The 57,671-nt window shown below is 60.2% G+C and carries 46 protein-coding genes (2 of these 46 only partly in view); 21 read left to right on the top strand and 25 right to left on the bottom strand.

The features are described from left to right. The 3 genes in view from tssM to V7756_RS08705 are tightly spaced (at most 17 nt apart) and all read left to right on the top strand, a layout consistent with a single transcriptional unit that may run on beyond the window. Window positions 1-1,452, top strand: partial view of a type VI secretion system membrane subunit TssM gene (gene tssM / locus V7756_RS08715; RefSeq protein ID WP_335609764.1) — the final stretch only. 2,094 nt of this gene lie to the left of the window's left edge; 1,452 of the gene's 3,546 nt are visible here — the last part of the coding sequence; its start codon lies off the left edge, out of view; the stop codon is at window positions 1,450-1,452. Then, window positions 1,452-2,183 (top strand): PP2C family protein-serine/threonine phosphatase, encoded by a 732-nt coding sequence (locus V7756_RS08710; protein ID WP_335609763.1) that lies wholly within the window; start codon window positions 1,452-1,454, stop codon window positions 2,181-2,183. Before tssM ends, V7756_RS08710 begins: the two co-directional genes overlap by 1 nt. Window positions 2,184-2,200: 17 nt before the next feature. Continuing rightward, window positions 2,201-3,175, top strand: a complete 975-nt coding sequence (locus tag V7756_RS08705; protein ID WP_335609762.1) for a serine/threonine-protein kinase — start codon at window positions 2,201-2,203, stop codon at window positions 3,173-3,175. Between the two features lie 82 nt (window positions 3,176-3,257). On the opposite strand, the gene thrH is transcribed toward V7756_RS08705, so the two are convergent. Then, window positions 3,258-3,875 (bottom strand): bifunctional phosphoserine phosphatase/homoserine phosphotransferase ThrH, encoded by a 618-nt coding sequence (gene thrH, locus V7756_RS08700; protein ID WP_335609761.1) that lies wholly within the window; start codon window positions 3,873-3,875, stop codon window positions 3,258-3,260. 216 nt (window positions 3,876-4,091) lie between these two features. On the opposite strand from thrH, the gene V7756_RS08695 reads away from it, so the two are divergent. Continuing rightward, window positions 4,092-4,817, top strand: coding sequence for a phosphoadenylyl-sulfate reductase (locus tag V7756_RS08695; RefSeq protein ID WP_335609812.1), 726 nt, complete (start codon window positions 4,092-4,094; stop codon window positions 4,815-4,817). 88 nt (window positions 4,818-4,905) lie between these two features. Here V7756_RS08695 and cysB read toward each other — a convergent pair whose 3' ends face one another. From cysB to V7756_RS08680, 3 genes are all read right to left on the bottom strand, one after another. Beyond that, complete coding sequence (cysB, locus tag V7756_RS08690; RefSeq protein WP_335609760.1) at window positions 4,906-5,880, bottom strand: HTH-type transcriptional regulator CysB; 975 nt, start codon at window positions 5,878-5,880, stop codon at window positions 4,906-4,908. A 308-nt stretch (window positions 5,881-6,188) separates the two neighbouring features. Continuing rightward, on the bottom strand, window positions 6,189-7,106 hold the full coding sequence (locus tag V7756_RS08685) for a 5'-nucleotidase (protein WP_335609759.1): 918 nt from the start codon (window positions 7,104-7,106) through the stop codon (window positions 6,189-6,191). Window positions 7,107-7,156: 50 nt separating this feature from the next. Continuing rightward, window positions 7,157-8,122 carry a putative 2-dehydropantoate 2-reductase gene (locus tag V7756_RS08680; protein ID WP_335609758.1) on the bottom strand — a complete coding sequence of 322 codons (966 nt, stop codon included), beginning with the start codon at window positions 8,120-8,122 and terminating at the stop codon, window positions 7,157-7,159. 252 nt (window positions 8,123-8,374) lie between these two features. Between V7756_RS08680 and V7756_RS08675 the strand changes: the two genes are divergently transcribed. Beyond that, the gene (locus tag V7756_RS08675) at window positions 8,375-9,457 is read left to right on the top strand and encodes a 3-deoxy-7-phosphoheptulonate synthase (RefSeq protein WP_335609757.1); all 1,083 of its coding nucleotides are present in this window, start codon (window positions 8,375-8,377) and stop codon (window positions 9,455-9,457) included. 75 nt (window positions 9,458-9,532) lie between these two features. Here the strand turns inward: V7756_RS08675 and V7756_RS08670 are convergent, their stop codons facing one another. Together V7756_RS08670 and V7756_RS08665 are read right to left on the bottom strand one after the other, a co-directional pair. Continuing rightward, the gene (locus V7756_RS08670; RefSeq protein WP_335609756.1) at window positions 9,533-9,808 is read right to left on the bottom strand and encodes a GNAT family N-acetyltransferase; all 276 of its coding nucleotides are present in this window, start codon (window positions 9,806-9,808) and stop codon (window positions 9,533-9,535) included. Between the two features lie 91 nt (window positions 9,809-9,899). Beyond that, window positions 9,900-11,300: a GntP family permease gene (locus V7756_RS08665; protein WP_335609755.1), complete on the bottom strand. Its 1,401-nt coding sequence runs from the start codon at window positions 11,298-11,300 to the stop codon at window positions 9,900-9,902. A gap of 266 nt (window positions 11,301-11,566) precedes the next feature. Between V7756_RS08665 and V7756_RS08660 the strand changes: the two genes are divergently transcribed. Then, window positions 11,567-11,821 carry an Lpp/OprI family alanine-zipper lipoprotein gene (locus V7756_RS08660; RefSeq protein WP_335609754.1) on the top strand — a complete coding sequence of 85 codons (255 nt, stop codon included), beginning with the start codon at window positions 11,567-11,569 and terminating at the stop codon, window positions 11,819-11,821. Window positions 11,822-11,846: 25 nt separating this feature from the next. Here V7756_RS08660 and V7756_RS08655 read toward each other — a convergent pair whose 3' ends face one another. Genes V7756_RS08655 through V7756_RS08645 form a run of 3 tightly spaced genes read right to left on the bottom strand, consistent with a single transcriptional unit; the run spans window position 11,847 to window position 13,784 of the window. Next, the gene (locus V7756_RS08655) at window positions 11,847-12,782 is read right to left on the bottom strand and encodes a L,D-transpeptidase family protein (RefSeq protein WP_335609753.1); all 936 of its coding nucleotides are present in this window, start codon (window positions 12,780-12,782) and stop codon (window positions 11,847-11,849) included. 3 nt (window positions 12,783-12,785) lie between these two features. Further along, window positions 12,786-13,124 (bottom strand): hypothetical protein, encoded by a 339-nt coding sequence (locus V7756_RS08650; RefSeq protein WP_335609752.1) that lies wholly within the window; start codon window positions 13,122-13,124, stop codon window positions 12,786-12,788. Between the two features lie 27 nt (window positions 13,125-13,151). Next, a complete protein-coding gene (locus V7756_RS08645) occupies window positions 13,152-13,784 on the bottom strand; it encodes an arylesterase (protein ID WP_335609751.1) in 633 nt (210 codons plus the stop codon). Window positions 13,785-13,796: 12 nt separating this feature from the next. Between V7756_RS08645 and V7756_RS08640 the strand changes: the two genes are divergently transcribed. The 3 genes from V7756_RS08640 to greB are packed head-to-tail and all read left to right on the top strand — an operon-like array spanning window position 13,797 to window position 17,471. Then, entirely contained in the window at window positions 13,797-14,477 is a 681-nt protein-coding gene (locus V7756_RS08640; RefSeq protein ID WP_335609750.1) for an ABC transporter ATP-binding protein, read from the top strand. Next, the gene (locus V7756_RS08635; RefSeq protein ID WP_335609749.1) at window positions 14,474-16,975 is read left to right on the top strand and encodes an ABC transporter permease; all 2,502 of its coding nucleotides are present in this window, start codon (window positions 14,474-14,476) and stop codon (window positions 16,973-16,975) included. Before V7756_RS08640 ends, V7756_RS08635 begins: the two co-directional genes overlap by 4 nt. Window position 16,976: 1 nt before the next feature. Beyond that, entirely contained in the window at window positions 16,977-17,471 is a 495-nt protein-coding gene (gene greB, locus V7756_RS08630) for a transcription elongation factor GreB (protein ID WP_335609748.1), read from the top strand. A 22-nt stretch (window positions 17,472-17,493) separates the two neighbouring features. Here the strand turns inward: greB and V7756_RS08625 are convergent, their stop codons facing one another. Beyond that, window positions 17,494-19,398, bottom strand: a complete 1,905-nt coding sequence (locus V7756_RS08625; protein ID WP_335609811.1) for a cation:proton antiporter — start codon at window positions 19,396-19,398, stop codon at window positions 17,494-17,496. A gap of 153 nt (window positions 19,399-19,551) precedes the next feature. Beyond that, window positions 19,552-20,502 (bottom strand): glutathione S-transferase family protein, encoded by a 951-nt coding sequence (locus tag V7756_RS08620; protein ID WP_335609747.1) that lies wholly within the window; start codon window positions 20,500-20,502, stop codon window positions 19,552-19,554. Window positions 20,503-20,645: 143 nt separating this feature from the next. Here V7756_RS08620 and V7756_RS08615 point away from each other — a divergent pair, with 143 nt between their 5' ends. The 4 genes from V7756_RS08615 (at window position 20,646) to dacB (ending at window position 25,932) form a co-directional block, all read left to right on the top strand. Further along, window positions 20,646-22,346, top strand: coding sequence for a DEAD/DEAH box helicase (locus V7756_RS08615; protein WP_335609746.1), 1,701 nt, complete (start codon window positions 20,646-20,648; stop codon window positions 22,344-22,346). A gap of 11 nt (window positions 22,347-22,357) precedes the next feature. Then, on the top strand, window positions 22,358-23,155 hold the full coding sequence (locus V7756_RS08610) for a TatD family hydrolase (protein ID WP_335609745.1): 798 nt from the start codon (window positions 22,358-22,360) through the stop codon (window positions 23,153-23,155). 91 nt (window positions 23,156-23,246) lie between these two features. After that, window positions 23,247-24,326 (top strand): PDC sensor domain-containing protein, encoded by a 1,080-nt coding sequence (locus V7756_RS08605; protein WP_335609744.1) that lies wholly within the window; start codon window positions 23,247-23,249, stop codon window positions 24,324-24,326. Between the two features lie 133 nt (window positions 24,327-24,459). Further along, complete coding sequence (gene dacB / locus V7756_RS08600; protein ID WP_335609743.1) at window positions 24,460-25,932, top strand: D-alanyl-D-alanine carboxypeptidase/D-alanyl-D-alanine endopeptidase; 1,473 nt, start codon at window positions 24,460-24,462, stop codon at window positions 25,930-25,932. A gap of 205 nt (window positions 25,933-26,137) precedes the next feature. Here the strand turns inward: dacB and rlmKL are convergent, their stop codons facing one another. Further along, window positions 26,138-28,327 (bottom strand): bifunctional 23S rRNA (guanine(2069)-N(7))-methyltransferase RlmK/23S rRNA (guanine(2445)-N(2))-methyltransferase RlmL, encoded by a 2,190-nt coding sequence (gene rlmKL, locus V7756_RS08595; protein WP_335609742.1) that lies wholly within the window; start codon window positions 28,325-28,327, stop codon window positions 26,138-26,140. Window positions 28,328-28,590: 263 nt separating this feature from the next. On the opposite strand from rlmKL, the gene rmf reads away from it, so the two are divergent. Beyond that, window positions 28,591-28,806 carry a ribosome modulation factor gene (rmf, locus tag V7756_RS08590; RefSeq protein WP_092284106.1) on the top strand — a complete coding sequence of 72 codons (216 nt, stop codon included), beginning with the start codon at window positions 28,591-28,593 and terminating at the stop codon, window positions 28,804-28,806. 112 nt (window positions 28,807-28,918) lie between these two features. Here the strand turns inward: rmf and V7756_RS08585 are convergent, their stop codons facing one another. The 3 genes from V7756_RS08585 to V7756_RS08575 all read right to left on the bottom strand — a co-directional run bounded on the left by V7756_RS08585 (window position 28,919) and on the right by V7756_RS08575 (window position 35,119). Beyond that, entirely contained in the window at window positions 28,919-29,947 is a 1,029-nt protein-coding gene (locus tag V7756_RS08585; protein WP_335609741.1) for a quinone-dependent dihydroorotate dehydrogenase, read from the bottom strand. A gap of 88 nt (window positions 29,948-30,035) precedes the next feature. Continuing rightward, window positions 30,036-30,260 carry a DUF2835 domain-containing protein gene (locus tag V7756_RS08580; RefSeq protein ID WP_335609740.1) on the bottom strand — a complete coding sequence of 75 codons (225 nt, stop codon included), beginning with the start codon at window positions 30,258-30,260 and terminating at the stop codon, window positions 30,036-30,038. After that, on the bottom strand, window positions 30,248-35,119 hold the full coding sequence (locus V7756_RS08575; protein ID WP_335609739.1) for an NAD-glutamate dehydrogenase: 4,872 nt from the start codon (window positions 35,117-35,119) through the stop codon (window positions 30,248-30,250). Before V7756_RS08575 ends, V7756_RS08580 begins: the two co-directional genes overlap by 13 nt. A gap of 238 nt (window positions 35,120-35,357) precedes the next feature. Between V7756_RS08575 and V7756_RS08570 the strand changes: the two genes are divergently transcribed. The 6 genes from V7756_RS08570 to V7756_RS08545 are packed head-to-tail and all read left to right on the top strand — an operon-like array spanning window position 35,358 to window position 42,224. Further along, the gene (locus V7756_RS08570; protein ID WP_335609738.1) at window positions 35,358-36,317 is read left to right on the top strand and encodes an AAA family ATPase; all 960 of its coding nucleotides are present in this window, start codon (window positions 35,358-35,360) and stop codon (window positions 36,315-36,317) included. 3 nt (window positions 36,318-36,320) lie between these two features. Continuing rightward, window positions 36,321-37,271 (top strand): DUF58 domain-containing protein, encoded by a 951-nt coding sequence (locus V7756_RS08565; RefSeq protein WP_335609737.1) that lies wholly within the window; start codon window positions 36,321-36,323, stop codon window positions 37,269-37,271. Next, window positions 37,268-37,729: a DUF4381 family protein gene (locus V7756_RS08560; RefSeq protein ID WP_335609736.1), complete on the top strand. Its 462-nt coding sequence runs from the start codon at window positions 37,268-37,270 to the stop codon at window positions 37,727-37,729. Before V7756_RS08565 ends, V7756_RS08560 begins: the two co-directional genes overlap by 4 nt. After that, entirely contained in the window at window positions 37,722-38,717 is a 996-nt protein-coding gene (locus V7756_RS08555) for a vWA domain-containing protein (protein WP_335609735.1), read from the top strand. Before V7756_RS08560 ends, V7756_RS08555 begins: the two co-directional genes overlap by 8 nt. Continuing rightward, the gene (locus tag V7756_RS08550; protein WP_335609734.1) at window positions 38,707-40,560 is read left to right on the top strand and encodes a VWA domain-containing protein; all 1,854 of its coding nucleotides are present in this window, start codon (window positions 38,707-38,709) and stop codon (window positions 40,558-40,560) included. The genes V7756_RS08555 and V7756_RS08550 overlap by 11 nt, the downstream gene beginning before the upstream one ends. Further along, the gene (locus V7756_RS08545; protein WP_335609733.1) at window positions 40,557-42,224 is read left to right on the top strand and encodes a BatD family protein; all 1,668 of its coding nucleotides are present in this window, start codon (window positions 40,557-40,559) and stop codon (window positions 42,222-42,224) included. Before V7756_RS08550 ends, V7756_RS08545 begins: the two co-directional genes overlap by 4 nt. Window positions 42,225-42,534: 310 nt before the next feature. On the opposite strand, the gene V7756_RS08540 is transcribed toward V7756_RS08545, so the two are convergent. The 10 genes from V7756_RS08540 to V7756_RS08495 form a co-directional block, all read right to left on the bottom strand. Continuing rightward, the gene (locus V7756_RS08540) at window positions 42,535-44,886 is read right to left on the bottom strand and encodes an efflux RND transporter permease subunit (protein ID WP_335609732.1); all 2,352 of its coding nucleotides are present in this window, start codon (window positions 44,884-44,886) and stop codon (window positions 42,535-42,537) included. A gap of 21 nt (window positions 44,887-44,907) precedes the next feature. After that, window positions 44,908-45,939 carry a WD40/YVTN/BNR-like repeat-containing protein gene (locus tag V7756_RS08535; RefSeq protein WP_335609731.1) on the bottom strand — a complete coding sequence of 344 codons (1,032 nt, stop codon included), beginning with the start codon at window positions 45,937-45,939 and terminating at the stop codon, window positions 44,908-44,910. A 329-nt stretch (window positions 45,940-46,268) separates the two neighbouring features. Then, window positions 46,269-48,644 (bottom strand): efflux RND transporter permease subunit, encoded by a 2,376-nt coding sequence (locus tag V7756_RS08530; protein WP_335609730.1) that lies wholly within the window; start codon window positions 48,642-48,644, stop codon window positions 46,269-46,271. 27 nt (window positions 48,645-48,671) lie between these two features. Further along, window positions 48,672-49,775: a YCF48-related protein gene (locus V7756_RS08525; RefSeq protein ID WP_442908980.1), complete on the bottom strand. Its 1,104-nt coding sequence runs from the start codon at window positions 49,773-49,775 to the stop codon at window positions 48,672-48,674. Window positions 49,776-50,046: 271 nt separating this feature from the next. Then, window positions 50,047-52,704 carry an aminopeptidase N gene (gene pepN, locus V7756_RS08520; protein WP_335609728.1) on the bottom strand — a complete coding sequence of 886 codons (2,658 nt, stop codon included), beginning with the start codon at window positions 52,702-52,704 and terminating at the stop codon, window positions 50,047-50,049. Window positions 52,705-52,783: 79 nt separating this feature from the next. Further along, window positions 52,784-53,641 (bottom strand): DUF2797 domain-containing protein, encoded by an 858-nt coding sequence (locus V7756_RS08515; RefSeq protein WP_335609727.1) that lies wholly within the window; start codon window positions 53,639-53,641, stop codon window positions 52,784-52,786. Continuing rightward, window positions 53,641-53,907: a YeaC family protein gene (locus tag V7756_RS08510; protein ID WP_335609726.1), complete on the bottom strand. Its 267-nt coding sequence runs from the start codon at window positions 53,905-53,907 to the stop codon at window positions 53,641-53,643. The genes V7756_RS08515 and V7756_RS08510 overlap by 1 nt, the downstream gene beginning before the upstream one ends. Before the next feature lie 43 nt (window positions 53,908-53,950). Further along, window positions 53,951-54,790 carry a rhomboid family intramembrane serine protease gene (locus tag V7756_RS08505; protein WP_335609725.1) on the bottom strand — a complete coding sequence of 280 codons (840 nt, stop codon included), beginning with the start codon at window positions 54,788-54,790 and terminating at the stop codon, window positions 53,951-53,953. A gap of 7 nt (window positions 54,791-54,797) precedes the next feature. Beyond that, window positions 54,798-55,760 (bottom strand): metallophosphoesterase, encoded by a 963-nt coding sequence (locus V7756_RS08500; protein ID WP_335609810.1) that lies wholly within the window; start codon window positions 55,758-55,760, stop codon window positions 54,798-54,800. Between the two features lie 6 nt (window positions 55,761-55,766). Continuing rightward, complete coding sequence (locus tag V7756_RS08495) at window positions 55,767-56,651, bottom strand: NAD(+) kinase (protein WP_335609724.1); 885 nt, start codon at window positions 56,649-56,651, stop codon at window positions 55,767-55,769. 125 nt (window positions 56,652-56,776) lie between these two features. Here V7756_RS08495 and V7756_RS08490 point away from each other — a divergent pair, with 125 nt between their 5' ends. Further along, on the top strand, window positions 56,777-57,671 hold the 5' portion of the coding sequence (locus V7756_RS08490; protein ID WP_335609723.1) for a DUF1853 family protein. The gene runs 47 nt beyond the window's last position; the window shows 895 of its 942 coding nt (coding positions 1-895); its start codon is at window positions 56,777-56,779; its stop codon lies off the right edge, out of view.

Below are 57,671 nucleotides of genomic sequence, written 5' to 3'. Positions count from 1 at the left end.
TTTTATACCAAGAGCGGCTACGAGCAGATGTTCCTGGGCCAGGGCGCAGACGTAGTCAGCAGTATGCTCAAGGACAACTGGGTGCTGGGCAACAGCGACGACCTGAGCCCCCGCGACCTGCTCCGCCTGAAAGGTGAAATGGAAGCGCTCTACTTCCAGGACTATGCCGATCAGTGGATCAACGCCATTGCCCGGTTGCAGCTCGAGCCGCTTGGTGCGCCGGGAGCCGGCGCTGAGAAAATCTCTGGCCTGGCAGCCGCCAACTCGCCAATCACCCGGCTGCTGCAGGAGGTGCGTGAGAACACTCTGTTCCTGCCACCCGAGATCCCCGAGATTCCGGACGAGGTAGGCAACCTGGGCAATACACGGCGTGCACGACAAGCGCAGAAACTGGCCGAACTGGGCGCGGATGTTGCCGCCGACCAGCTCACCCAGACGGCGGGCCAGGCGGCGCTGCAGCAGCGTTTCAGCAGCCTGCACCAGTTACTTGATGCCGAGGGCAATCCCAACGCGCAACTGGCAAGCGCACTGCAGGCGATGGGCGCGTTGCAGATACAGCTGGCGCAGTTGGCCAACTCCAGCACGCCGCAACAGGACGCCTTCGATATGGCCAAGGCGCGCATGCAAGGCCAGCGCGACGCCATCAATCAGGTACGCAGCAGTGCCGGCAATCTGCCTGCCCCGGTCAGCAACTGGATATCACTGCTGGCTGAAGACGGCTGGATGCTGGTGCTCTCCGATGCGCATCAGTATCTCAATCAGCGTTATCGCAGCGAGTTGTACAGTGCTTACCGCACCTCTCTGCGCCAGCGTTACCCCTTCGCCCTGGACACCGACAGCGACGTGGATCTGGCCGATTTCCGCGCCTTCTTCAAGGAACAGGGCATCGCCGATGCCTTCTTTGAGCGCTATCTGTCGCCCTTCGTCAGCGGCTCCTCCGGGCAGTATCAATTGCGCCGGGTGGACGGTCGTGCCCTGCCCATCTCCCGCGAGTTTCTGGGTCAGATGTCACGCGTGCAGACCATCCGTCGCAGCTTCTTTGCCGAGGACCCCAACGAGCCAAGCATTCTGTTCAAGCTTGAGCCCTACTCCCTGGACTCCAGCCTGGGTCGGGCCAGCTTCCGCTACGGTAGCCAACAAATGGAGTACCGGCACGGGCCCATAGTGCAAAGCGCTTTCCGCTGGCCATCGCGCGGCGAAGAAGAACGCATCAGCCTGGTGGTCGAGGACCTGGGCGGGCGACGCATGGGCATGGAGCAACGCTCAGGCGCCTGGTCGTTGTTCCGACTGCTCGATCAGATGGAGGTCGATTATCACACCGACCGTGACGTACTGCTGCTCAAGGCAAGTCTGGGCGGTCTGCGCGCCAACTACCTGCTGCACAGTCAGCGCGCGCCCAATCCTTTCGATGTCTCGGTCCTGCGGGGCTTCGAATTGCCGGCGCGCCTGTGATGGAAGCGTTGCAAAGTTGCTGGGACAGTGCCGCACGCACCGACCGTGGCAAGGTGCGTGAGCGCAATGAAGACTCGGTTCTGGATTTACCCGGTCGCGGCATATGGCTGGTGGCCGACGGCATGGGTGGGCACCAGAACGGTGCCCTGGCCAGCCGCCTGATAGTCGAGGAAATTGCCGAGTTGAGTCTTGCAGGCAATCTCGACCAGCAGGTGCGGCGGGTGCGCCAGGCTCTGCATGTGGTCAATCGCAGGCTTGGGCACGAAGTCACAGTCACCGCCGACCAGCCTGACGCCGTGATGGGTAGCACTGTGGTTGCACTGCTCGCGGATGAGCAGCGCGCCGTTTGCCTGTGGGCTGGCGACAGCCGCTGCTACCTGTGGCGCAATCAGCGACTGTATCAGCTCTCGCGGGATCACTCGCTGATGCAGCAGCTGATTCACGAGGAGCACATGGAGCCGCTGACCGCAGCCAAGCATCCGGCGGCCAATGCCTTGACCCGCGCAATTGGCGCGCACGAACGACTGGTGCTCGACATCATCGAGTTCAGCATACAGCCCGGCGATACCCTCCTGCTGTGCAGTGACGGTCTGTACCAGGCTGTCTCGAGCGGCATTCTCAGTCACGCGCTGGGCCTGCTCTCGCCAGCGGCGGCGATTGAATACCTTTTTACTCACGCCCTTTCCGGCCCCGCGCGCGACAACATCAGCGCTGTGGTCATGCGCCGATAATGCACAAGGAGCAGTCAATGGATTCTGCACTGGATACCCCCCCTAGCCCGGACGGCACCCAAGTGGCCGGCAAAGCGCCAAAGCCAGCCAATCCCGTCACCGTTCGACAGAGCGGAGACCTGCCACCGGTCCTGAGCAATCGCTACCGTATCGAGCGTCTGCTCGGTGTTGGCGGTATGGGCGCGGTTTACCGCGCGCGTGACCTGTTGCGCGAGCAGTACGGCGACCCCGACCCCTATGTAGCACTGAAAACCCTGAACGAAGAGTTTGCCCAGTACCCCGACGCCAATGCATTGCTCTACAGTGAGTTCGCGCTGACCAGCCGATTGCGCCACAGCAACGTGATTCGCTTTTACGCCTTCAATGTCGACCGCACCAGCCAGCGCGCCTTCATGACCATGGAAATGCTCAAAGGCCCAACGCTGGATCAGCTGATCAGCGAACGCCGCGACGGACTGGACTGGCCCGAGTTGCAGCAGATTGCCGTGCCCCTGCTCGAAGCGCTGCATGCCTCGCACAGCATTGGCGTACTGCATGGCGACATCAAGCCCAGCAACGTGATACTCACTGATGATGGCCTGCGTCTGTTCGACTACGGCCTGGGCCAGCCGGTACAGGGTCTACTGCCGGGCTTGCCACGGCTGAGCCGCAAGCGGATTGCCGCCTGGACACCCCGTTACGCGGCGCTGGAACTGCTCGAAGGCGGACAGCTGAGTGAAGCGGCAGACCTCTATGCGGTCGCGGTCATTCTGTACGAGTTGTGCAGTGGTCATCACCCCTACAGCCGGCTTACCGCCAAGCAGGCCAAATGCATGGAGCAACGCGCCACCCTGAGCAAACCGGACAATCTGCCGCCGCACTGCTGGCCCGCACTGAAGAATGCCCTGGCCTTCGACGAACAGGAGCGCACCACCAGCGTCGCAGAGCTACTGGCCTGCTTCAGTCTGCGCCAGAGTAGCCTGCTGCAGCGCCTTTTCGGACGTGCCGGGTAATTTACCAGGTGCCCAACCGCCCGCCGACTACCGGCAAAAAAATACCCCGCAGATTGCGGGTTTTTTTTTCTCAGCGTGTCAATCAGAGACTCAGCGGCCGATTCGAGGCCTTGATGAACTCCTGCTTCAGATCTTCGTACGTATGTACCGCCGGGAACTGCGGGAATTCCTGAATGACGTTATCCGGAGCGTGGAACAGGATGCCCGCATGGGCTTCCGACAGCATGGTGGTGTCATTGTAGGAATCACCAGCGGCGATAATGCGGTAATAGAGACTCTTCAGAGCGATGACCGACTGCCGCTTGGGGTCCTTCTGGCGCAACTGGTAATCCGCCACGCGATCGTTCTCATCGGTAATCAAACGATGACAGAGCAGCGTCGGAAAGCCCAACTGGCGCATCAGCGGCTGCGAGAACTCGTAGAAGGTGTCAGACAGGATGACAACCTGAAAGCGCTCACGCAGCCAGTCGACAAACTCCACCGCGCCATCGAGCGGCTTGAGGGTAGCGATCACTTCCTGAATGTCGGAGAGTTTCAGGCCGTGCTGATCGAGAATTGACAGGCGCTGCTTCATCAACACGTCGTAATCAGGGATATCCCGGGTGGTCGCCTTGAGTTCTTCGATGCCGGTTTTTTCGGCGAAAGCAATCCAGATTTCGGGAACCAATACGCCCTCAAGGTCAAGGCAGGCAATTTCCACGTAACTCTCCTGATCAGGGTAATTTGAATGCCGCACAATCTACCGGCAAGCGCCCCGTGGCGCAACGAGAAAGCCGCCAAAGCCAACGCATCACAGAACATAAGTGCATAAAAATATAACCAAATAAAAGAGGATGGACTAAAGCCCCTTTGTTAGACTTTCCGCCCACAGAACGGTGAACAATACAGACACCGCGGGATAGAGAGCCTGATGCCCATGCAATCACTTGATACTGCGCAACTTGCGGTCGACTACGCCAAAGAGTCACCGCAAAAGATTCTAGAACTGGCCTTTCAACACTTCGACAATCTCTGGTTGTCGTTCAGTGGCGCTGACGACATCGTCGTGCTCGACATGGCCTGGAAGATCAACCCCAACATCAAGGTATTTACCCTGGATACCGGTCGTCTGCACCCGGAGACCTATCGTTTTCTGGAGCAGGTACGCAAGCACTACGGCATCCAGATCGAGGCGCTGTCGCCCGATTATCAGCAACTGGAAAGTTACGTACGTGAGAAGGGCTTGTTCGATTTTTATGAAAGCGGGCACGGCGAGTGCTGTGGCATTCGCAAGATTGCTCCGCTGCGGCGCAAACTCGCCACGGTAGACGCCTGGATCACTGGTCAGCGCAAGGACCAGAGCCCGACCCGCGCCGATGTGCCGGTAATTGAGCTGGATGCGGCCTTCTCCACCCCGGAACATCAGCTCATCAAGTTCAATCCTCTGGCCAACTACAGCAGCGAGGACGTATGGAACTACATCCGCATGCTGGAAATTCCCTACAACCCGCTGCACGAACGTGGATTTGTCAGTATCGGTTGTGAGCCCTGCACCCGTCCGGTGCTGCCCAACCAGCACGAGCGCGAGGGACGCTGGTGGTGGGAAGAAGCCACCCAGAAAGAATGCGGCCTGCATGCGGGCAACTTGATCGCCAAGTCCTGAACGCAGGCGGCGCTGCGCCGCCTGCTGTTCCAGCCGTCGCGGGTGCCCGCCAACAGCGGGCATGGCGTCGGCCAGTCAGGCCGACACCTCAGAGTACCGGCAGCTCGACCTCGGCAAACAGCTCGTCGAGCTCCACACGGTTGCTGCACTGCAGCGCACGATCTATTACCTCACGGTCAAGATGTGGCGCGAAGGCTTCGATGAAGTCGTACATGTAACCACGCAGGAAAGTGCCGCGGCGAAAGCCGATCTTGGTGACGCTGGCCTCAAACAGCTTGCTGGCGTCTATCACCACCAGATCAGGGTCGGCGACCGGATCCACAGCCATGTGCGCCACTATCCCAACGCCCAGTCCGAGCCGCACATAGGTCTTGATCACGTCGGCATCGGCAGCAGTAAACACCACCTTGGGCGAAAGACCGCGATTGCTGAAGGCTTCATCCAGCTTGGAGCGGCCAGTGAAACCGAACACATAAGTCACCAGTGGGTGCGTGGCCAGCTCCTCCAGCGTGAGTTCGCCAATATGGGTCAGTGGGTGCCCCTTGGGCACGATCACGCAGCGATTCCACTTGTAGCAGGGCATCATCACCAGATCGGAGAACAGTTCCAGTGCCTCGGTGGCGATGACAAAGTCGGCCGTGCCGTCCACTGTCATTTCGCAAATCTGCATGGGCGTGCCCTGGTGCATATGCAGGGAAACATCCGGGTAAGCGCTGATGAATTTCTTGATGATCGGCGGCAGTGCGTAGCGCGCCTGAGTGTGCGTGGTAGAGAGGGTCAGGGTGCCCTTGCGCTCATTGCTGAACTCCTGGGCAATCTGCTTGATGCTGTCGACCTTGCGCAAAATCTCGCCGGCTGTGGCAATGATGCGCTCGCCGGCCGGGGTGATACGGGTAAGGTGTTTGCCGCTGCGGGAAAATACCTCGACCCCCAGCTCATCCTCCAGCAAACGAATCTGCTTGCTGATACCCGGCTGCGAGGTATACAGGCTCTGCGCGGTGGCGGAAACGTTGAGATCGTGATGAGCCACTTCCCAGATATAGCGCAGTTGCTGCAGCTTCATTGGTCTTCCTCTTTGGATTCGACGGCTCAAGGCCGAACAAGGACCAGGCGCGAGCGTGGCACCTCTATGCGGTCTGGCGGTGCAGCACAGCATAGACCGCTTATAACCAGATTAGTTGTTATTCGCCTTAGGTTAGACCATAAAATCTAGCGGATACAGCAAAGTTTCAAAATGCTGACAGAGTGCAGGCACAGCGTGCAAACAGAATACAAACCTATTTGCATATCAACCGCTTAGTAGCGGCAGATGTACTTCGCAAGGGATGCTCAAGGCGGCCTGTGCTGGATCCCAGCACTGCCCGGACAGACTCAATCGGGCTCGGGCAATTTGAGATTGCTGATGCCGTGCGGCACATGGCCGGTGGGCACCACGCCGACTGCACGTTGGCAATGGCCCTCCTGATCATCAAAGAACAGATCCGCGCCAAAGGCCTGCAGAAAATCGGATTTGTCCAGGCCACCAAGAAACAGTGACTCGTCCAGACGGATATTCCATTCGCGCAGGGTGCGGATAACCCGTTCATGGGCCGGAGCGCTGCGCGCGGTAAACAACGCAGTGCGGATGGGACAGGGCTCGTCGGCAAACTCGGTCTGAATCCGGTTGAGCGCTGCCAGAAAGGCCTTGAACGGGCCGCCGCCCAAAGGTTGCCTGGCCGCGGCCTGCTCGCTGGCCTGAAAGGCGGCCAGACCATCGCGCTGAAACACCTGCTCCGACTCATCTGAGAACAATACGGCATCACCGTCGAAGGCAATACGCAGCTCATCGCGGGTTTCCCGACGCAGACGTGAAGGCAGGATGGTGGCAGCGGCAAATCCCGCCTCCAGCGTGGCGCGCACATCTTCGGCGTGGGTTGAGAGAAACAGGTGACAGCCGAACGCCGGGATATAGGTAAAAGGGCTGCGCCCGCCGGCAAAGGCCGCGCGGGTGATGCCCAACTGATAATGCTGGATGGAGTTGAATACCCGCAGACCGGTATCGGCGCTGTTACGCGACAGCAGTACCACCTCTACCCTGCTATCGCCCTCGAGCAGACTATTGATACGCAGCAGCTTTTGCACCAGGCCGAACGCCTCGCCGCGCTCCAGCGGCGAGTCCTCGCGCGCTATCTGGTATTGCCGATAGGCTTCGAGCCCTTCCTGCTCGTAAACCTGATGGCTCTCGTCCAGGTCAAACAAGGCCCGCGATGAAATGGCAATAACCAGTTTGTCACCAAGCAGCGCGGGCATGTCGTTCCTTTTCTTGTGCCATTGGCCTTGCGCCGGCACGGGAGCCGAGCTCAGGCCTGATCGGCGTTGAGGTAACCGTTCTGGATGAAGGTCAGTTGATCCAACAATGCCTCGGTTTTGGGCATGCTGCAACCCGCCGCAGCCGCCTGGCGCAGCATTTCGCCATACAGGCTGTCCAGCTCCATTGGCCGTTTGTGCAACCAGTCGTGATACATGCTGGGGTGGTAATCGGGCATCATTGCCGTGCCTGCCAACAGCTTCTGACCCAGGCCATCGGGCATCTCCACTGCGCAGGCTTTCGCCGCGCTGACCACCTCTTCCATCATGTCGCCAATCAGCTTGCGGCTGGCCTCGCTGGCCAACAGCGCCTTGGTGCCGGCATTGAGCACCACGGATGTGCCGTTGAAGGGTGCATTCCACACCAGCTTCTGCCAGCGCGCAGCGTCCACACCTGGCAGAATGCGAGTAGGAATATTGCCGGACTTGAACAGCGCGGCGCCCTCTTCCAGCAAGGCCTTCTGCGCATCGGCGTCGCTCTGCGCCGGGCCTGAGTGATAACCCAGATCCACCATGCCATTGAACTGATGCTTGATCAGACCAGGACCTTCGCGGAACAGGCAGACGTAACACAGGCCACCAATCAGATGAACACTGTCTGGCAGGAAAGGCCGCAGCTTGTCTTCGTTATTCAGGCCGTTCTGCAGCAGTACCACCTTGGCGTCCGGTTTGGCGGCCTGGGCAATCAGCTCTCCCAAGTCGTCGCTGGTGGCCTTGGCGCCGACCAGAATCCAGTCACATGGCGGCATGTCCGCTGCGTTCTGATAGGCCTGCACCGGCTGCAGGTGAAGCTGCTCGTTAACCAGGCTGTTGACGGTGATGCCATTTGCCACCACGGCGTCGTATTCGCTGCGCAGCAGGAAGTGCACATCGTTGCCGCCCTTCGCCAACATGGCGCCATAAAAACCACCGATAGCGCCGGTGCCGATAATGCCGATGCGCAGATTGTTATTGTTCATACCAGCCTCATGTAAAGGATGCGTTGTAGATGTGTCCGAATGGTAATGCGTCAGCGCCGGGTGAGACAGTCAACAACGCGACAAAGCGTTGCGTGAATCGATTCATATTCACCCGCTCCGGCGATTAATTTTGTTTTTCAAGGTAATAGAGGGCTGCGGGGTAGCCTAAGCGGGCAAGCTTGATTAAGCTGTGAAACCCTTTTTGAAACGGTCGCGCCGATTTGCGGCCGGCACGACTTCCCAGGATGAATGATGGCCGATTTACCAATTGATGATTTAAACGTCACCTCCAACGAGATTCTGATCAGCCCGCAGCAGCTGAAAGCCAAGATTCCGCTGAGCGAGGCGGCGCAGCGTACCGTCGTCGAAAGTCGCCAGGTGATTCGCGACATTCTTGATGGCAAGGACCACCGACTGTTTATCGTCATTGGCCCCTGTTCCATCCATGATATCGATGCAGCCAAGGACTACGCCGCCCGCCTCAAGGTGCTCGCCGACGAGGTAAAAGACACCATCTATCTGGTCATGCGCGTTTATTTTGAAAAGCCGCGCACCACCGTTGGCTGGAAAGGCCTGATCAACGATCCCTACCTGGATGATTCGTTCAAGATTGAAGACGGCCTGCATATCGGTCGCCAGTTGCTGCGCGATCTGGCTGAAATGGGTTTGCCCACCGCTACCGAAGCACTGGATCCGATCTCGCCGCAATACCTGCAGGACCTGATTTCCTGGTCCGCCATTGGCGCGCGTACCACTGAATCACAGACGCACCGCGAGATGTCCTCCGGCCTGTCCTCGGCCGTCGGTTTCAAGAACGGCACAGACGGCAGCCTCTCGGTCGCCATCAACGCGCTGCAGTCGGTTTCCAGCCCGCATCGCTTCCTGGGTATCAACCAGCAAGGTCAGGTGTCCATTGTCACTACCAAGGGCAATCCCTATGGTCACGTGGTGCTGCGCGGCGGCAACGGCAAGCCCAACTACGATTCGGTCAGCGTCGCGCTGTGCGAGAAGGAGCTGGAGAAAGCCTCTATCGCTCCCAACATCATGGTCGACTGCAGCCACGCCAATTCCAACAAGGACCCTGGCCTGCAACCGCTGGTGATGGACAACGTCGCCAACCAGATTCTCGAGGGCAACAACTCGATTGTCGGGCTGATGGTCGAGAGTCATATTGGCTGGGGCAGTCAGTCGATCCCCAAGGACCTGTCACAACTGCAATACGGCGTCTCGGTGACTGACGCCTGCATAGATTGGGACACTACCGTCAGCAGCGTACGCAGCATGCACGAGAAGTTGCGGGACGTACTGCCCAAGCGCAGTCGCTCTATTGCCTGACCGCACGCCGAGTATAAAAAAACCGCCCTACGGCGGTTTTTTTATATCCAGGTTTTGTTATATCCAGGCTATAGCTTATTCGGAATTGGCCGACTGACGATCCATGTACCACTCAACGTAAGAGCACGAAGGGATGACGGTATACCCCTTCTCCTCGGCAAAACGTAGCGCATGCTCGGTCAGTTGCGCCGCCAGTCCCTTGCCACGCAGAGCATCCGGCACAAAGGTACGGTAGATATCGAGCGTCTGCTTGCCTAGATCCATATAGGCCAAATAAGCTCGCGAGCCCTCCACAACAACATAGAACTGCTTGCCTTCCGGATCATGCTGGACGGTTGCATTCATGTTCATTGTCGGCCTCCCAGGCGGCGGTTTAACTTGCGAATTATTCCACTATAGACCCCGTTCGGGCGGAATGTTTCCCGCCCGAACAAAAAATCTGTCAGGCCGGCGGGTTAACGCCGATGCCCATGGCCATCAGAACGGCAATGGACAACAGACAGGCAATGACCGGTATTACCACCGTCACCACAAACAGATTCTTGTACGCTTCCTTGTGCGTCAGGCCCATGATCATCAGCGTCGCTATCACGGCGCCGCAATGCGGCAACGAGTCCAGGCCGCCGGCGGCAATCGCCGCGATACGGTGCAGAATCTCCGGTTCAATCCCCATCTCCAGGTACTTGGGCGCCAGCGTCTGCATGAATATCTGCAGGCCGCCGGAAGATGAGCCGACAATCGCCGAGACCACACTGACCGAGGCGAAAACCGACAGCAGCGGTGGCATGTCGACGTTGAGAATCCACTGGGCAAAGTGGCCAAAACCGGCGGTCTGCGTCACCACACCACCAAAACCGATGACCGCAGCAGTGTTGAGCAGCGGCATGATGGAATCATCTGCCCCCTGGCCAAACACCTGCGCCGCATTGCGCCGCAGCCGCGGAAACAGCAGCACACACGTGAGCGAGCCCAGGATTAGCGCCATGCTCGGCCAGATGATCGGTTGCGCCGCGCTGAACAGCAGCACGCGACCTAGCAGGCTGTCGCCGGCAGCCCAGTCGGCCATACCCAGCAGCAAACGGGGCAACATGATCACGCCCAGCACCACCACCATAGGCACCATCGCCATCATCCACGGCGGCGCCTGGGTCGAGTTGTCGGCCAGTTGTTCCATACGCAGATCCTGGGCGTTCTCAACGAAGCCTTCGCCGCTCAGTCGCGCTTTCTTCCATTCCCACTCGACATACCACATACCCAGACCGGCCATGACCAGCGCGGCAAAGATGCCGATCCAGCCGCCAGCGAACAGATCAGTGCCCAGTGAACTGGCAGCGATCACGTTGTGGATGGAAGGCGTGCCAGGCAAGGCCGTCATGGTGAAAGTGCCGGCACCCACGGAGGTTGCCGCAACCCACAGGCGCTTGGGCAGGTTGGCTTCACGCATCAGCGTGATACCCAGCGGGTACATGGTGAACACCACGACAAAGACCACCACGCCGCCGTAGGTCAGCAGCGCACAAACCACCATACCCACCAGCAGCGTATGCTTAACGCCCAGGCTGCGCGTAATCGCCAGGGCAATACTTTTAGCAGCCTGGCTGGTGGCCATGACCTTGCCAAAGATAGCGCCACAGAGAAACAGCAGGAAAAACTTGCCGGCGAAAGTGAAGGCCCCAAGCGCGCCGAAAGGATAAAACTCCAACAGCGTCTGCGATACCAGCAGGCCGTTGGTCAACGCCACCACCAGCGCGCAGATCAAGGACGCAATGAAGATGTTAACGCCGCGCAACGCCATGTAAATCAACAGCGCAAGGCCGGCAAGCAAGCCGAGATTTCCTAGCATGATCAATCCTTATAGTTATTTGCCTGCGACACATTACCTCAGCCGCCGCTCAAAACAAGTCATAAGCGGGCGGATTACACAGGTTGATTGTGATGCATAAGGAGAGATTTTATTTGCGCCTCACTTTCATCCAGCAAGGCAACTGCTACTATTAAGAGCGCTAGCACAGAACGCACTGCAAGAGATCCGATGGAACTCCGTCAGGGGATCAGGGGTCTTTTGCAGTGCGTTCTTATAGCAAGGACTTTTACACAAGGGGAAAGTATATGAAAACTGCAATGAAAGTATCTGCCGTCGCCTTTGCCACGCTGCTGGCTGCAGGTTGCAGCAACAGCATGGAAAAGGAAATGAGCGCACGTGTAGCCGCTAACGAAAACGCGACTGCCAGTGCTCAGGCTCGTGCCGACGAAGCCTATCGCAAGGCCGAGGAAGCACTCTCTGCAGCCCAGCGCGCACAGCAAACGGCTGACGAAGCAAACGAGCGCGCCATGCGCATGCTCGACAAGGCCAGCCAGAAGTAAACGGCCGGCTTGCTGCCTGTTCGGCTCAGATGGGCCGAACAGGTTGTCCTATCACCCCGGGGATGCCGCTCTCCGCGTACACCAGATCACGAATCGCCTTCCAGTCCAGCTTGAATCCGCTGACCTTGTCACTCTGCTCTGCCAGCAACTGCTGAATGGCACCCTGTTTATCCAGGGTGGACGGCATGCCGTGCTCATCCAGCGGCGTATGTACCTCCAGATACAGCAAACCGTCCATCACTCCGAGCTTGTACGGCTGATTGACTATGGTCACGGTCGTCCCTACGGGTACCTGGGGGAAGAGTTCGGTTATGTCTTCGTTGCGCATGCGAAAGCAGCCATGGCTGACCCGGGTGCCTATGCCGAACTTCTTGTTGGTGCCGTGAATAACGTAGCCGCTCATGGCCAGGTTCATCTTGAACGGGCCCATGGGGTTGTCCGGTCCCGGCGGCACTACAGCGGGAAGCGGATCACCATTGGCCGCGTGCTCTTCAAGGATTGATTTGGGCGGATACCAGGAGGGCTTTTCCTGTTTGCGCAGAATACGCGTCTGCCCCAAAGGTGAAGACCAGCCCTCGCGACCTATGCCCACCGGGTAGCTGGAAACCAGCTCACCACCCTTGTGGAAATAATACATGCGAAACTCCGGGAGGTTGATCACTACTCCTTCACGCTCGGCAACCGGCAATACATGCTGGCCCGGCAGCGTTATTTCGGTGCCCTCTCCCGGAAGCCAGGGATCGATGGCAGGATTGGCGGCCACCATCTCCAGATAGCCGTAACCCAGCGAGCTGCCCAGATCAGCAAAGGTATCCTCATAGCGCGCGGCGCGTACCTGCACCTCGCCAATGACATCCTGATCGGCGCTGTGCAGCACGTAATCATTGGCTTGCACCACAGCGGGTGAAACAAGACTCGCGACCATAGCCAGGCCGGCCAGGGTGGGACGAAATACGCTCATGCATCAACTCCTGATAGACAACATATTCATGACCACCTGCCGACATTCATCCGGCGGCTGCGCACGCCGTGGTTTGGGCGCACGTTGCTGTTCCTGCCGCAACTGGCCGGTCAGTTCCAGACAAGCCGGACACACCGCCGCCATGGTTTGCCGGGTAACCTCCCGGTAGACCGGCCGGGACGGCAACAGGTCACCGCACAGGGTGCGCTCGCGCGGCACATCCAGGCGCAGATTGATATCGACCAGATGCAGATGCCAGGGATCCTGCACGAAAAGGTCCTGCTGCTCGTCTTGCTCAACAACACACCAGCGCCTGGCAATCCAGGACACACTTGCAGCCACAACGTTCTCCCGCCAAATATGAACAGCTCAGCGCTGCTTAACAAGCCAGTCGCTGATTGGCGGCCAGGCATTTTCCAGAATGCCCGGCTGACCTGCGGCGTTGGGATGAATACCGTCAGCTTGCATCAGCTCGGGCACACCCGCCACTCCTTCAAGCACAAAGGGCACCAGAGTCACCTGCTGCTGCTCGGCCAGGTCACGATAAACCTGCTCGAAGGCTTTGGTATAACGCACGCCATAATTGGGTGGTATGCGCATACCCAGCAGCACAACCTCGGCGCCAGCAGCGTGCGCTGCGTCTATCATCGCCGAAAGATTCTGTTGCATTTTATCTGGAGCCAGCCCGCGCAAGCCATCATTACCGCCCAGTTCGATGACAACCAGATCCGGCTCGTGCGCCTGCAGCAGGCGCGGCAAGCGGGCCAGCCCTCCGGCGGTAGTATCACCACTGACCGAAGCATTCACCACCGGCAACTCTACCGATTGTTCGCGCAGGCGTGCCTGCAACTGACTCACCCAGCCGCGTTCGAGTTCCAGACCGAAAGCCGCACTGATACTATCCCCCACTATCAGAATGCCCTGTGCAGACACAGGCGCAGCGGCGGATAGGGTCAGCAGCGACAACAGCGTTGCCGCCAGGCAGTTTCTCCAGGGTTTCATCAGGCAGGTACCATGTCAGACAAAGTGATAATCGCTCGCCACCTTAGCAAAGTCGTGACCAGCTCGGAAGCCGAGCTGACCATTCTGGATAACGTCAGTCTGAGTATCGAGCGCGGCAGCAGTGTCGCCATTCTCGGCGCCTCCGGCTCCGGCAAGTCTACGCTGCTGAGCCTGTTGGCGGGGCTGGATTTACCCACCAGCGGCGACGTCGAACTCGCGGGCAAGGCACTCAATCAGCTTGATGAGGACCAGCGCGCAGCTCTGCGGGGTGACAAGGTCGGCTTTGTGTTTCAGTCTTTCCAACTGCTCGACAGCCTGACCGCACTGGAAAACGTCATGCTGCCACTGGAGTTGGCCGGACGAAAAGACGCCCGTACGCGCGCCGCCGAACTGCTGGAGCGCGTCGGCCTGGCCGCCCGCACCAGTCATTACCCGCAGCAGCTCTCCGGGGGTGAGCAGCAGCGAGTAGCCGTGGCCAGGGCCTTTGCCAGCGAGCCGGCCATTCTCTTTGCCGATGAGCCCACCGGCAATCTGGATGCAGCTACCGGCGAGCGTATTACCGACCTCTTGTTCGAACTCAACCGCGAGCAACAGACCACTCTGGTACTGGTTACCCACGATGCACGCCTGGCCGAGCGCTGCAGCAATACGCTGCATATGCAAGCCGGCAGTTTGCTGGAGCCGGTAGCGTGAGCAGTTTCAACACGCCGGCGCTGGCACTGCGACTACTGGGCCGGGAGTGGCGCTCGGGCGAGTTGCGGGTACTGGTGCTGGCACTGCTGATTGCCGTGACCATCAGCACCGCCATCAGCTTCTTTACCAATCGCATCGAGCGCAGCATGACCAGCCGTGCGGCGGAGTTTCTGGGCGCCGACATGCTTGTCTCATCCCGTAGCCCGCTGCCCGAGCTCTACGCCGAGCAAGCCAGCCAGCGCGGATTGCAAACCAGCGCCCAAGTCGGCTTTTCCAGTGTCATGGCCACCGACGCGCAGATGCAGTTGAGCAGCGTCAAGGCTGTGAGTGCGGGCTACCCGCAGCGCGGCGAGTTACGCATTACCGATCAGCCCTTCGGGACCGAACGCAGCACGCAAGACATTCCTGCACCAGGTGAGGTGTGGATCGAACCCCGCCTGCTGAGTCAGCTGCAGCTGCAAGTGGGCGACAGCGTTGACGTCGGCTATGCCAGCCTGCGTATCAGCGCCCTGCTGACCCACGAGCCGGATCGCGCTGGGGACTTCTACAGCCTGTCCCCCAGTGTATTGATGAACCTGACCGATCTGCCCGCCACCCGCATAGTGCAACCGGGTAGCCGGGTCAGTTTTCGTCTGCTGGTCAGCGGGGACGAGCAAAGCCTGCAGGACTATCGCGATTGGCTTGAACCACGCCTTGAGGTCAACCAGCGCGTACGCTCGGTAGCGGACGACAATCGCCAGGTGGGTAACGCCCTGGGGCGCGCCAACCAGTTTCTTGGCCTTTCCAGCATCGCTGCTGTGGTTCTGGCCGGGGTCGCGGTGGCGCTTTCGGCCGGTCGCTTTGCCGTGCGACATTTCGATGCCAGTGCCTTGTTGCGCTGCATGGGGCTATCGCGCCGGCAGGTGCTGCGGCTGTTTCTCTGCCAACTGTTGTTGCTGGGAGCGCTCGCTACACTGGCGGGTTTGCTGCTTGGCTGGCTGGTGCAATGGGGACTGGTAGCACTGCTGCACGATCTTCTGCCTCCCGACCTGCCCGCACCGAATCTGACCCCTCTGTGGATAGGCGCGGCGACTGGGTTTACCGCGCTGATTGGCTTCGCCCTGCCGCCGCTGCTGCGGCTTGGGCGGGTCGCACCACTGCGGGTACTGCGCAGGGATCTTGCCCCCATGCCCAGCAGCAGCTGGCTGATCTACGGGCTGGCGCTGTGCGCGCTGTGCCTGCTGATGTGGCAGTTCACCGGTGATCTGAAACTGACTCTGTCCATGGTGTTTGGCGGCGCAGTAGCCGCGCTGGCACTGGGCTCGCTGGCCTGGCTGCTGCTTCGCGCCTTTGCCGGGCCCCTTGGCCGTGCTGGCCTGGCCTGGCGCCTGGGCAGCGGTGAGCTGCTGAAACAACCGGTCGCGGCGGCCACCCAGATACTGGCCTTCGGTTTGATCTTCATGAGCATGCTGGTGGTGATCATTCTGCGCACCGAATTGCTGACCACCTGGCAGAATCAGCTGCCGCCCGACTCGCCCAACCATTTCGCGCTCAATATATTGCCCGAGCAAGCCGACGCCTTTGCCGACCAGCTGGCTGAAATCGGTGCCCGCAGCGCGCCGCTCTACCCGGTCACTCCCGGCCGCCTGGTCAGCATCAACAGCCAGCCGGTGCGCGAACAGGTGACCAAGGACAGCCAGGGCGAGCGCGCCATCAACCGCGATCTGAGCCTTACCTGGTCAGCCGAGCTGGCCGCCGACAACCAGTTGCGCGAAGGTCAGTGGTGGTTGTCCGAGGCCACTAACGACCCTCAGGTATCGATTGAAGCCGAGCTGGCCGACAGCCTGGGTATCAAACTGGGCGACCAGTTGGATTTCGTGATCGCCGGGCAGACACTGCAGGGTCAGGTGAGCAGCATTCGCGAAGTTGCGTGGGATAACTTTACGCCCAACTTCTACATGATATTTTCGCCCGGCAGCCTCGATGGCCTACCCGCCACAATCCTCACCAGCTTTTATCTGCCCAGCAGTGAGCGAGACGCCCTGCGCCGGCTCAACCGCGCCTTTCCAGCCATGACATTGCTGGAGGTAGAGCCGGTGCTCGAGCAGATTCGCAGCATCCTGGCGCAGGTCACCCTGGCGGTCGAGTACGTCCTGGTGTTTGTGCTGCTGGCCGGACTCACAGTGCTCTTCGCCGCCCTGCAGGCGACGCTGGACCAGCGCCTGTATCAAGGGGCCCTGCTGCGCACCCTGGGCGCTCGCAAAGTGCTGCTGCGTCGCGCCAACTATCTGGAGTTCTGTCTGCTTGGTGCGCTGGCCGGGTTGATGGCGGTGGCGGCCAGCGAGCTGGCGACCTGGGCGCTGTATCGCTTCGCTCTTGATCTTGTCTGGCAGCCGCATTTCTGGCTCTGGCTCGCGGCGCCACTGGGTGCAGCTGTGCTGATTGGCGTGGCCGGTGCCCTGGGCACCCGCGCAGTGGTTCACCAGAGCCCCATGCGCCTGATCAACCGGAGTCATTGAGGTGAGTCGCTATCGACCACCGCGCAGCGCCGGCACTGCGCTGATTACTGCCGAAGGAGCACAGCGGCTACGCGATGAGCTGGACCAGCTGTGGCGGGTAAAACGCCCGGCGGTCACCCAGGCCGTGAGTGAGGCAGCCGCGCTGGGCGACCGTTCGGAGAATGCCGAGTATATCTACGGCAAGAAGATGCTGCGCGAAATCGATAGCCGGGTGCGCTTTCTACGCAAACGACTGGAAGCCCTCAAGGTGGTCGACCAACCGCCAAGCGACCTCGCCAAGATCTATTTCAGCGCGCGCGTGCAGCTGGAGGACGAAGACGGCGAAACCCTGCAAGTGCGCATCGTCGGGCCGGATGAGATAGACCCCAAGCGGCAGCACATCAGTATCGACAGCCCCATGGCACGAGCGCTGCTGGGCAAGAGCCTGGACGATGAAGTTTGCGTCCAGGCGCCCGGCGGCGAGCGCCTGTACTGGGTCACATCCATCGACTACTAGCTGGCGAGCAGGTCACTGACGCTCACGGCGCCGGCGGCGTAGTGCCGGCATCTGGCAGCTCGGGCGCTTTCTTCTGCTCGCTCTGCTCTTGCTCCTGCTCGCGCTTGACCACTTCCGCAGCCTGTCCGGCCTTGTCATCCTGCCCGGTCGCCAGATAGATCAGAGTCCAGCCGGCGATAGGTTCCACCGACTGGCCCGGGCTGAGCATGCGCAGCCTGCGCTCTGGGGTCAACGCCAGCACAGGAATACGCGTCTTGCCTGCATCCACCTGCCACTGCTCGTAGCTGAAGCCTTCGCTCAAGGTGGTCGCCTTGAAGCGCGCGCCCTGGCTGATCAGACTCGACAGCTTTCGGTAGGTAAAACCTTCCGGCCCGAAGGGCAGCCCCTCGTGATGAGAGGAAATCTGCAGGCGCTCGTTGGCGCCAGCACGCTCATTGCGCACGGTAAAAATGCGGTGCGCGGGGAAATCGCGGCGAAAATGCTGGTTCAACAGTGCATTCCATTCCCTTTCCGGCGTCAGCGTCAGCAAGGTACCCAGCCCGGCCAGGTCCAGTTGACTGTCGACGGTGGCCGACAGTGGATTGCCGCGCAGCGTGCGCAGCCCTTTCATGCGCGCCTGACGGATCGAATCCCAATGCGTATCCACCAGCAGCAGCGGCACTTCAAGCCGTTGCAACACCTCGCCCAGCGCGCGCGAAACCTGATTGGCACCAATGATCAGGATGCCGCGGCGCTCCGGCTCGGTCACTTTCAGCAAGCCGGCGACGGTGCGCGCCGTGGCGCTTTGAAACACCACAGTGCCGATGATCACGGCAAAGGTCAGGGCGCTGATCAGCGCTGCATCTTCATAACCCGCCTGCTCCAGACGCAGGGCAAAAAAGGCAGACACCGCTGCGGCCACAATACCGCGAGGCCCGACCCAGGCCACCATGGCGCGCTCCTGCCAGGTCAGCTCGCTGCCAATACTGCTGATCCAGACAGCCAGGGGCCGAGCAACGAACTGGATCACCAGTAACAGCGCCACCGCCGGCAATCCCAATGCCAGGAGCGCGTCCAGATCCAGCCGCGCTGCCAGCAGGATGAACAGACCGGAGATCAGCAGCACCGACAGGTGCTCCTTGAACACCAGAATCTCCTCGATATCGATGCCCTTGGCATTAGCCAGCCAGATACCCATGATGGTCACAGTCAACAAGCCTGACTCGTGCACCAGGTGATTCGACAGCGAGAACATCACCAGTACCAGCGCCAGCGAGGCCAGCACTTCAAGGTATTCAGGGATCCAGTGCCGCCGCATGGCGGTAGCCATCAAATGGCCCCCGGCGATGCCCGCCAAAGTGCCAATGCCGATGACCTGAACGAAAATGGCCAGACTGGCCAGGAAGGCGTTGTGGCCGGCCGCCTGCGACATGATCCAGCCGTAGACCAACAGCGCCAGCAAGGCGCCGATCGGGTCGATCAGAATGCCCTCCCAGCGCAGCACCTTGGAAATACGGGGGGTCGCGCGCAGGGTACGCAGCATAGGCACCACCACCGTCGGTCCGGTAACCACCACCAGTGCACCAAACAGAGCAGACAACGCCACATCCAGACCTATCAGCCAATAACAGGCAACGCTGATCACCCCCCAGGTCACCAAAGCGCCTACGGTGACCAGGTGACGGACCATGGTGCCGGTTTCTTTCAACTGGTCGAACTTGAGGGTCAGGCTGCCTTCGAACAGGATCAACGCCACGCAGAGCGAAACCACCGGGAACAGCAGATCGCCGAGAAACTCGTCTGGCGAGATCAGTCCCAGCACCGGGCCGAACATGATGCCGCTGAGCAGCAGAAACAGAATGGCCGGCAAGCGCAGGCGCCAGGCCATCAACTGGCAGACCAGGCTGACCAGCGCTATACCCGCCAATGTAAGCGCTGGTGGAATCATGTTGTCCGGGTTGATCAAGCTACCTCCATGTCACAGTCAGACGGAAAAATAAGCTGGCAACGCGCACCGCATTGTCACGCGCCCAGTCAAAGCGGCCGAAGCAGCAAGCACTGCGGCGCGTCATGTTAGCAGCCCGGCGCACCGAGCACAGCGCTAGTTTTGTCCCGACAGCGGCTCGCGACCATGCGGCAGATTCAGGTCCGGGCCGCGCCCGAGGGGAACAATGCGGGTCGGATTGATGGTGTCGTGACTGTAGTAGTAGTGCTGCATGATGTGCTCAAAGTTCACCGTATCGGCCACCCCCGGCCACTGGTACAGCTCACGCAGGTAACCGGACAGGTTGGGGTAATCCTGGACGCGCCGAATATTGCACTTGAAGTGACCGTGGTACACCGGATCAAAACGTACCAGGGTCGTAAACAGGCGCCAGTCCGCCTCGGTCAGTTGACTGCCGGCCAGATACCGACGCGTACTCAGTAGCTCTTCGACCCAATCCAGCGCAGAAAACAACGCCTTGCACGCATCCTCGTAAGCTTGCTGGGTGGTGGCAAAGCCCGCCTTGTATACGCCGTTGTTGATATCCGCGTAGATCCGCTTGTTGATCTGATCGATCTCCGCGCGCAGCGCCTCGGGGTAATAGTCGTCGGTATTGCCGGTGAGCTGATTGAAAGCGGAGTTGAACAGCCGCAGAATTTCGGCCGACTCGTTGTTGACGATGCTCTCGCGGTGCTTGTCCCAGAGCACCGGCACGGTAACCCGGCCGCTATAATCCGGCACGGCATGGGTGTACAGCTGGTGATGATACTGATGGCCGTACAACGGCTCAGCGGGGTCATAGCGCCAGCCCTGCTCCAGCATGTGCGGATGCGTGACCGTAACACCGATGTGATCTTCCAGCTGTTTCAGCTTGCGCATGATCAGTGTGCGATGCGCCCAGGGGCAGGCAAGAGAAACGTAAAGATGATAGCGGCCCGATTCAGGCGGGTGCGCAGAGCCCTGTGCCACCGGTTCGCGAAAACCGGCATCCTCGCGCTTGAAAGCGCCGCCGTTAGACTTGGTGTCATACCATTCGTCGTGCCATTGACCTTCTACCAAACGTCCCATACGCCCGTCCTCTCTCAAGTCTTTGCCTATTAGCCTGCCACTTGATCGGCAGCATGAACAGCGCCCTGAAAAAGCCTGCGGCAATTTCCTCATAAATCGCGTACAATACTCGATCTACATATCCCCCAAGGTTTACTTCCCGTATGTCCGATACCGCTCCGGCGGCCAAGCAGTTTGCCGATCTTGGCTTACCTGCTCCGCTTCTCGAGGCCCTAAACAGCCTCGGATATGAAACACCCTCCCCCATTCAGGCCGAGGCCATCCCTACCCTGCTTGGCGGTGAAGACCTGCTCGGTCTGGCGCAGACCGGCACAGGCAAGACTGCAGCCTTTGCGCTGCCCGTACTCGCAGGCATCGACGTCAGCCTGCGCGCCACTCAGGCGCTGATTCTCACACCCACGCGCGAGTTGGCTCTGCAGGTTGCCGAAGCCTTCCAGCGTTACGCGCAGAATATGCGCGGCTTTTCCGTGCTGGCGCTCTATGGCGGCTCCCCCTTTGCACCGCAGTTCAAGGCACTGGAGCGCGGCGCTCACGTGGTAGTGGCCACCCCTGGCCGTCTTACCGACCATCTGCGTCGCCGCAGCCTGAAACTGCAGGATCTGCGTTTCCTGGTGCTCGATGAAGCCGACGAGATGCTGAAAATGGGCTTTGCCGACGACCTGGAAGCCGTATTCCAGGAAGTCCCCGAGCAGACGCAGAAAGCGCTGTTCTCGGCCACCATGCCGCCTGCGGTGCGCACAGTCGCGCGCAAGCACATGAAAGAGCCCAAGGAAATCCGCCTGCACAGCGGTTCCAGCAGCAGCCTGGATACCATCACCCAGAAGGTATGGGAAGTATCCAACCACCACAAACTGGATGCCATGACCCGTCTGCTCGAAGTCGAGCCGGTGGAAGCCATGATCGTCTTTGTGCGCACCAAGACCGCCAGCCTCGAATTGGCCGAACGCCTCGAAGCACGCGGTTTTGCTGCCGCAGCGCTGAACGGCGACCTTAGCCAGCAGCTGCGTGAGCAGGTGGTAGACCGCATCAAGCGCGGCCTGATCGATATCATCGTCGCAACCGACGTTGCTGCCCGCGGTCTGGACGTGGAACGCATCACCCACGTACTCAACTACGACCTGCCGCACGACAGCGAAAGTTACGTGCACCGTATCGGTCGTACCGGTCGTGCCGGCCGCCAGGGCACTGCGATCCTGTTCGCTACACCGCGTGAGCGCCGTCTGCTGCATGTGCTCGAGAAGGCCACTGGGCAGAAGATCGAGCCGCAGGCTCTGCCCTCTGCCGACGCCGTGCGCAGCGGTCGCCTGAGCAAGCTGGCCACACGCCTGAATGCCGCGCGCGAGAATTCCACCTTGCTGCATCAGCAACTGGTCACCGACCTGCAGGAACTCACCAGCCTTGACGCGACCGAACTGGCCGCTGCACTGCTGGCCATTCTGCCAAGCGCCAAGACCCTGCTGGAGCCGGTTTCCGAGCTGCCCAGCGCACCTGCCCGCCAGGAAAACCAGTTCGACCGCGACAGTGGCCTTACCCGCTACAAGGTCCAGGGCGGCCGCAAGAGCGGGCTGATGCCCAAGCCGCTGGTGGATGTACTGGTCAAGGTTGGCAAGCTGCAGCGCCAGCAGATTGGTCACATCAAGATGTTCCCCGAGCATACCGGGGTCTATCTGCCGCAAATGGATCAGGACGTACTCAATCGTCTGGCCAGCGCCGAAGTCAACGGTGTGCCGCTGCAAATTCGCGCCTGGCCGCTGCCGCCCGGTGAGACCGAAGACCGCCCGGCGCGCAAGCCAAAACGTGACTTTGCCGGCAAGCCTCGCGCAGCCAAACCGCGCAAGGACTGAAGCACCGCGCCATGCAATGGGTCGATATTGGCGTCAACCTGACTGACAGGGCGTTTGCCAAGGATCGCTCCGAGGTACTGGAGCGAGCCTGGCAGGCCGATATCAGTCAGATGCTGCTGACAACCACCTCACTCGAGCACGCACACCAGGTGCTTGAGTGTTGTGCCGAATACCCCCAACGTCTGTTTGCAACGGCCGGGGTGCATCCGCACGAAGCCCGCCACTGGACCGCCGACAGCCGCAAACAGCTGCACCAGCTGTGTAATGAGCCAGCAGTAAAAGCCGTTGGCGAATGCGGTCTTGATTTCAACCGTGACTTCTCTCCCCGCCCGGCACAACTCAAAGCCCTGGAAGCTCAGCTCGCCGTCGCCGTGGAAACCGGCCTGCCGGTGTTCCTGCACGAACGTGAAGCCAGCGATACCCTTCTGCCTCTGTTGCGCGACTACCGCGATCAACTCAGTGGCGCAGTAGTGCATTGCTTCACCGCCGACCAGAAAGCCCTCTATGCCTATCTGGACCTGGATCTGCACATCGGTATCACCGGCTGGATCTGCGATGAACGCCGCGGCAGCCACCTACACCCACTGATGCGCGACATTCCCGCCGGTCGGCTGATGCTGGAAACCGACGCCCCCTGGCTGCTGCCGCGCAGCATGACCAGCAAACCCAAAAGCCGCCGGAACGAGCCCGCCTTCCTGATAGAAGTGGCCCACTGCGTTGCTCAATGCCGAGGAGAATCTCTGGCGCAGCTGGCTGCGCATACCTGCGCCACTGCCAGAGCCCTGTTCAATCTGCCAAACCCGGCGTAATAGGCTATATTGGCCTCATCCCGACAGGCAGCAATACAGGAACACCATGCCGGACCATCCAGGACGGAAGCCTGCCGACAAGTCACATCGCTTGTCCGCCCTCATTACCCTTGCCACCTTGCTTCTCACCGCGATCGCGCTGACGCTGTTTCAGTATCAGCAAATTTCACGCGTCATGCTGACTACCGGCGACGAGCTTTTTGAGCGCTTGAGCCTGCAGGTGGAAACCCAGTTGGAGAACATCTATCAACCGCCCGGTCAGGCACTGAATCTGTTGAGCCTGGGTGCACTGACCGCCACCCGCACGCTCGCACAACGTCTGCCTCACCTCTCGTCGCTGGCACAGATACTGACTGACAACCCACAACTCAACTCGGTCTACAGCGGCTGGCCGGACGGTGACTACCTGATGCTGAGGCCGCTTGACGTCAGCGAGAACCAGCATCGATTCGACGCTCCGCCAGAAGCCCGCTGGATGGCCTGGCATGTGCAAAATACCCAGGGCGAGCGCAGCGTGACCTATCTGTTTCTTGACCAGCAGTTGGGCATCATGGAAGCACGCATGATGAGCGACGACGGCTTCGATCCGCGCCAACGCCCCTGGTATCAGGAAGCCAGCAAGGTTGACGGTCAGATCGTAACCCTGCCCTACGTTTTTTTCTCTACCCATGAATTCGGCACCACACTGGCAAGACGCGCAGCCAACGGCGCCGTGCTGGGTGCAGATTTGACCCTCAGCCAGCTTTCCGAATCGCTGCATGCTCAGCGTTTCACGCCATCCTCACAGCTGCTTATCTATACCGGCGACGGGACCGTGATTGCCTACCAGAATGTGCAGCGCTTGCTGCACACCGCTCAGGGAACCAGCCTTCATCTCAAGCGTTTCAACCAACTTGGCAGCACTTTGCTGGCTACCCTGGCCATGGACGGCTACCGGCAGGAACGCCGCATTACGCGTGAACTGGAGGGCCGGCGCTGGATCATTCAGCAACGTCGCATTGGCATAAGAGGCACACCCGATACCTACCTTGCGGTAATGGTGCCGCAGGACGAACTTCTGACCGAGGCACATCGCATTCGCAGTGAAAGCGTGTGGCTCTCTCTGACGATCTGTCTGGTATTGCTACCGATTTTGTGGTTCGCTGGGCGCTTTCGTCACCGCTCAGGCTGATACTGGCGCCAAGATGACAATTTACTTTAAGTACTTGGCGTAACCGATTATTTAAGTAATTATGCGTTCTACAAGGGAATGAACGAAAACGCTAACGCTTTCAGCCACCTCAATCCCTACGGAGCTGGTCTTCATGCCTACCCGATTCAAACGCGCCCTGCTCTATCTTGTCCCGGTACTGGGGCTACTTTCTCCAGTAACAACCTTCGCTGCCGACAGCGGTACGCTGCCCGCCAAAGTCAGTTCGGCGCTGGCTGCCGCAAAGATTCCGCCCAACGCCCTGTCGCTGGCGGTAATTCCGCTCGAAGGTCAGGGACTGGCGCAGTTTGTCAATGCCGATACCCCGGTCAACCCGGCCTCTACCATGAAGCTGGTGACCACCTATGCCGCCCTGGAAATACTCGGGCCTACCTACCAATGGCGCAGCGATCTATTCGTGGACGGCCCAGTGGTCAACGGCACCTTGCAGGGCGACCTGATCTTTCGCAGCGGTGGTGATCCCAAGCTGACCATCGAACGCATGTGGCTGATGATGCGCGACCTCAAGGCCGCGGGTGTGCGCGATGTTACCGGCGACCTGGTGTTGCAACCGGCGGATATGCGCTTCCCCAGCGATGTACCGCCTTTTGTCGATGACGGCGGCGATCCCAACAAGCCGTTTCTGGTCGAACCTGACCCGCTACTGACCAACCTCAAGCTGTTCGTTCTCAGCAGCTACGGTGAACAGAATGGCGTACGTATCAATCTGGAGCCCAAGCTACCGGAAGTCACCATCAACAATCAGCTGACGCTGTTACCTGCGACCAACTCCTGCCCGCGCCCCAATGTGGCCTACAGCATCGATGATCGGGGCCATCAGGCCACCATCACCCTGACCGGCAGCCTGCACCGCGGCTGCATTGCGCAACGCTACCTGTCGGCCCTGACTGCCACCACCTATACCGCCAGCACCCTGCGCACCCTGTGGCAGGACATGGGCGGCAGCATCCGCGGCGGCACCCGTATCGGTCGCGCGCCAGCCAGCGCTCGGCTGGTTTCACAGAGCGCCTCCCCAGACCTGGTGGAAGTCGTGCGCGACATCAACAAATACAGCAACAACACCATGGCCCGGCAGTTGTTTCTAACGCTGGGGCGAGACCAGCGCAGCGCAGCAGACCGCGACGACCACAAGGCGGCAGTTCGGGTAATCAACCAATGGTTGGCAACCAAAGGCATCTACCCCACCGGCCTGGTACTTGAAAACGGCGCCGGTTTATCCCGCATGGAGCGTCTCACCGCACGGGACATGGCCAAGCTGCTGCAAGCGGCATGGCAAAGCCCGTACCGCGCGGAATTTATCGCGTCCATGCCTCTGGCAGCCATGGACGGCACCATGCGTAACCGCCTGCGTAATACACCAGTAGCCGGCCAGGCCCATGTCAAAACCGGCTCGCTGCGCAACGTCAAGGCAATCGCCGGCATCACCCGTGACAACAACGGTCAGAGTTGGGCGGTAACCGCCATCGTCAACCACGCCACGGCCGGCGTAAGCCGTCAGGCGCTGGATCTGGTGCTGCAGGATGTGTATCGCCGGGGACCGACGGATATTGCCAGTCATGCGCCCTGAGATTCTGTTTCTGTAAAAGAAGGCGCCAGTTCGGCGCCTTTTTTGTCTGGGTAACATGCACAGCCAAAGCGAAAGTGAGTTAAACACCGCAGCTTGAGGCCGGGGAAGCAATGCCCAACTATCGCATCCTAACCCCAGGGTGGGTGGCCGAAGCCACCCACCCTGGCGGAAGAGCCCAGGGCGTTTTCCGCCATGGGAATTCCTTTCAACCCCGGCGGGTGATGCGCCAGGTCTTGTGAATCCGCGTGTTGCGCTGAAAATCCTTGTCCAGCGTCTGCGCCGAAATATCCTCCACCTGATACGCCGCCTCCACCGCCTCGTCCATGCGAAAACGCCGGAAGTTGTTGGAGAAATAAATCACCCCGCCCGGCGCCAGGCGCGCCATGGCCAGCTCGAGCAGGCGCGGGTGGTCGCGCTGTACGTCGAAGATGTCATCCAGCCGCTTGGAGTTGGAGAATGTCGGTGGGTCGATGAAGATCAGGTCGTAGCTTTGCTGCTCCTGCTCCAGCCACTCCATCACATCGGCGCGCTCCAGCTTGTGCAGCTCAGACAGACCATTCAACGACAGGTTGCGCCGCGCCCAGTCAAGGTAGGTTTTCGATAGATCCACACTGGTAGTTGAGCGCGCGCCGCCCGCCGCTGCATGCACACTGGCCGTGGCGGTGTAGCAGAACAGATTGAGAAAACGCTTGCCGCGTGCCTCCTGCGCGATGCGCAGGCGGATCGGCCGGTGATCCAGAAACAGGCCGGTATCCAGGTAGTCCGTCAGGTTGACCAGCAAGCGCACCTGGCCTTCGTGCACGGTCATGAACTCACCGCGTTGCGCCATGCGTTGGTACTGCTGTTTGCCGGTCTGGCGTTGGCGCTGTTTGAGCACCACTTGCGTTTCGGGTATCCCCAGCACCTGCGGAATCGCCGAGAGCACATCCTGCAACCGCGCCTGGGCCTTGTCTTCGTCGATGCTGGCGGGCGCGGCGTACTCCTGCACGTGCACCCAATCGTTGTACACATCGACCGCCACGGAAAACTCGGGCATGTCGGCGTCGTACAGGCGGTAGCACTGAATATCCTGCTGCCGCGCCCATTTTCCCAACAACTTGAGGTTCTTCTTCAGGCGGTTGGCAAACATCTGCGCCGACTCGCTGAGCCGTGCAGTCGCCACAGGTGCTGCGGTCCCCTGCTCCGCCTGTTTCTGGGTTTGCGGTGCCGCAGCCTGGGTGATGAAGCGCTCAGGCGCCAGATCCATCAGCAACAGCTTGCACGGCAAGGCGCCGTTGAACAGGTTGTATTGCTTGTGGCTGCGAATACCCATGCGCTTGCCCAGGTCCTGGTTGCCAGTGAAGATCGCGGCCTGCCATCCCATGCATTGTTCACGCAGCACCTCGCCCAGCTTCTGATACAGATAGACCAGGCTGGCGGTATCGCCCAGACGCTCACCGTAGGGCGGGTTACAGACGATCAAGCCTTGTTGACCGCGATCGGGGTTAGGTGCAAAGGTGGCCAACTCGCCCTGATACACCTTGACCCATTCGGTCACGCCCGCGCGCTGGATGTTGTTGCGCACCGGCTGCAGCAGACGCGGGTCGGCTTCGTAGCCACGAATCCATGCCGGCGGCTTGGCCAGACCCTTTTCAGCGCGATAGCGCGCCTCGTTCAGCAAACGCTCCCACATGGCGGGTATGTGCTTTAGCCAACGACTGAAGCCCCAGCGCTCGCGCTGCAGGTTGGGCGCAACATCGGCAGCCATCAGCGCCGCCTCAACCAGGAAGGTCCCAGAGCCGCACATGGGGTCAGCCAGCGCTGCGCCCTCTTCTGCCAACTTGGGCCAACCGCTGCGAATCAGGATGGCTGCCGCCAGGTTCTCCTTCAGCGGCGCCGCACCCTGCTGCAACCGGTAGCCGCGCTGATGCAGGCTGACGCCCGACAGGTCTAGCGCTACCTGTACTTCGCTGCGGCGGCAGTGCACGTTGATGCGCAGGTCCGGCTGGACCTTTTCCACACTGGGGCGCGTGCCGTCGGCCTGGCGCAGTTGATCGACAATGGCATCCTTCACCTTGAGCGCGCCAAAGTGGGTGTTGTCGATACCGGGCAGGCTGCCGGTAAAGTCGATGGCCAGGCTGCCATCGGAGCGCAGGTGGTCGGCCCAGTCGATCTGCCCAATGCCCTCATACATGTCCTGGGCACTTTCCGCCGGAAAACGGGTGAGTACCATCAGTACTCGGTTAGCCAGCCGCGACCAAAGACAAATGCGGTACGCCAGCTCCATATCGCCCTGCACCTCGATGCCAGTGACGGTTTCGCGGGCAGAATCAGCGCCCAGCGCGAGCACTTCGTCACGCAGCAGACCCTCCACGCCTTTCGGACAGGTAACAAAAAATTCAAGGGTCTCGCGCATGTCTTTGATTTCCGGAACAGGATGACGTTTATATTTCAGGTGCGGCTAAATATCGGCCGCGGTATGCCAAATCGATCTTTGGAGGAGGCACCTCCGGTAGGGTACAACAAGGTATGACTTCATCAGCAACACGGATTCGGCGGCCGGCCTTTACTACATGTTAGCTGGCTTCCCTCTGGTGCAACCAGTCAGTTACTGGTTCGCACATCTTCCCGCACGGCATGTGCCGTCTGGTATGTCATACCCAACGAGGACTCAACCCTATGAGAAGACTCAAGCGTGATCCGATGGAACGAGCGTTTTTGCGCGGTTACCAAAATGGAGTACATGGCAAATCTCAAGACAGTTGCCCTTTCAATAGTGCCAGTGCCAGACAGAATTGGATCAATGGTTGGCGTGAAGGACGCGCGGATCATTGGGCCGGTTACACCGGCATTTCCGGTGTACACCGCTTAAACGAGATGCACGCAGTAGGTTAAGTTTTTCTCTATATTTTTCCCCAAGGCGCTCACCCAGAGCGCCGGGCCTCGCGAAGGCCCACCCGGCCCCCGCTTGCGGGGGCCGCCTATTTCAAGCTCCCGCCATTGTCATTCAGCTGTTACGCGGCAGCGTTGCTATCGCTTCAGCGCATTCCCTGATCAACCCGGGCCCACGGTAAATAAAACCACTGTAGAGCTGCACCAGACTGGCGCCCGCCGCTATCTTGTCGGCAGCATCGGCACCGCTGAAAATCCCACCCACGCCAATGATCGGCATGCGGCCCTTGAGCTCCTGTGCCAAAAGCCGCACCACTTCGGTTGAAGCGTCGGCCAGCGGGGCACCTGACAGGCCGCCGGCTTCCTGCGCGAAAGGCGAATCAGCCACCGCGCTGCGATCCAGTGTGGTGTTGGTCGCGATCACCGCGTCCATGCCTTGCTCCAGCAGCGTGTTCGCGACCAGACTCACCTCTTCGGCCGTCATGTCGGGCGCAATCTTGATTGCTATCGGCACATAACGGCCGTGCTGCTGGCTCAACTCCAACTGGCACGTCTTGATTTGTGCCAGCAGTCGCTTCAGCGCATCACCATACTGCAGCGTGCGCAGGCCGGGGGTATTGGGTGATGACAGGTTGACCGTCACATAGCTGGCGCGGCTGTAGACCTTGCGTAGACAGTAGAGGTAATCGTCCACCGCATTCTCGACCGGGGTGACCGCGTTCTTGCCGATATTGATGCCCAGCACGCCCTGATATTTCACCGCTGCCAGACGTGCAAGCATGGCGTCTACGCCCTGATTGTTGAAACCAAAGCGGTTGATGATGGCCTCGTGCTCGGGCAGACGAAACAGGCGCGGCTTGGGGTTGCCGGGCTGCGGCCTGGGCGTGACTGTTCCCACTTCGATAAAACCGAAGCCCATCGCCGCCATGCCGTCGACGGCCACGGCATTCTTGTCCAGCCCGGCTGCTAGGCCGACCGAATTATCAAAAGTCAGCCCCATGACCTTCACCGGCTGCGGCGGCACACCGCGCGCAAGCTTGCCAGCCAGACCCAGCCGACCCGCGGCGCCGATCATATCCAGCGCCAGATCATGGGAGGTTTCGGCGGGCAGTTTGAACATCAGAGAACGAAGCAGGTCGTACATGAGCGGCGGGCCTGGGCTGTGAAATCAGGTTGCAGAGTATAAAGGGTTCCGCGCCGGGATTCAGCAGCGCTTGCGTCCGACCTGCGGGTCAATCGGCTAGCCGTTCCAGCTTGAGCAGTTTGCCCTCGTCGGTAAAGCTCAGGCGAAAGCTGCCGTATACCCCGGAGTGGGTCAGAAAGGGGCGCAGATGATGCGCCGGCAAACTTACCCGGCGCCCATCACGGCTGAGCATCGAGACCCGCTCGGCGCGTCCCTGGTACCAGGCCAGGTAGCGCTCTGCGGGTAACGCCAGATCGATGATCAGTTGCTGCATGGCTCTCCCTGCGCGTGCAACCGCGCCGCCTGAGCCAGGTCCAGCAGCTCGCGCATGGCCACAGCGACCATGGGGTAGTCTCCCGCTCCGGCGTTCTTCAGCTCGGTGAGCATGGCCTGCCAACGCACCACCATCTGCTGGTTGCGCACCAGCCAGCTCTCCACCAGCTCGGACACCGGCACTGACTCGTCAGCACTTTGCAGTGCCGAAATGGTCATGGTGCGCGCCTGCCAATCCAGATCATCGCGATAGCTTTCGCGCGCCAGGGCCTGCCAATGGTTATCTACCACCAGATTGGAGACCTGCTGATTGAACCAGGGCAACTGCAACTGGCTACCGATGGCAAAGAACACCTGCGCCACCCGTTCCGGACTCTGGCCGGTGGTGTCGGCTGCCTCGACGATACCCAGCAGAGTGTAGGCATGGCCCGTGCCGGCAACTACCCGAGCGATACCTTCGGGTACTGCCGAGTCTGCGTAATGCTGATAACGCTCGTCCCACAGACGTCTGATTTCGCCGTCCAGCAGTTGATCGAAGCGCTCAGACAGTGCCTGCACGCAGGGCGCGAAGTGCGCCACCTCGCGCTCCGGTAGCAGCTCGGTGCGGCGGTTGCGGATAAACCAGCGTGTCGCCCGACGGCCAAGCCGCATCAGTTCTTCCATCAACTCCAGTTGTACATTCGCCGGAATCTGATAATCCAGCCGTTCGATACCGGCAAAATGTTCCGGCAGATGGAACACATCGCGGGCCACCACGTAGGCGCGCGCGATATCGCTCGGTGTTGCGCCAGTGGATTGTTCCAGTCGGCGCAGGAAGGTAATGCCCATGTGGTTGACCAGATCGTTGGCCAATTGCGTGGAGATGATCTCCCGACGCAGGCGGTGCTCGGCCAGTGCCTGGCGATACTTGTTCACCAACACCTGCGGGAACGCCGTTTCCAGTTCGGTGGCGAGATATTCATCCTCGGGTACATCCGAGGCAACCAGCGCTTCTTTCAGGTCGGCCTTGGAATAGGAAATCAACACCGACAGCTCTGCCCGGGTAAGCCCTTTGCCGTGCGCCTTGCGTTCGACTATCTGCTCGTCATCGGGGATGAATTCCAGCGCCCGGTTCAGCTTGCCGCTGCTTTCCATGGCACTGATAAAGCGCTGATACTCGCCCATGGTCTGACCCGCCAGTCGCTGCGCCAGGCTGATTGCCTGGGTCTGCTTGTAGTTGTTGGCCAGCACCAGCTCCGCTACCGCGTCGGTCATGCTGGCCAGCAACTTGTTGCGCTGCTTGGCGGTCATATCCTGACTGGCGACCACTTCGTTAAGCAGAATCTTGATGTTGACCTCGTGGTCGGAGCAATCAACGCCGCCGGCATTGTCGATGAAGTCGGTATTGACCGCACCACCGTTGAGGCAGAACTCGATGCGCCCCAGTTGCGACATGCCGAGGTTGCCACCCTCGCCTACGACCTTGCAGCGCAGGTCACGCCCGTTGACGCGCAACCCGTCGTTGGCCTTGTCGCCCACGTCAGCGTGGGTCTCGATGCTACTCTTCACGTAGGTGCCGATGCCGCCGTTCCAGATCAGATCCACCGGCGCCTTGAGCAACTGATGGATCAGCTCTGTGGGCGTCAGCTTATCAGCCTGAATGTCGAACAGCTCGCGCATCTGCGGCGTCAGCGTGATCTGCTTGAGGCTGCGCTCGAACACCCCGCCACCCTCGGAAATCAGGTTGCTGTCGTAATCGGTCCAGCTCGAGCGCGGCAGATCAAACAGCCGCTGGCGCTCGATAAAGCTACGCTCGGTATCCGGGCTGGGGTCGATAAAAATATGCTGGTGATTGAACGCAGCCACCAACTTGAGCTGACGTGACAACAGCATACCGTTACCAAAGACATCACCCGCCATATCGCCGATGCCCAGCACGCTGATCGGCTCCCGCTGCACGTCCAGGCCGCGTTCGCGAAAATGTCGCTGCACCGAGACCCAGGCACCCTTGGCCGTAATACCCATTTTCTTGTGGTCATAACCTGCCGAGCCGCCGGATGCGAAGGCATCTCCCAGCCAGAAGCCGTAGCGCGCGGCAATACCGTTGGCAATGTCCGAGAAGGTGGCGGTGCCCTTGTCCGCCGCCACCACCAGATAGGGGTCGTCGGCGTCATGCCGGACAACGTTGGCCGGCGGTACCAGCTCGCCCTCTACCAGATTGTCGGTAAGATCAAGCAAACCCTGGATAAATAGCCGGTAGCAGGCGATTGCCTCCTGCTGCACCTCGTCTCTGGTGCCGCCGAGCGGCAGACGGCGCGGCACAAAGCCGCCCTTGGCACCCACCGGTACAATGACTGCATTCTTCACCTGTTGCGCCTTTACCAGGCCCAGCACTTCGGTGCGGTAATCCTCTTCGCGGTCCGACCAGCGCAAACCGCCACGCGCCACTTTGCCGCCACGCAGATGCACACCCTCCACGCGCGGCGAGTAGACGAATATCTCGTACATGGGTCGGGGCAACGGCAGCTCGGGAATTGCCGAAGGGTCGAACTTGAGGCTGAGGTAATCCTTGGCTTCACCGGCCTCATCGGGCTGGTAGAAGTTGGTTCTCAGGGTGGCCTTGATCAGATCCAGATAGCGCCGCAGGATGCGATCCTCGTTCAGCACCGCGACGTTGTCCAGCGCATTCAGGATTGCCTGCTCCAGCTTGTGCTGCATCTCTTCCAGGTCATCGGCAGAGAGCTTGCGGGCCAGGTAGAAACGGGTGCGGAACAGGCGCACCAGCTCGCGCGCGATATCGGCATGGGCAATCAGGGTACTGGCGATATAGGGCAGCTCGAAGCCCAGACGAATCTGCTTGAGGTAGCGGGCATAAGCGCGCAGCAGCGCCACGTCACGCCACGGCAGACTGGCCAGCAGTACCAGACGGTTGAAGGCGTCGTTCTCGGCGTGCCCGGCCCAGATGGCGGTGAAGGCTTCGCGGAACAGGTCGTTGGCTTCCTGAATATCCAGCTTGGCGTTGGCGGCAAAGGTGAATTCGAAGTCATGAATCCAGAAGCCGGGACCGTCGTCCTGCGCAATATGGAACGGAAACTCGCCCAGTACCCGCAGACCCAGATTTTCCAGTACCGGAATCACATCCGAGAGCGGCAGCGGATCGCTCAGATGGTAGAGTTTGCAGTGCAATATGCCGGGTTTCTGTTCCAGCGGCTGGTAGAAGCTCATGGCCAACGGTTGCTCGGCGCTGAGGCTCAGCATGGTCTGCAGGTCGACTACGCCGGTTGCAGGGGTAAAGCGGTCACTGTAACCGGCCGGGAACCCCTCCCCCAGGTGCGCCAGCACGTCGGTAGCGCGCGCCTCGCCCATGCTTTCGAGTAGGCGATCACGAAACTCGTCCTTCCAGTCGCGGCAGGCGCGCACAATTTCCTGTTCGATTTTCACGGGGTCGATGTCCAGCGTCTTGGTGGGGTCTACGCGCAGAATAAATTGCGTGCGGGCCAGGATGGATTCGGAGAAATAGGTCCAGAACTCGCTTTCGGTGGCCTGCAAGCGTTCCATCAGTACCGACTGAATGGTCAGGCGGATGTCGGTGGAATAGATATCGCGAGGGACAAAGGCCAGGCAGTAATAGAAGCGTCCATAGTTGCCGGCACGCAGGAATACCCTGATCTGATTGCGCTCCTGCATCTGCACTATGCTGAGCGCGGTATCGGCCAATTGCTCGGCTGAGGTCTGAAACAGGTCATCGCGTGGCAAGACCTGCAATACCTGCTCCAGCTCTTTGGCCAGATGGCTGCGCGGAATAAAGCCGGCCACCTGACGAACATGCGCGACCTTGCGGCGCAGGTGCGGGATATTGTCTACCAGGTCCGAGTACACCCTTGAGGTATAAAGGCCCATGAAGCGATGCTCCAGGAGCACCTTGCCCTCGGCATCCACCTCGCGCACCGAGACGTAGTCGGGATAGGCCGGGCGATGTACTCGGCTTAAACGCGAGGCCTTGGCGAAAGACAGCAACAAGGGCGCACGCAGATACTCGATCACCTCATCCGGAAGCCCCGCCAGGCTTTCGTCGCGCGGCTCCATGGCCAGTGCGCCCAGGCTCTTGCCTTCGATCAGGCCCAAGCGCTGTTTCGGCAAACCCTGGTTGACCGCAAAGCACTCATAGCCGAGAAAGGTGAAATGGTTGTCCAGCAACCACTCCAGAAAGGCCACGGTTTCTGCACGCTCATCGCTGGAGAAGTAATGCTTGCCGCGCTTTTTCAGCGCGTTGATCAGGTCTTCCACCTGCGCCTGCATCGCCGGAAAGTCACGCACTGTCACCCGCACGTTGCTCAGCGCTTCTTTCAGACCCTCTTGCAGCGCGCGCAGATCGGCGCTGGTAGTGCAGCGATCAATCTCAATATACATGAGTGATTCGGCACGCAGCTCGGCAGCAGCACCGTCGGGCTCGTGCAGCGCCAGCAGGTTGCCCTGTTCATCGCGCGCAGTGGTAAGAATGCTGTTGTGCAAGGTGTGAATGGCGTAGCCCTGGCGCGTCAGCTCCATGCGCACCGAGTCGACCAGAAACGGCAGATCGCGATGCAGAACCTCCACGACAGTGTGGGTGCTCTGCCAGCCATGCTGCTGCGTATCGGGGTTGAACACCCGCAGCTTCACCTCGCCACCTTCAAATTGCTGAACGAAGCGCCAGCTGGAGAGCGTACAGCCCAGCAGATCGTTATCCTGCCGGCTGCTTAGTTCATCCAGAGAGGCAATGCCGTAGAAATAACGACAAAACAAGCGAATGGCATCTCTATCCTTTGCCTGCACAAGCGACTGAAGCCGTTCTTGCAGTGTTTCGATAAAGCTCTGCTTGGTGCTGGCCATGATCAATGCCATTGCTGCCTACCTCCTGGTGGTGCGTCGTGGGTGTGGACTGCCAACCTGCCTTCGCCGGTTCCGCTCGCCCTTGTGGGGCTTGAGCCGGAACGCCAGAAACTAACTTGTCTCAGGCCCTGATTATTCTTTTCTCAGGCGCCCAATTTTTCTTGTCTCAGGCATAGTCTAGACCAAAGGCATTTCGGTAAAGTGACGTACACTGACGCCGGCCCCAACGAACAGGACACGAAAAAATCCAATGACCCATCGGGATTCTCTGCTGCAGCTCAAAGCCTTCCTCGGGCAACACATCTTTGGCCAGGAACATCTGATCGATCGCATGCTGATCAGCCTGCTGGCTGGCGGCCATGTTCTGGTCGAAGGCGCGCCTGGCCTGGCCAAGACCAAGGCCATCAAGGCGCTGTCTGAAGGCATCGAAGCAGACTTCCACCGGATTCAGTTCACCCCCGATCTGCTGCCGGCAGACATCACCGGCACCGAGGTCTATCGACCGGAGACTGCAACCTTCAGCTTCCAGCAGGGGCCGATCTTCCATCATCTGGTACTGGCGGACGAAATCAACCGGGCGCCGGCCAAGGTGCAGTCGGCATTGCTTGAGGCCATGGCCGAGCGCCAGGTCAGTATTGGCCGCGAGACCTACCCCCTGCCAGAACTCTTCATGGTGATGGCGACCCAGAACCCGATCGAGCAGGAAGGCACCTATCCCCTGCCCGAAGCGCAGCTCGACCGCTTTCTCATGCATGTACGCATCGGCTTCCCCGACGCCGCGCTGGAGCGCCAGATACTCCAGCTGGCCCGTGGCGAAGCGCGCGGTGAAGAGCCCGCCATCCGCAGCAAGATCAGCCAGGCCAGCATTCTGGGCGCCCGTCAGGAAGTACTCGAGATGTTCATGGCCGACGCGGTGGAGGAGTACCTGATCCAGCTGATCATGGCTACCCGCCGCGCCGAGCAGTACAACCCGCAACTGGCGGAATGGCTAACCATGGGCGCAAGCCCGCGCGGCACCATTGCCCTGGACCGCTGCGCGCGGGCCCACGCCTGGTTGGCGGGGCGCGACTTTGTCAGCCCGGAGGATGTACAGGCCATAGTGCACGATGTGTTGCGTCATCGCATCATGCTCAGCTTCGAGGCCGAAGCGGCCGGCATTGATACCGATCAGGCGATCAACCTGCTGATTGATTCGGTCCCGGTGGTCTGATCCATGTCCGTCGGTCTGGACCCTGCCATCTACACCAGCCTCGATGCGCTGCTTGCCACCCGCCGGCACTGCCATGAATTGCCGCTGTTCAGCCGGCCGGTACGCAGCGGGCGGCAAAGCGGGCAGCAGAGCTCGCGCCTGCGCGGACGTGGGGTCGACTTTGATCAGGTGCGCGCCTATCAACCGGGTGACGACATCCGCAACATCGACTGGCGGGTAACCGCGCGCACCCAGAAAGTACATACCAAGGTTTTCAACGAGGAACGCGAGCGGCCGGTATTCGTCATCGGCGAACAGAGCCCCCGCCTGTTTCTGGGCAGCCAGCGCTGCTTCAAATCGGTGTTGGCGGCCGAGACCTGCGCCCTGATCGCCTGGACCGCGCTATCGCATCATGATCGGGTGGGCGGCATGGTCTTTGGCCCCGGCGTGTGCCACGAGGTCCGGCCCAGGCGCGACCGCAAGGCGTTGCTGCAATTGCTGCAGCTGCTGCTCAAAGCCAACCAGCAACTGGCCCCGGGGCAGCAACCGGAGCCCGAAGATGACACCGAGCCGCTGAATCTGGCGCTGCGCCACAGCCGCGAAATCATTCGTCCCGGCAGCATTCTCTATCTCATCTGTGACCACAGCGCCATCGACGGTCTCAATCAGAGCCTGCTGGTGCCTCTGGCCGGGCACAACGACCTGGTACTGCTGCCGGTGTTCGACCCGCTCGATACCAGCCTGCCGCTATTCGGTCCGCTGGATTTCATCCAGGGCGACGAACGCCTGACTCTGGATACCCTGCAAGCGGGGGTACGCGAGACTTACGCCGCGCAGTTCATTCAACAGCAGCAGAACTGGCTGCGCCTGGCGCGCCGACTACGCTGCAGCCTGATTCCGCTGGATACCCGCTTTGCCGCACACGAACAACTGCATGACACCCTGACCGGCCATCCGCGCGGAGGCGTGCGGTGAGCAGCCCTTTGCAGGATGCGCTGATCCAGCCGGCCCCTCCGCCGCCAATTCCCTGGTGGCCCCCGGCGTCCGGCTGGATTGCGCTGGCCGTGATTCTGGTACTGCTGCTGATTGCGATCCCGCTGTTCTGGCTGGCCTTGCGCCGCCGTCAGCGGCGCCGCCAGCGTGCGCAACGCATCATTTGGGAAGTGCCGGATCAACTGCCCGACCAAGCCTGGCTGGCCGCGCTCAACACCCAGTTGAAACGGCAACTGAAAAGCCGTGGTGAACTGCACGCCACCCGACTATTCGGCTCCGCCTGGGTGGACTATCTCTGCCAGAGCTACCCACATCCGCAGGCCAAAGTATTGCAACCTTTGGGCAAGGGGCTCTACGAGCCAGGCGAACCCCTGAGTTCGCTGGAACGGCTCGCTCTGCAGCGTGAGCTGCTGCGCTGGATCCGGCACAACCATGTTTGAAATTTACTGGCCCGCCGCTTTTGCCTTGCTGCCCTTACCCTGGCTGCTACGTTGGCTGTTGCCCGCGGCCGGCCGGCCGGCGAGTGCCCTGCACATCAGTTTCATGCGGCGCCTGCACCAACTGGAACCGGCAGCCGGGCCGCAAGCACGGCGCGGAACCCGCTGGCCCTGGCTGCTGATCTGGTTGCTACTGGTCTGCGCAGTCAGTCGGCCGCAATTGTTGGGCGCCCCGCTCGCACCCAGCATCAGCGGGCGCGACATGATGATCGCAGTAGACCTCTCTGCCAGCATGGAAATCCGCGATATGCAGTTGCAGGATCAGCCGCTGGATCGTTTGGGCCTGGTAAAACACTGGCTGGGCGCCTTTATCGAGCGACGTCGCGGCGATCGCCTGGGTTTGATCCTGTTTGGCAGCAAAGCTTATGTACAGGCCCCCCTGACCTACGATCTCGACAGCGTGGCGCAGTGGCTGAACGAATCCTTTATCGGGCTGACCGGGCGCGACACCGCTATCGGTGACGCTATTGGTCTGGGCATCAAGCGGCTGATCCAGCAACCGGCTTCCAGCCGTGTGCTACTGCTGATTACCGATGGCGCCAACACCGCCGGCGAGATCGCGCCCATTCAGGCTGCGCAACTCGCAGCCGAACAGGGCATCCGGATATTCACCATTGGCGTGGGCGCAGACAGCCAGCAACACGAAGGCCTTTTGGGCTTGTTGAACGGCGAGGTCGACCCTTCCATTGATCTGGATGAGACCACCCTGCGCGAGGTAGCCGAGATTACCGGCGGCACTTACTTCCGCGCGCGCGACAGCGCCAGCCTGGAGGCCATCTACGCCCAGCTGGATGAGCTGGAGCCGAGTCTGCGGGCGGGCCGACCGAGTCATGAAAGTATCCCGCTCTATCCCTGGCCGTTGGGCGCCGCCTGGCTCCTCAGTCTGGGCATGGCTGTGCAGCAGGCAAGGAGACAGCTGCATGTCGCCTGAGCTGCTGCCATTCGGTTTTACCCGTCCCTGGTGGCTGCTGGCGGTGCTGCCTAGCCTGTTACTGTGCTGGTATCTCTACCGGCACATGAAGAAATACTCTGGCTGGGAAGCGTTGCTGCCTGCCAATCTGCGCCAGGTGCTGCTGCAGCAGCAAAGCGGGCGACGCTATGCCGGGCGCTACCTGTTGCTGGCGCTCTGCTGGATACTGGCATTACTGACCCTCGCCGGCCCCGCCTGGGAATCCAGTGACCGTGTTGAACGCAGCGACCAGGCCGCATTGGTGGTGGTATTGCAGGTGTCGCGCAGCATGCTCTCCACCGACCTTGCACCCAACCGGCTGGAGCAGGGTCGCCGCAAGATAGAGGACATCATGCGCGCCTTTCCCGAGCGGCGAATCGGCCTGATCGCTTACGCTGGCAGCGCCCACCTGGTGGCTCCACTCACCCGCGATCACGACACCCTGAAAAATCTGCTGGGCGTGCTACACCCCGATATCATGCCGGCGCGTGGGCAGCAGGCCGATCAGGCGTTGATCCTGGCCTATCAGTTGCTGCGAGATTTGCCGCCGGACAGCGCGCAGGTCCTGCTGCTGACCAATGGCCTGGATGACACCGAGCAGCGCCTGGCCGACGCCAGCGCAGAGCAATTGGGCGAGCGTCTGCAGGTGCTAGGCATCGGCACCGCCGATGGCGCCCCGGTGCCCCTGGCCGAGGGCGGCTTCATGCGCGATGAGCAGGGTCGCATCCTGTTGCCGCGCCTGGACGAGAGCGCGCTCAGCCATTTTGCCCGGCGCCACGGCGGCAACTACGCCCATCTGAGCGTGGACGACAACGACATCCAGTATCTGCTGGCAGGCGTTGCCAGCGACGAGCAGAGTCTGCAGACACAGCAGCGTCAATGGCTGGACCAGGGCCATTGGTTGCTGTTATTGCTGGTGCCGCTGGCGGCGTTTGGCGCCCGGCGCGGCTGGCTCGGGTTACTGCTTATCGCGCTCTGGCTACCCCCTCCCGCTTCCGCAATGGATTGGCAGGACCTGTGGCAACGTCCGGACCAGCAAGCCGCCAGGCTGCTTGCCGAAGGCGATCCGGCAGCCGCCGCAGCGCGTTTTGAAAACGCCCCCTGGCGCGCCTGGTCCCTGCTGCAAGCTGGCGATTATGCCGCCGCCAGTCAGGCCTATGGGGCGCTGGCGAGCGCCACCCCAGACAACGCCGAATACCACTTTGCCCAGGGCACCGCGCTGGCGCTGGACGGCCAGTATCAACCCGCACTTGATGCCTTCGAGCAAACCTTGATTCGGGCGCCGGAACACACTGCCGCGCGCCACAATCGCCGTCGGGTAGAGGCCTACCTGGCTGAACTCGAGAAGCAGCGCGATGAGGACGATACGCAGACGAGTGCCAAAGGCGACAGCGATGCCGGTGCAGCAACCACCGCTGACGCCGATAGCACCGAGCCGGCGACCACCGCCGACAGTCAGCACAACGAGGCCATCCAGGCCATTCAGCCGCCTGTAAGCGAAACCCAGCAAAGCGCCAATGCCACCCCCCAGACGGTAGCGGCCGGCACAAATGAAGACGGCGATGCCGCCGAGACAGACGCCGCAGCGCCTCAGGGCAGCCTGAATACGCCAGCCGAAAGCCAGGAGTCGCCGGCCGAAGACCTGCTCGACAGCCCGCCAACCGCAGGCAGCGGTAGCGCAACTTCGATTGCCAGACGCTACAATGCCGAGCAACAACAAGCCCTGCAACAATGGCTGCGCAGCATCCCCGACAACCCGTCGGAGCTACTGCGCCGCAAGTTTCTCTACCAACACCTGCAACAACCCGATGGACGTCCCCGATGATGCGACTGCTGTACACGCTTTGCCTGCTCATGCTCAGCGGCCTTTGCCAGGCTGCGATGCAGGCCAGTGTCGACCGCACCCAGTTGATTGAGGGGGAAAGTCTCGAACTGACCCTGGAAAGCAACGCTGGCAGCAAATACGGGCCACCCGACTTCACTCCTCTGCAGGAACACTTCGAGGTCAGGCAAAGCCATCAGCTCAGCCTGCTCAGCGAACTCGAAGGGCGTAAACAATGGGTCAACCGCTGGGTTGTAGCCTTAGAGCCCAAGCGCACCGGCTTCGTGATCATACCGCCGCTATTTCTGGGGCCCGACAGCAGCGAGCCCATCACCTTGCGCGTGCTTACCGCCCAACAGGCCGAGGACGACGAAGCCGGCACCCTGGCACCCATTTTCATCGACAGCGAGGTGGACACCGAAACGCCCTACGTCCAGGCGCAGGTGCTACTGACCCTGCGCATCTACCATTCTGTCTCTCTGTACGATGATTCCGACCTCAGCGGGCTGGATATCTCCAATACCCGAATCGAACGCCTTGGCGCCCCGCGCAACTACGAACGTACTATCAACGGCGTGCTGCACGGCGTAATCGAAGTGCGTTATGCCATTTTTCCGCAGCAGAGCGGCGAGCTGGATATTCCCTCACAGCTGTTCAGCGCAACTGTCCAGCTACCTCGTAATCCCGCTGACCCGGCGAGTCCGCACAGCGCGCGAATGGTCCAGTTGCGCTCGCCAAGCCTGCAGCTGCAGGTAAGGCCTGTCCCCGCCGACTATCCCCCCGATGCGCTCTGGCTACCGGCCAAACAGGTACGCCTGAGCCAGAACTGGCAACCCGACCCGGACCAGGATCTGCTGCGCGGTGAACCCCTGACCCGCACCCTCTCCATCCAGGCAGATGGTCTGACCGCCAGCCAACTGCCGGAGCTGGGCCGCTTGAGCGATCAGCAGGCTGACGAACTGCGCCAGTACAACGATCAACCGCAGCTGGAAAACCAGCTTTCGGTCAACGGCATACTTGGCCTGCGTCAGGAAAGCTCCGCACTGGTAGCCCGTAGCCCCGGACAGCTGACGGTGCCGGCGGTGAGCGTACCCTGGTGGAACACCACTACCGACAGCCTGGAAGAGGCCAGCCTGGCTGCGGTCAAGCTGAATATTCTCGGCAGCCAGGCAGCCAGCAACGGCAACAACGGCAACGAACGAATCCGCAACGATCTGCCTGCCCCCCTGGTCTGGCCCTGGCAACTGGCATGCGCCCTGCTGCTCGCTGCCCTGGCTGCGACTGTCTACCGGCTGCGCCAGTTGCGCACGCAGTTGCACAGCCAGGATGAATTGCACGAGGACGTCAGCCATCTTGATACCGACGCCCAGGGCAATCCGCTGGCCGACCTGCAAGTTGCCTGTCGTCAGAACCATCCGGCCGAAGCACGCAAGGCCCTGGAACACTGGGCCAAGCAGCAGGAAAGCGACCTGATCGCGCTCAGCCAGCAATATCCGACGCTGGCCGATGCCCTGGACGACCTCAACACCTGCCTGTTTGGTCAGAACGACAACGCCTGGCGTGGCAAGCCGCTGTGGCGTGCGGTGCGGCAGGTTACGCAGTCGCGGCAGCGGGAGGCTGCCGAGGCGAGTGAGGGGGGAATGCAGCCGTTATATCCGGATGTTTAGGTGTTTCCGAATCCAGCAACCTCGGATGACAAGCGTCAGCAACAGTATTCCGTGCGCTGCTCATTGGCGCTTTTCGCCTGGCTGGCGAGCCAAGGGCACCCAGCTGAGCGGCCCTTCGGGTTCGCTGCGTTACTCGCCCACTCAGATGGGAAACTGGGTCCGTGCGGTGGCTTATATTTAGTCCCGCTTCGTAGGGTGGGCAACGCCGCAGGCTTGCCCACCATGGTGGAGGGCTTAGGCCATCCACCCTACTCTTGCGGCGCACAACAAAAAGGCGCCCGCAGGCGCCTTCATCGTTCAGTTGCTGTGCTTACTGACGCAGCTTGTCGGGCCGAATCAGGAAGCGGGCCAGGGCTGGCAGCAACCAGAGCGCGCCGAACATGTTCCAGAGGAACATGAAGGTCAGCAGGATGCCCATGTCGGCCTGGAACTTGATCGCCGAGAAGATCCAGGTCGCCACGCCGATGGCCAGCGTGAAGCCGGTGAAGGTTACCGCCTTGCCGGTGGTCTTCAGGGTTTCGTAGTAGGCCTCGTCCAACGGCAATCCCTGGCGCAGGTAGGATTCCAGACGGCTATAGATATAGATGCCGTAATCCACCCCGATACCCACACCCAGTGCAATTACCGGCAGAGTAGCCACCTTGACGCCAATCCCCAGGAAGGCCATCAGCGCATTCGCCAGCACAGAGGTAAGAGCCAGCGGGATGATGATGCAGAGCACCGCGCGAATCGAGCGGAAGGTCACCAGGCACATAAAGATTACCACCGCGTAAACGGTCAGCAGCATCTTGGTCTGCGACGCCTCGATCACCACATTGGTGGCCGCCTCGATACCGGCATTACCCGCTGCCAGCTTGAATTCCAGCTCGTCGGTGTTGTACTCCTCGGCAAAGGCCTCCACCGCCGCCGTCGCCCGGCTCAGCGTTTCAGCCTTGTGATCATCCAGGAAGACCATCACCGGGGCCAGCGAGCAGCTGGAGTTGAACATACCCGAGGGGGCGCGGCTGATGGCGTTGTTCAGGTTGTCCTGATTGCGCGACAGCCCCTGCCATTTCAGGTTGCCCTCGTTGTTGCCCATGATCACCTGTTTGGCCACGGTCACCAGTGACACCGCCGACTGCACGCCATCAAGGTTGTTCATCTTCCATTCCAGTTGGTCGATGGCTTCCATGGTCTCGTAAGCGGAACACTGCTCCGGCGGTGTTTTCACCATGACGACCAGAATGTCCGAGCTGGTCGAATAATTGTCGATGATGAACTTGTTGTCGAGGTTGTAGCGCGAGTCTGCCCGCAGCTCCGGCGCCCCAGGGTCAAGGTCGCCGATAGCCACGTTCTTGCCGTGATAGATACCAAAGGCAAAGGCCGCAATCGCCAGCAAAATGGACACTGGCGCCACCTTGCTATGGGCAAAGCGCGCCACCGCCAACCAGGTCTTCTGCGGCCGTGCAGCGCGCTCACGGTTACGCTCCACCGCGCCCTTGCTGATGCCGATATAGGACATCAGAATCGGCAGCAGCATCAGGTTGGTCAGGATGATCACGCCCACACCGATGGAGGCAGCGATGCCCAGCTCACGAATCACCTCGATCTCGATCAGCAGCAAGGTGACAAAACCAACGGCATCGGAAATCAGCGCCACTATGCCCGGGATGTAGAGCGCCCGGAAGGCGCGTCGCGCTGCATCGTAACTACCCTGGGAGGTGGGATACTCGATGGCCATGCCGTTGATGATCTGCACGCCATGGGAAATACCGATGGCAAACACCAGAAAGGGCACCAGAATCGAATACGGGTCCAGACCAAAGCCCAGGGTACGCAGCAAGCCCAGCTGCCAGACCACGGCAATGACCGAACACACCAGGGTGGTCAGCGAGCTCTTCAGACAGCGGGTAAACATCAACAGCAGTACGAAGGTAATCAGCAGCGCGGCAGCAAAAAACATCACCACCTTGATGATGCCTTCGATCAGATCACCCACTTTCTTGGCGAAGCCGACAATGTGCACCTTGATATTGGGATTTTCAGCCTCGAACTTCTGCCGAATTTTCTCTTCCAGCTGGCGGGAGAAATCGCCGTAGTCGAGCTGAATCAGCTCGCTCTGGTTTTCGGGGTTGGGATAGGCTTCCTGCAACGGCACGTCGATGATGGTCGACTTGAAGTTATTAGCCACCAGCCGGCCGATCTCGCCGGATTTGAGCACATTGGAGCGCAGCTCTTCCAGGTCCTCCTCGCTCGTGTAGGACGGCCGGTTGGCCACCGGCCCGCCGTCAAAGCCGTATTCGGTTACCTCGGTCCAGCGCACATTGGGCGTCCACAACGAGCGCAGGTTGGAGCGATCAACGCCAGGCAGAAAAAACACCTCATCATTGATGCGCTTGAGCATCTCCATGTATTCGGTTGAGAAGATGTCACCTTCTTCTATCTCCACCGCAATACGGATCGAGTTGCCCAGATTGGGCAGGTCGTTCTCGTGCTCGATCATGTTGACGATGTAAGGATGTTTGAGAGGAATCATCTTCTCGAAACTGGTATCGGGCTTTACCTGCGCCGCCTGATAGCCAAAAAACACGGTGAGCAGGGCAAAGATCAGCAGTACTGCAATCCGATTATTGAAAATCAGCCGCTCCACTATGGGCGCGGTCTCCTGATGGTGCTTCGACATCCAGATTCTCCCGGTAGAAACTTATTGTTGTGAGTCGATGGGGGCCTCAACGCTTCCCTTGACTACCCCGTGCTGGCCAACCATAAGCAGCTCGCCATCGGGCAAGCGCTTGGCCGTGGCCAGGGCAATACGGTCAGCCCGTGTGTGCGTCTCGAAGCTGTCGCCCCGATCATCGCTGGTCAGTACCACGCCGCCCGACCCCACCACCACGAGGTGGCCATCGGCGGAGAGAGTGCCACCCAGCAGAGTGGCTTCGGGAGCCTGGTTGGTAAATTCAGCGACCTGCCAGCTGTGACCGAAATTGTCCGAGCGATAGAGGTTGCCGCGTAGTCCCCAGACCACCACTTCGCCGGTCTGGCCAGTACCGGATACGCCGAACCAGGTGCCGTCATAAGGTGAGGTCTCGAGCGTTTCCCAGGTATCGCCATAGTCGGAGGAGCGATACATGCTGCCCATCTCGCCAACCATGAACAGACCTGCGTTATGAACGGGGGCAATGGCGTTGTAGTGCATGCCGTATTCGTTATCGATGCTGTCGCTGCGGTCCTGCCAAGTGGCGCCACCATCGTCGGTGCGCAGGAAGATGCCGTAGGCGCCTACCGCAAAGCCGGTCTGCAGATCACGGAACCACACATCCATCAGCGGTCGCTCAAGCAGGCCCGGACCTTCAGGATCTGCAGGCTCATCCAGCGTGGGATCGCGGTACTGCATTTGCCAGGTCTCACCGCCATCACTGCTGTGCAGAATCACCGCATCGTGGCCTACTGCCCAGCCATGTTTGGCATCCGCGAAATAGACCGCAGTCAGCAACTGCCGGACCGGCACATCAGCCTGGTCCCAACTCTTGCCTTGGTCATCGGAATACAGAATATGACCGCGACTGCCTACCGCGACCAGCCGATCGCCAGCGGTCACCAGATCAAGCAGCAGCGTGGAACTGGCCAGATCGGACATGATGGCCGGCTTGGGCGCTTCGGCAATAGGCTCGGCTTGCTGCGCCATGGCAGCTGGCGCCATCAGCAGAGCTGCGGCCAGACCAACAGCGCGCAGCATGGGCTGGCCGGTGTATGAGTTACGGAGGTTCGGACCTCGATTCGGGCAAACTGTCTGGTCTGCAGATTGAGTGCGCTCTTCGTTGCGCTCACGCATACGCCATTCCCCTTATTGTTGTCAGAAACCCGCCAACTGAGACGGAATCAACAATACTAACGAGGAGGCACCCTGCTCGCCAACGGCTCGCGGTTATCTTTTGTTAATCAGCATATTGATAACAGTTCGACGATTTTCGCCGCAATATGACGTAACAACTTCTCGTCAATCGGTATTTCTTGCGCATAAAAAAACCCGCCGATCAAGGCGGGTTTTTCTACAGCACGCTGTTATCAGTGACTCAGCTTGCTGCCCTTGGTTTGACGAATTTTCTCAGGGTTGATCAAGAACCGCGCCAGTGCCGGCAACAGCAGCATGGCACCAATCATGTTGACCAGGAACATGAAGGTCAGCATCAGACCCATATCCGCCTGGAACTTGATCGCCGAGAAGATCCAGGTCGCCACGCCGATTGCCAGACACAGACCGGTGAACAGGACTGCCTTACCGGTAGAGCGCAGGGTCTCGTAGTAGGCTTCTTGCAGCGGCATGCCCGCCCGCAGGAAACTCTCCAGTCGACTGTAGATGTAGATGCCGTAATCCACACCCACACCCACACCCAGAGCGATTACCGGAAGCGTGGCCACCTTCATGCCGATCCCCAGGAAGGCCATCAGGGCATTACCCAGCACTGAAGTCAGCACCAATGGCAACACGATACAGATGGTGGCCGGGAAGGAACGGAAGGTCATGAAGCACATGACACCTACCCAGATATATACCAACGCCAGAATCAGCAGCTCAGAGCTGGAGATAACATCGTTGGTGGCCGCTTCGATACCGGCATTACCGGCAGCCAGCTTGAACTCCAGGGTATCGGTGTTGTACTCGGCAGCAAACTCTTTAACCGCATCGGTAGCACGGGTCAGAGTATCGGCTTTATGGTCATCCAGGAAAATCATCACCGGCGCCAGAGAACAGGCGGCGTTGAACATGCCCGACGGAGCACGACTGATAGCGTTGTTCAGGTTGTCCTGATTGCGCGACAGGCCCTGCCACTTGAGGTTGCCCTCGTTGTTGCCCATCAGCACCTGCTTGGCTACGGTCACCAGTGAGACGGCCGACTGCACACCTTCGAGGTTGTTCATCTTCCACTGCAGCTGGTCGATGGCTTCCATGGTTTCGTAGGCAGAGCACTTCTCTGGCGGCGTCTTGACCATCACCACCAGAATGTCGGAGCTGGTCGAGTAGTTCTGGATAATGAAATCGTTATCCAGGTTGTAGCGCGAGTCGGGGCGCAGCTCGGGTGCACCGGCATCCAGGTCACCAATCTTGATGTTGCGCTCCTGATAGATGAAGCAACCCACACCCACCACCACCGCTGTGACCACCAGCCAAGGTGCTACATTGGGATGAGCCACATAGGACATGGCGCGCCAGAACGGATGTTCGCGTACCGCGTCGCGCTTGCTGCGCTCGATCGCCTTCTTGCTGATACCCAGGTAGGAAATGGTTACCGGCAGCATGATCAGGTTGGTGAAGACAATCACGCCGACACCGATGGAGGCACCGATGGCCAGCTCGTGAATCACGCCAATATCCATGACCAGCAGCGTGATAAAGCCCACGGCGTCCGCCAGAATCGCGATCATGCCCGGCAGGAACAGCTGTCGGAAAGTACGGCGCGCAGCGGTCAGGGCGTTGTCAGCCTCACCCGATTGCAGAGCAATACCGTTGATCTTCTGTACCCCGTGGGAAATACCGATGGCGAAGATCAGGAAAGGCACCAGCATCGAATACGGGTCCAGACCAAAGCCGACCAGGTTGATAAGACCCAACTGCCAGATAACCGCGATGACGGTAGTAACCAATACCGAAACGGTACTGCGAATACACCAGGTAAACAGATACAGCAGTACGAAGGTAATCAGGAAGGCGATACCAAAGAAGGCAACAACCCCCATCAGACCATCAATCAGGTCCCCCACCTTCTTGGCGAAACCGACGATGTGGATCTTGATGTTGGGGTTCTCGGACTGGAAGCGGTCACGAATCTTCTCTTCCAGCTGGTGCGAGAAATCCTTGTAATCCAGACGCAGCAGCTCGCTCTGGTTTTCCGGGTTCGGATAGAACTCCTGCAACGGCACTTCAATGATGGTCGACTTGAAGTTGTTGGCAACCAGACGGCCGATTTCACCGGACTTGAGCACATTGGCGCGCAGCTCGTCCAGATCATCTTCATTCAGATACGAGGGGTGGTTGGCTACCGGGCCACCGTCGAAACCGTACTCGGTCACTTCGGTCCAGCGGACGTTGGGTGTCCACAACGAACGCAGGTTGGAACGGTCTACCCCCGGCAGGAAGAACACCTCATCGTTGATCTGCTTGAGGGTTTCCATGTACTCCGTGGTGAAAATGTCGCCATCTTCAATCGCCACCGCAATACGAATGGAGTTGCCAAGGTTGGCCAGGTCATCCTGGTGCTCGAGCATGTTGACAATATAGGGGTGTTCCAGCGGTATCATCTTGCCGAAGCTGGTATCGGGGCGAACCTGCAGCGCCTGATAGCCGAGAAACACGGTAATAATAGAGAACAGCATTACGACGATCAGGCGGTTGTTGAATACCAACCGTTCCATGAAAGTCGCGTTTTCCTCGTCGCGGGACATCCACATTCTCCTGGCTTGTAATTATTATCAGTTGGCTTTGAGACCGTTCGCAGCGGCGGTTGAAACGCCGTGCTGGCCTACAAGCAAGATTCGACCGTTGGGCAGCACCTTGGCCGAGGCCAGGGCTATGCGGTCAGGACGGGTGGAGACGCTGAATGTCTGGCCGCCATCGTGGCTGACCACCACCACGCCGCCGGCACCTACTACCGCCAACTCACCATTGGCTGAAACGCTACCACCAAGCAGCGTGGCGCCCGTAGCAAGCTCTACCTGCTGCCAGCTGTCACCGAAATCGGTGGAGCGGAACATGTTGCCGCGCAGCCCCCAGACCAGCACCTCGTTGTTCTGGGTGGTGCCGGAAGCGCCAAACCAGGAACCGTCATAGGGCATCTCGGTCAGGGTTTCCCAGGTATCGCCATAATCGGCAGAGCGGTACATGGTACCCATCTCGCCGGCAAGAAAGAGGCCTGAACCCTTGATGTCAGCCAGGGCGTTGTAATGGAAACCATCAGGGTTATCCACCACGTCGCTAAGATCTTCCCAGGTCTCGCCGCCATCATCGGTGCGCAGGAAGATGCCATAGGCACCGACCGCAAAGCCGGTCTTGGCGTCGCGGAACCAGACGTCCATCAGCGGACGCTCAAGCAGGCTGGGACCTTCGGGATCCACAGGCTCGTCCAGCTCCGGGTCACGGTACTGCAAGGCCCAGGTGGCGCCACTGTCGGAGGTATGCAGAATCAGCGAGTCGTGACCCACTGCCCAGCCGTTCTTGTCATCGACAAAATACACGGCTGTGAGCAACTGGCGTACCGGCACTGCAGCCTGCTGCCAGGTGCTGCCCTGATCGTCGGAATAGACAATATGCCCGCGCGCGCCCACAGCGACCAGCCGCTCACCAGCGATGGTGGCGTCCAGCAGCAGCTCGGAAGCGGCCAGTTGGGATTCGATTGCGGGTTTGATGTCTTCGGCAGCCTCGGCCAGGCTCACACCAGGCGCGGCAAAACCGGCAACGGCGGCAGAGAGCGCTAACGTTGAGAGAACTGAACGAACAGGAAATTTTTGCTTGCTGGTCGTTTGAAACAGGTTCGCACGAACCATGAATGGAGCGCGCCAATTGACAGGCTTACGCATACACCACCCCTCTTTGTTTTTATAAGGTGCCCTGCTCCGCAAGGGAACGATGAACAGATGTCGCCATGCCTGGAGGCTGACAGACAGAGTCTGGTTCAGCTATCGCTCCAGCGGACAAGGCATATTAGAGGCCTACTAGATACCGCACAAATACCTCTTGGTAATTTTTTATTAATATGTCGGCCTTGCGCTGACGAAGTAACTCATTTATCGCGATTTAACTCAAGCCCCTCTTGGTGCTATCGAGGGGCAATTTGCCACCATCACCGGCTCATGCCAGTGACTTGCTGACCACCTCATAGACATCAGGTGATAGCTTCTCGGTCGCCAGAATCCTCGCCAGCTCCTGCTGCATCAGCTGCTGGCGATCCTCGGCAAACTTGCGCCAGCGGCTGAGCGGCGTGACCAGCCGCGCCGCGATCTGCGGATTGAGGCTGTCCAGTTCGATGATGCGTTCGGCAAGGAAGCGATAACCGGCGCCATCAGCCCTGTGGAAGTTGACCAGATTCTGGTTGGCAAAGGCGCCAATCAGTGCCCGCACCTTGTTCGGATTGCGCAGCGTGAACAACGGATGCTGCATCAACGCTTGCACCCGTTCCAGCCCGCCCGGCAGCGTGCTGCCGGCCTGGATGCTGAACCACTGATCCATTACCAGCGGATAGGCCGCCCAGCGCTCGGCAAAATGCTCGAGTGCCGCCTTGCGCTGCTGCTCGAAGGGCGAGTTGACCAGTGCCACCAGCGCCGCCTGCCGGTCGGTCATATTGTCGGCCTCCACAAACTGACGAACACACAGCTGCATGACCGCCGGATCCTCGGTCAGCATCAGGTACCCCAGCAAGGTGTTCTTCAAGCTGCGTGCGGCCATGGCAGCAGCGCTGGCGCTGTACTGCCCTCCTGCCGGCAGACTGTCGAAGCGCTGTTGCAGCTCAATCTTGAGCACCCGCGCCAGCTCGGTGCGCAGCCATTCACGGGCAAAGTGGATGGCTTGCACGTGGGCAGTGTCAGCCAACTCGACCAGGTAGGCCTCGGACGGCAAGCGAATGATCTCGGCTACCATCGCCGCATCCAGCTCGGCATCGGCCAGCACCGTACGGTAGATCTCAGCCAGACGCTGATCCAGGTGCAGTGGGCGCCCGGCCCGATGAATCTCCACCAATCCCTGAAGCACCTCAACCGCCAGGCTCTGGGCCGCTTCCCAGCGGTTGAAACCATCAGGATCGTGCTTGGCGAGAAATACCCGCTCGTCGCGACTGTAGGGGTAGTTCAGCTTGACCGGGGCGGAGAAGCCACGCAGCAACGAGGGCAGCGGCTCCTGATCAACATTGGCAAACACGAACTCCTGCTCGGCCTCGGTGACCGACAGCACGGTTTCAGTGCCCAGAGCATCTGTCTGCCCAGCCAGTTGCAGTGGCAATTCCCCACCCTTGCTGTCGAGCAATGCCATGCGCACCGGAATGACCTGCGGCAACTTCTCGCTCTGCCCCGGCGTAGCCGGGCAATGCTGACGGAAACTCAGGCGGTACTCGCGCCGCGCGGCATCGTACTGACTGGCCACATCCAGGCGCGGCGTACCGGCCTGGCTATACCAGCGCTTGAACTGGCTGAAGTCCGCGCCATTGGCGTCTTCCAGCGCCTGGATAAAGTCGTCGCAAGTGACCGCCTGGCCGTCATGGCGCTCGAAGTACAGATCGGTACCCTGGCGAAAGCCCTCTGGCCCCAACAGGGTATGCAGCATGCGCACCACTTCCGCGCCTTTCTCATAGACCGTCAGGGTGTAGAAGTTGGATATCTCGATAAAGGAATCCGGTCGCACCGGGTGGGCCATGGGGCCAGCGTCTTCGGCGAACTGGTTGGCACGCAGGAAAGTGACATCTTCAATCCGCTTGACCGTGCGCGAGTTCATGTCGGCAGAGAACTCGGAGTCGCGGAACACGGTAAAACCTTCCTTCAGCGACAGCTGGAACCAGTCGCGGCAGGTCACGCGATTGCCCGACCAGTTGTGAAAGTACTCGTGCGCCACCACGGCCTCGACGCGCTGAAAGGCCATATCGGTTGCCGTGTCCTGCTGCGCCAGCACGCAACTGGAGTTGAAGATATTCAGCCCCTTGTTTTCCATCGCCCCCATATTGAAGTCGTTGACCGCTACGATCATGAAGATATCCAGATCGTATTCGCGGCCATAAACCTCTTCGTCCCAACGCATGGAACGCTTGAGACTATCCATGGCGTGGTCGCACTGTTCGCGATTTTCCGGCTCGACATAGATACGCAGGTCGATTTTCCGGCCGCTCATGGTGGTAAAGCTGTCCTGCAACAGGCACAGATCGCCGGCTACCAGGGCAAACAGGTAGGCCGGCTTGGGGAACGGATCTTCCCAACTGATCCAGTGGCGCCCGCCTTCGTGCTCGCCGGAGGCGATGGGGTTGCCGTTGGAGAGCAGCACCGGGTAGCTACCGCGATCGGCAACCACTGTGGTGGTGAAGCGACTCATCACATCCGGGCGGTCGAGGTAGTAGGTGATCTTGCGAAAACCCTCAGCCTCGCACTGAGTGCAGAACATGCCGCCGGATTTGTAGAGTCCTTCGAGCGCGGTGTTGTTTTGCGGCTCGATCCGCGTGGTGATGGCCAGCTCGAAACTCGGGCTGCGCGGTTGCAGGCGCAGGCTGTCGTCGTCAACCTGATAGTCGGCCGCGCTCAGCGGCTGGTCGTCCAGCTCGACCGTCAGCAGCTCTAGCAACTGTCCGTCCAGCACCAGTGGCGGCTGGTCGCCTGCGACGGCCGGCTTGTCAGTGTTCAGGCGCAGGCTCAGACGGCTATGCACCAGGGCGTGATCCTCGAACAGCTCGAAGGTCAGCTGGGTTTCATCAATCCAGTAGTCGGGCTGCTGGTAGTCTTTCAGGTAAATGGTCTTGGGTTGTTCGGTACGCATGCAGTGCCCCGCTCCGGCCGTGGCCGGGAAATGAAAATCCCGTCCGCCGCGCTGGCGCGGCAGTCCTGAAAACGCGCTGTCAGTTGACGCTGAAGGCCAACTGATAGGCAGTATATTTGCGAATATTGATGACGGCGGTATCGAGTAGTAGATATTGACCCTTGATACCCAAAAGTGTGCCCTCCAGCAAGGGCACCTTGTCCAGATTGGCCGACTGGGGCTTGGCCACGTACTGCTCCACCGGATAGCGAATCTGCAGGGGCTCGATACCGGTAATCGGTTGAATGGCCTGCAGGCCATACTGCGCCTGCAGCGCAGCTATGCCCTCCCCGGCCAGCCCCAGCAGACGCTCGCGCTCGACTATCAGATCCAGTTGCTCGGGCTCACCGCGCAGCAGCGCGCGCCAATTGGTCTTGTCGTCCACGTGCTGGCGCAGCAGATCCTCCACCAGACCCGACTGCTGCCGGGTGGCAACGCGCAGAATCGGCAGCGCCTGACTGGCGCCCTGATCAATCCAGCGGGTAGGAATCTGGGTGGCGCGGGTAATACCTACCTTCAGGCCAGACGAGTTGGCCAGGTACACCACATGATCAGTCATGCAGAACTGCTCGCCCCAGGCCGGCTCGCGGCAACTGCCCAGATGGTAATGGCATTTTTCCGGACTCATGATGCAACTGTCGCACTGCGCCAGCTTGGCAAAACAGGGATAGCAGTAACCCTGGTTGAAGCTCTTCTTGGTCTTGCGGCCGCAATGCACGCAGTTGATCACGCCCAGCGCCTGCAGACGTATCTGCTTGCCTATGGCCGCATTCAGTGCAACCTGCTGTTCGCCCAGCGGCAAATGGTATTGCACCGGGCTTGATGGGTCACTCAGAGCGCCCAGCATTTTGCGCACACTGCCCTGTAATTCGGGGCCCTGCAATTCCGGCAACGACATCAGTGCAGGGTGTCCGAACCGGTGGAAAACAGAATATTGGGTACTTCCTTGCCTTCGGATTTGCAGGCCTGCGGCCCCATGTAACCGGTACGTTCTTCTTCCGGAAGATTGTCCTGCTCCCAGGCAATCATGGCCTGCAGGCAAAGCTCTTTCTGTTCCTGGGTCAATCTGCGCCCATCGGACCATTTACCGATTTCCACGGCCAGTTTGAGAGCAGCATATACATCCGGGGTGATATTGCGCAGCATGTCGATGAAAGTGGTCATCCGTACTCCGGCCAAAGGTGTAAATGGGCGCTATTGTAACCCGTCACCGGCGTTGCTGCAGCGCTCCGGCGATACTGCCGAGCAGGCAGCCGACCAGCAGACCGCTGAGGTGCGCAGCGTTGGCGATGGCGCCAAACCCCAACAGGGTGACCAGGCCGGACATGCACAACGCCAGCCACGCCAGCATCATCACCACCACGCCTTTGGGCAGCGCAAAATGGACGTTCGGGGCGATCAACTGGTACAACCAGCAATAGCCCAACAGGCCGTAAAGTACTCCGGACAGCCCGCCAAACAGCCCCGCCGTACCACTCCACCACCATTGCACGGTGTTGGAAATCACGCCGATCAAAAGGGTCAGACCCAGTAGCCAAAGGCCGCCGGAGCGCATCTCGATGCGCCGACCCAGCTCCCAGTACCAGAGCGCATTGAATGCCAGATGCAGCATGCCAAAATGGATGAATATGGGGGTAATCAGCCGCCACCACTGACTCATGTCGGGTTGGGCGGCAAGGTGGCCAGTGGGCTCCAGCGGCGTATAGGTCAGCATGACCACTTGCCGCAGATCGCTGCCCAGGCCGGTAAAAATTGCTACCAGTGCTGTCACCACCAGCACTGCCAGGGTGATCGGGATCAACCGCGGCGATTGCCGCCAGTAGGCCCGCGTGGGAGTTTCCCGGATACCGTCCACTGGACCGCGCGGTAACTGCTCCACCCCGCCCCGATGCAGCGCGCGAACTATTTCTGCGGTGGCTTCATCGACGACCCAGAGCACCTGCTTGCCGTTCTCCTCCACCACCCGGTGAACCACGCCACGCTGACGCAGAAAGCGCACCAGTGGCCGCAGGTCTTCTTCCAAGGGACAACTCAGCGCTCGTTGCATGCATGCCTCAGGCGTAATGGGGTACATCTACCCAAACAAAATGATCCGGATTCAACCGCCGCTCGCCATCCCATCGATAGGCCACCAGCTTGCCGTACTTGACCGCACTGTAATCCAGACAGGCCAGATTGGGCCGGATCGGCTGCGGGTAGCCCTGTTGCCAATAGTGACCGACAAAGAGAATCGGGTCCTCGGCAACATAGATCTGCAATGCCGCCTTTTGTTCATCTGAGAGTGCCAGCGCCGCTATGTCATGGGGCAAGGCATCGGGCTGAAACACCACATCACCGTAAGTCCGAGGAGCTTCTTCCCAGAACTTGGTACGGAAAGAGCCGCGGGTAAAACCATCCTTGCCGGTCATGGTAAGGCCGTCGGGAAGGCGCATGTCGGTGCCGCGCAGCAGGCGGTCCAGCGTCTGCGACTCAAAGCTGCCCCAGCGGCTACTGGCCAGCAGAAACGCCTCGTCGATACAGCCATCGGGGTGCTGGGCGCGAAATGGCTGGATCAGCCGATCATCCCAGCAGGCATGCACCAGGCGAATTTCCTGGCAGTCGAGAAACAGCGGCAGTTCATAGAACCAGTCCAGAAAGGCCTGCCATTCGTCCGGCCAGGCGGCGAATTGATCCAGGGTGTCACCAATCAGACGGCGATGGCGTTCGCTGTGCTCACGCATGAAGCTGCGGTCGCTGTCTGCCGGCGCCGGTGTGGCCCAGCACAGCGCGTTGAACTCATGATTGCCCATGATGCAACGCGCGCTGCCGACCTCCACCATATCCCGCACCAGATGCAGCGCCTCGCGGATGCGCGGCCCGCGGTCGATGATATCGCCCAGAAACAGCGCCTGACGTGATCGATGCTGCCAGACCCCGGCCTGTTTTTGATAACCCATCTGCTCCAGCAGACGCTCGACGGTACGCGCACACCCATGCACGTCGCCGATAATGTCGTAACCGCGCTCGCTCTCCAGCACACTCATCTACTGATCCGTGAGACGGCTGGACCATCCCAGTTTGCTGCGGCAGATGGCGTAGAAATTATGGTCCAGCGGATGCAGCAGACGCAGCTTCTGCGGCTTCTTGCGGATGGTGATACTGTCACCCGGCGCGCATGAAATGTGCACCTGCCCATCGCAGCTGACCTGCGGATAGATGCCGTTCTGCTTGGAGATGATGATTTTCAGCTCACTGTTGCCGTCCACCACTATGGGGCGGCTGGACAGCGTGTGCGGGAACATGGGCACCAGCACCACAGCGTCCAGCTTGGGGTGCATGATGGGGCCGCCAGCGGACAGGGAATACGCGGTAGAGCCAGTAGGCGTTGCCACGATCAGTCCATCGGATTTCTGACTGTAGACAAACTGGCCGTCAACGTAGAGCTCGAATTCGATCATCCGCGCCGATTTGCCCGGATGCAGCACCACATCATTGAGCGCTTCACTGGTGCCCAGTTGCTCCTCACCACGGCGCACAAAGGCATCCAGCAGAAAGCGCGTCTCGACCATGTACTGTCCTGCCAGCACCTCGCCTACCCGGTGCTCCAGCTCGTCCGGTGGAATATCGGTGAGAAAGCCCAGACCGCCGCGGTTCACTCCCAGCACCGGGATGTTGTAACGACATAGCGCCCGCGCGGCACCCAGCAGGCTGCCATCGCCGCCCACCACGATCACCAGGTCGCAGATCTCGCCCATCATCTTGCGCGAACACACCTGCTGCTGGTGGCCCGGAAACAGGTCAGCCACCGCATCCTCCAGGATTACGGTGTGTCCGCTATCGAGCAGGAAGCGCTTCAAACGCTTGAGGGTATCCACCACCCGCCCGCTGCCGAGTCGGCCGATTAGCCCGATATTGCGGAACTGGTCCATAGCACCTCGTTGTTTGTTCGCTTGAGAGATGACCGGACATGACAGACACTGGCCGGACTACATCCTCTTCTGGAATGGCGATTATTCCGCAGCCGGCCCTGCGCTGGCAAATCAGGACCTGATACATGTTGCCGGATTTCACTCACCCCATGGTACGCGACCTGGCCTGGCTCGCCTTCAGCGGCCCGCTGTTGACCGAGGTTGCTCTACCGCTGCGCGATCCCTTGCGAGACTCCGTCTGGCGGCGGTACCCCGAGCAGTTGCTGGCAGCCTTGCAGCGACTGGACGCCGAGCCTGGCCAACTGCCGGCCTTGCTGGCACAGACCCGCGACCGCCGTCTGGGCAATTACTACGAGCGCCTGTGGCACGCCTTGCTGAGCCTGGCGCCCGACGTGGAGATTCTGGCGCACAACCTGGCGCTGCGCGAAGCTGGCCGCACTCTTGGCGAGCTGGATCTGGTCATTCGTGCCGCCAATGGCGAGATCGTACATCTGGAGTTGGCGATCAAGTTCTATCTGGGCAGACCGGAGCTGCAAGAGACAGACAGCAATGCCGATTGCAGTGATGCCGCGCTCTGGTGGGGCCCTGACCCGAGCGATCAGCTGGCGCGCAAGATTCAGCGCCTCAAGGAACACCAACTACCGCTTGGCCGTCATTTGCAGAGCGGCGGCAAATCAGAGCTGTTCAGCCATTACCCCGGGGCATTGCCGCAGCCGGATTGTTCCGCCGCCTGGCTACAGGGCTGTCTGTTCCAGTCGGCAGCGCAGCGCATGCCGCCGGCCTGCGTGCAGGCCGCTCAGCCAGCAGATCGGTTATGGTGTCACCGCAGTGAAGTTGAATTATGGCTGCCAGCAAATAGCAAATGGATAGCGCTACCGCACAAGCACTGGCTGATGCCGCCCAGGCCGGAAGAGGCAGAACTCTTCAGTCCGGCGCAAATGAGCAGTGTATTTGAGAAGGCAAGAGCACTGCAGCCGGTGATGTTTATCCGCGCAGACCCGGCGGGTGAATACCAGCCGC

This window comes from Halopseudomonas sp., from assembly GCF_036961105.1.
GTDB lineage: Bacteria > Pseudomonadota > Gammaproteobacteria > Pseudomonadales > Pseudomonadaceae > Halopseudomonas.
The sequence above is the reverse complement of the archived record's forward strand: the minus strand, read 5'-3'. Positions and strand labels throughout refer to the sequence as shown.

Bases quoted from the DNA above. Each gene is read 5' to 3' on its own strand.
- V7756_RS08575 (WP_335609739.1), bottom strand. From the start codon at position 35,119: ATGGCATTGATCATGGCCAGCACCAAGCAGAGCTTTATCGAAACACTG.
- V7756_RS08540 (WP_335609732.1), bottom strand. From the start codon at position 44,886: ATGTCGAAGCACCATCAGGAGACCGCGCCCATAGTGGAGCGGCTGATT.
- V7756_RS08545 (WP_335609733.1), top strand. From the start codon at position 40,557: ATGATGCGACTGCTGTACACGCTTTGCCTGCTCATGCTCAGCGGCCTT.
- V7756_RS08665 (WP_335609755.1), bottom strand. From the start codon at position 11,300: ATGCTAGGAAATCTCGGCTTGCTTGCCGGCCTTGCGCTGTTGATTTAC.
- V7756_RS08585 (WP_335609741.1), bottom strand. From the start codon at position 29,947: ATGTACGACCTGCTTCGTTCTCTGATGTTCAAACTGCCCGCCGAAACC.
- V7756_RS08620 (WP_335609747.1), bottom strand. From the start codon at position 20,502: ATGGGACGTTTGGTAGAAGGTCAATGGCACGACGAATGGTATGACACC.
- V7756_RS08660 (WP_335609754.1), top strand. From the start codon at position 11,567: ATGAAAACTGCAATGAAAGTATCTGCCGTCGCCTTTGCCACGCTGCTG.
- V7756_RS08510 (WP_335609726.1), bottom strand. From the start codon at position 53,907: ATGACCACTTTCATCGACATGCTGCGCAATATCACCCCGGATGTATAT.
- V7756_RS08610 (WP_335609745.1), top strand. From the start codon at position 22,358: ATGCAATGGGTCGATATTGGCGTCAACCTGACTGACAGGGCGTTTGCC.
- V7756_RS08535 (WP_335609731.1), bottom strand. From the start codon at position 45,939: ATGCTGCGCGCTGTTGGTCTGGCCGCAGCTCTGCTGATGGCGCCAGCT.
- V7756_RS08675 (WP_335609757.1), top strand. From the start codon at position 8,375: ATGGCCGATTTACCAATTGATGATTTAAACGTCACCTCCAACGAGATT.
- V7756_RS08555 (WP_335609735.1), top strand. From the start codon at position 37,722: ATGTTTGAAATTTACTGGCCCGCCGCTTTTGCCTTGCTGCCCTTACCC.
- V7756_RS08525 (WP_442908980.1), bottom strand. From the start codon at position 49,775: ATGCGTAAGCCTGTCAATTGGCGCGCTCCATTCATGGTTCGTGCGAAC.
- V7756_RS08505 (WP_335609725.1), bottom strand. From the start codon at position 54,790: ATGCAACGAGCGCTGAGTTGTCCCTTGGAAGAAGACCTGCGGCCACTG.
- V7756_RS08670 (WP_335609756.1), bottom strand. From the start codon at position 9,808: ATGAACATGAATGCAACCGTCCAGCATGATCCGGAAGGCAAGCAGTTC.
- V7756_RS08625 (WP_335609811.1), bottom strand. From the start codon at position 19,398: ATGATTCCACCAGCGCTTACATTGGCGGGTATAGCGCTGGTCAGCCTG.
- V7756_RS08570 (WP_335609738.1), top strand. From the start codon at position 35,358: ATGACCCATCGGGATTCTCTGCTGCAGCTCAAAGCCTTCCTCGGGCAA.
- pepN (WP_335609728.1), bottom strand. From the start codon at position 52,704: ATGCGTACCGAACAACCCAAGACCATTTACCTGAAAGACTACCAGCAG.
- V7756_RS08530 (WP_335609730.1), bottom strand. From the start codon at position 48,644: ATGTCCCGCGACGAGGAAAACGCGACTTTCATGGAACGGTTGGTATTC.
- V7756_RS08550 (WP_335609734.1), top strand. From the start codon at position 38,707: ATGTCGCCTGAGCTGCTGCCATTCGGTTTTACCCGTCCCTGGTGGCTG.
- V7756_RS08515 (WP_335609727.1), bottom strand. From the start codon at position 53,641: ATGTCGTTGCCGGAATTGCAGGGCCCCGAATTACAGGGCAGTGTGCGC.
- rlmKL (WP_335609742.1), bottom strand. From the start codon at position 28,327: ATGCGCGAGACCCTTGAATTTTTTGTTACCTGTCCGAAAGGCGTGGAG.
- V7756_RS08710 (WP_335609763.1), top strand. From the start codon at position 1,452: ATGGAAGCGTTGCAAAGTTGCTGGGACAGTGCCGCACGCACCGACCGT.
- rmf (WP_092284106.1), top strand. From the start codon at position 28,591: ATGAGAAGACTCAAGCGTGATCCGATGGAACGAGCGTTTTTGCGCGGT.
- cysB (WP_335609760.1), bottom strand. From the start codon at position 5,880: ATGAAGCTGCAGCAACTGCGCTATATCTGGGAAGTGGCTCATCACGAT.
- V7756_RS08580 (WP_335609740.1), bottom strand. From the start codon at position 30,260: ATGCAGCAACTGATCATCGATCTGGCGTTACCCGCAGAGCGCTACCTG.
- V7756_RS08565 (WP_335609737.1), top strand. From the start codon at position 36,321: ATGTCCGTCGGTCTGGACCCTGCCATCTACACCAGCCTCGATGCGCTG.
- V7756_RS08495 (WP_335609724.1), bottom strand. From the start codon at position 56,651: ATGGACCAGTTCCGCAATATCGGGCTAATCGGCCGACTCGGCAGCGGG.
- dacB (WP_335609743.1), top strand. From the start codon at position 24,460: ATGCCTACCCGATTCAAACGCGCCCTGCTCTATCTTGTCCCGGTACTG.
- V7756_RS08640 (WP_335609750.1), top strand. From the start codon at position 13,797: ATGTCAGACAAAGTGATAATCGCTCGCCACCTTAGCAAAGTCGTGACC.
- V7756_RS08680 (WP_335609758.1), bottom strand. From the start codon at position 8,122: ATGAACAATAACAATCTGCGCATCGGCATTATCGGCACCGGCGCTATC.
- V7756_RS08705 (WP_335609762.1), top strand. From the start codon at position 2,201: ATGGATTCTGCACTGGATACCCCCCCTAGCCCGGACGGCACCCAAGTG.
- V7756_RS08655 (WP_335609753.1), bottom strand. From the start codon at position 12,782: ATGAGCGTATTTCGTCCCACCCTGGCCGGCCTGGCTATGGTCGCGAGT.
- V7756_RS08645 (WP_335609751.1), bottom strand. From the start codon at position 13,784: ATGAAACCCTGGAGAAACTGCCTGGCGGCAACGCTGTTGTCGCTGCTG.
- V7756_RS08685 (WP_335609759.1), bottom strand. From the start codon at position 7,106: ATGCCCGCGCTGCTTGGTGACAAACTGGTTATTGCCATTTCATCGCGG.
- V7756_RS08615 (WP_335609746.1), top strand. From the start codon at position 20,646: ATGTCCGATACCGCTCCGGCGGCCAAGCAGTTTGCCGATCTTGGCTTA.
- V7756_RS08695 (WP_335609812.1), top strand. From the start codon at position 4,092: ATGCAATCACTTGATACTGCGCAACTTGCGGTCGACTACGCCAAAGAG.